The organism is Pseudarthrobacter sp. CCNWLW217 (assembly GCF_037203985.1).
Lineage (GTDB): Bacteria > Actinomycetota > Actinomycetes > Actinomycetales > Micrococcaceae > Arthrobacter.
Genome location: NZ_JBBCBT010000013.1, coordinates 56609 through 112700, shown reverse-complemented (window position 1 = coordinate 112700; position 56092 = coordinate 56609). Strand labels below are relative to the sequence as shown.

The 56092-nt window shown below is 65.4% G+C and carries 52 protein-coding genes, 4 tRNA genes and 1 riboswitch (2 of these 57 cut by a window edge); of the genes, 28 read left to right on the top strand and 28 right to left on the bottom strand.

The window, feature by feature from the left end; translation table 11 throughout:
• Positions 1 to 726, top strand: the 3' portion of a protein-coding gene (locus V9L18_RS15690) for a class I SAM-dependent methyltransferase (RefSeq protein ID WP_337348094.1). The gene continues 111 nt to the left of window position 1, outside the view; the window shows 726 of its 837 coding nt (coding positions 112–837); the start codon falls outside the window, past its left edge; the stop codon is at positions 724 to 726.
• 1 nt (position 727) lies between these two features.
• Here the strand turns inward: V9L18_RS15690 and V9L18_RS15685 are convergent, their stop codons facing one another.
• Together V9L18_RS15685 and V9L18_RS15680 are read right to left on the bottom strand one after the other, a co-directional pair.
• Positions 728 to 1084 (bottom strand): DUF2516 family protein, encoded by a 357-nt coding sequence (locus V9L18_RS15685; RefSeq protein ID WP_376044557.1) that lies wholly within the window; start codon positions 1082 to 1084, stop codon positions 728 to 730.
• A gap of 6 nt (positions 1085 to 1090) precedes the next feature.
• Positions 1091 to 2281 carry a trans-sulfuration enzyme family protein gene (locus V9L18_RS15680; RefSeq protein WP_337348093.1) on the bottom strand — a complete coding sequence of 397 codons (1191 nt, stop codon included), beginning with the start codon at positions 2279 to 2281 and terminating at the stop codon, positions 1091 to 1093.
• Positions 2282 to 2397: 116 nt separating this feature from the next.
• Between V9L18_RS15680 and tmk the strand changes: the two genes are divergently transcribed.
• From tmk to V9L18_RS15645, 7 genes are all read left to right on the top strand, one after another.
• Positions 2398 to 3054 (top strand): dTMP kinase, encoded by a 657-nt coding sequence (gene tmk, locus V9L18_RS15675; protein ID WP_337348092.1) that lies wholly within the window; start codon positions 2398 to 2400, stop codon positions 3052 to 3054.
• Positions 3051 to 4193, top strand: a complete 1143-nt coding sequence (locus tag V9L18_RS15670; protein ID WP_337348091.1) for a DNA polymerase III subunit delta' — start codon at positions 3051 to 3053, stop codon at positions 4191 to 4193. The genes tmk and V9L18_RS15670 overlap by 4 nt, the downstream gene beginning before the upstream one ends.
• Before the next feature lie 24 nt (positions 4194 to 4217).
• Positions 4218 to 5783, top strand: a complete 1566-nt coding sequence (locus V9L18_RS15665; protein ID WP_337348090.1) for an alpha/beta hydrolase — start codon at positions 4218 to 4220, stop codon at positions 5781 to 5783.
• Between the two features lie 96 nt (positions 5784 to 5879).
• Positions 5880 to 5952: transfer RNA gene (locus V9L18_RS15660), tRNA-Thr, on the top strand.
• Positions 5953 to 6068: 116 nt separating this feature from the next.
• Positions 6069 to 6473, top strand: a complete 405-nt coding sequence (locus tag V9L18_RS15655) for a nuclear transport factor 2 family protein (RefSeq protein WP_337348089.1) — start codon at positions 6069 to 6071, stop codon at positions 6471 to 6473.
• Positions 6474 to 6539: 66 nt separating this feature from the next.
• Entirely contained in the window at positions 6540 to 7499 is a 960-nt protein-coding gene (locus tag V9L18_RS15650) for a hypothetical protein (protein ID WP_337348088.1), read from the top strand.
• Between the two features lie 39 nt (positions 7500 to 7538).
• Positions 7539 to 7724 (top strand): hypothetical protein, encoded by a 186-nt coding sequence (locus V9L18_RS15645; protein ID WP_337348087.1) that lies wholly within the window; start codon positions 7539 to 7541, stop codon positions 7722 to 7724.
• Between the two features lie 86 nt (positions 7725 to 7810).
• On the opposite strand, the gene V9L18_RS15640 is transcribed toward V9L18_RS15645, so the two are convergent.
• The 11 genes from V9L18_RS15640 to V9L18_RS15590 all read right to left on the bottom strand — a co-directional run bounded on the left by V9L18_RS15640 (position 7811) and on the right by V9L18_RS15590 (position 18883).
• The gene (locus V9L18_RS15640) at positions 7811 to 8659 is read right to left on the bottom strand and encodes an aldo/keto reductase (RefSeq protein ID WP_337348086.1); all 849 of its coding nucleotides are present in this window, start codon (positions 8657 to 8659) and stop codon (positions 7811 to 7813) included.
• Positions 8660 to 8743: 84 nt separating this feature from the next.
• On the bottom strand, positions 8744 to 9199 hold the full coding sequence (locus V9L18_RS15635) for a hypothetical protein (RefSeq protein ID WP_337348085.1): 456 nt from the start codon (positions 9197 to 9199) through the stop codon (positions 8744 to 8746).
• A gap of 7 nt (positions 9200 to 9206) precedes the next feature.
• Positions 9207 to 9845 carry a bacterial proteasome activator family protein gene (locus V9L18_RS15630; protein WP_337348084.1) on the bottom strand — a complete coding sequence of 213 codons (639 nt, stop codon included), beginning with the start codon at positions 9843 to 9845 and terminating at the stop codon, positions 9207 to 9209.
• Positions 9846 to 9883: 38 nt separating this feature from the next.
• Positions 9884 to 10348, bottom strand: coding sequence for a GNAT family N-acetyltransferase (locus V9L18_RS15625; protein WP_337348083.1), 465 nt, complete (start codon positions 10346 to 10348; stop codon positions 9884 to 9886).
• 1 nt (position 10349) lies between these two features.
• Positions 10350 to 10553: a YbdD/YjiX family protein gene (locus V9L18_RS15620; protein ID WP_337348082.1), complete on the bottom strand. Its 204-nt coding sequence runs from the start codon at positions 10551 to 10553 to the stop codon at positions 10350 to 10352.
• Positions 10553 to 12853, bottom strand: coding sequence for a carbon starvation CstA family protein (locus V9L18_RS15615; protein ID WP_337348081.1), 2301 nt, complete (start codon positions 12851 to 12853; stop codon positions 10553 to 10555). Before V9L18_RS15615 ends, V9L18_RS15620 begins: the two co-directional genes overlap by 1 nt.
• 229 nt (positions 12854 to 13082) lie before the next feature.
• Positions 13083 to 13367 (bottom strand): DUF1540 domain-containing protein, encoded by a 285-nt coding sequence (locus tag V9L18_RS15610; RefSeq protein ID WP_337348080.1) that lies wholly within the window; start codon positions 13365 to 13367, stop codon positions 13083 to 13085.
• Between the two features lie 137 nt (positions 13368 to 13504).
• Entirely contained in the window at positions 13505 to 16339 is a 2835-nt protein-coding gene (locus tag V9L18_RS15605; protein ID WP_337348079.1) for an ABC transporter permease, read from the bottom strand.
• A 64-nt stretch (positions 16340 to 16403) separates the two neighbouring features.
• Positions 16404 to 17141: an ABC transporter ATP-binding protein gene (locus V9L18_RS15600; protein WP_337348078.1), complete on the bottom strand. Its 738-nt coding sequence runs from the start codon at positions 17139 to 17141 to the stop codon at positions 16404 to 16406.
• On the bottom strand, positions 17138 to 17749 hold the full coding sequence (locus V9L18_RS15595; protein WP_337348077.1) for a PadR family transcriptional regulator: 612 nt from the start codon (positions 17747 to 17749) through the stop codon (positions 17138 to 17140). Before V9L18_RS15595 ends, V9L18_RS15600 begins: the two co-directional genes overlap by 4 nt.
• A gap of 150 nt (positions 17750 to 17899) precedes the next feature.
• Complete coding sequence (locus V9L18_RS15590) at positions 17900 to 18883, bottom strand: NAD(P)H-quinone oxidoreductase (protein ID WP_337348076.1); 984 nt, start codon at positions 18881 to 18883, stop codon at positions 17900 to 17902.
• Between the two features lie 108 nt (positions 18884 to 18991).
• Here V9L18_RS15590 and V9L18_RS15585 point away from each other — a divergent pair.
• Positions 18992 to 19079: transfer RNA gene (locus V9L18_RS15585), tRNA-Ser, on the top strand.
• A 3-nt stretch (positions 19080 to 19082) separates the two neighbouring features.
• Positions 19083 to 19421 (top strand): VOC family protein, encoded by a 339-nt coding sequence (locus V9L18_RS15580; protein ID WP_337348075.1) that lies wholly within the window; start codon positions 19083 to 19085, stop codon positions 19419 to 19421.
• Positions 19422 to 19507: 86 nt separating this feature from the next.
• Here the strand turns inward: V9L18_RS15580 and V9L18_RS15575 are convergent, their stop codons facing one another.
• The gene (locus tag V9L18_RS15575; protein ID WP_337348074.1) at positions 19508 to 21436 is read right to left on the bottom strand and encodes an FAD/NAD(P)-binding protein; all 1929 of its coding nucleotides are present in this window, start codon (positions 21434 to 21436) and stop codon (positions 19508 to 19510) included.
• A gap of 75 nt (positions 21437 to 21511) precedes the next feature.
• Between V9L18_RS15575 and V9L18_RS15570 the strand changes: the two genes are divergently transcribed.
• The 3 genes from V9L18_RS15570 (at position 21512) to V9L18_RS15560 (ending at position 25594) form a co-directional block, all read left to right on the top strand.
• A complete protein-coding gene (locus V9L18_RS15570; protein WP_337348073.1) occupies positions 21512 to 23755 on the top strand; it encodes a prolyl oligopeptidase family serine peptidase in 2244 nt (747 codons plus the stop codon).
• A 93-nt stretch (positions 23756 to 23848) separates the two neighbouring features.
• Positions 23849 to 23936: transfer RNA gene (locus V9L18_RS15565), tRNA-Ser, on the top strand.
• A 176-nt stretch (positions 23937 to 24112) separates the two neighbouring features.
• Positions 24113 to 25594 carry an MFS transporter gene (locus tag V9L18_RS15560; RefSeq protein WP_337348072.1) on the top strand — a complete coding sequence of 494 codons (1482 nt, stop codon included), beginning with the start codon at positions 24113 to 24115 and terminating at the stop codon, positions 25592 to 25594.
• Here V9L18_RS15560 and V9L18_RS15555 read toward each other — a convergent pair.
• Positions 25518 to 27713 (bottom strand): RecQ family ATP-dependent DNA helicase, encoded by a 2196-nt coding sequence (locus V9L18_RS15555; RefSeq protein ID WP_337348071.1) that lies wholly within the window; start codon positions 27711 to 27713, stop codon positions 25518 to 25520. The genes V9L18_RS15560 and V9L18_RS15555 overlap by 77 nt on opposite strands.
• A gap of 165 nt (positions 27714 to 27878) precedes the next feature.
• Here V9L18_RS15555 and V9L18_RS15550 point away from each other — a divergent pair, with 165 nt between their 5' ends.
• The 4 genes from V9L18_RS15550 (at position 27879) to V9L18_RS15535 (ending at position 31546) form a co-directional block, all read left to right on the top strand.
• On the top strand, positions 27879 to 29297 hold the full coding sequence (locus tag V9L18_RS15550; RefSeq protein ID WP_337348070.1) for a phosphomannomutase/phosphoglucomutase: 1419 nt from the start codon (positions 27879 to 27881) through the stop codon (positions 29295 to 29297).
• Positions 29298 to 29304: 7 nt separating this feature from the next.
• Entirely contained in the window at positions 29305 to 29796 is a 492-nt protein-coding gene (locus V9L18_RS15545; RefSeq protein ID WP_337348069.1) for a hypothetical protein, read from the top strand.
• A gap of 15 nt (positions 29797 to 29811) precedes the next feature.
• Positions 29812 to 30261: an RrF2 family transcriptional regulator gene (locus V9L18_RS15540; protein WP_337348068.1), complete on the top strand. Its 450-nt coding sequence runs from the start codon at positions 29812 to 29814 to the stop codon at positions 30259 to 30261.
• Between the two features lie 124 nt (positions 30262 to 30385).
• Entirely contained in the window at positions 30386 to 31546 is a 1161-nt protein-coding gene (locus V9L18_RS15535; RefSeq protein WP_337348067.1) for a globin domain-containing protein, read from the top strand.
• Between the two features lie 135 nt (positions 31547 to 31681).
• On the opposite strand, the gene V9L18_RS15530 is transcribed toward V9L18_RS15535, so the two are convergent.
• Positions 31682 to 33508 carry a phosphoenolpyruvate carboxykinase (GTP) gene (locus V9L18_RS15530; RefSeq protein ID WP_337348066.1) on the bottom strand — a complete coding sequence of 609 codons (1827 nt, stop codon included), beginning with the start codon at positions 33506 to 33508 and terminating at the stop codon, positions 31682 to 31684.
• A gap of 278 nt (positions 33509 to 33786) precedes the next feature.
• Between V9L18_RS15530 and V9L18_RS15525 the strand changes: the two genes are divergently transcribed.
• The 5 genes from V9L18_RS15525 (at position 33787) to V9L18_RS15505 (ending at position 39019) form a co-directional block, all read left to right on the top strand.
• Positions 33787 to 33860, top strand: a tRNA-Arg gene (locus V9L18_RS15525).
• Positions 33861 to 34004: 144 nt separating this feature from the next.
• Complete coding sequence (locus tag V9L18_RS15520; protein ID WP_337348065.1) at positions 34005 to 35459, top strand: dihydrolipoyl dehydrogenase family protein; 1455 nt, start codon at positions 34005 to 34007, stop codon at positions 35457 to 35459.
• 103 nt (positions 35460 to 35562) lie between these two features.
• A complete protein-coding gene (locus tag V9L18_RS15515; protein WP_337348064.1) occupies positions 35563 to 36270 on the top strand; it encodes an ABC transporter ATP-binding protein in 708 nt (235 codons plus the stop codon).
• Positions 36267 to 38303 (top strand): YhgE/Pip domain-containing protein, encoded by a 2037-nt coding sequence (locus tag V9L18_RS15510; protein WP_337348063.1) that lies wholly within the window; start codon positions 36267 to 36269, stop codon positions 38301 to 38303. The genes V9L18_RS15515 and V9L18_RS15510 overlap by 4 nt, the downstream gene beginning before the upstream one ends.
• Entirely contained in the window at positions 38300 to 39019 is a 720-nt protein-coding gene (locus tag V9L18_RS15505; protein WP_337348062.1) for a TetR/AcrR family transcriptional regulator, read from the top strand. The genes V9L18_RS15510 and V9L18_RS15505 overlap by 4 nt, the downstream gene beginning before the upstream one ends.
• Before the next feature lie 604 nt (positions 39020 to 39623).
• On the opposite strand, the gene V9L18_RS15500 is transcribed toward V9L18_RS15505, so the two are convergent.
• A complete protein-coding gene (locus V9L18_RS15500) occupies positions 39624 to 40640 on the bottom strand; it encodes an EamA family transporter (protein ID WP_337348061.1) in 1017 nt (338 codons plus the stop codon).
• A gap of 72 nt (positions 40641 to 40712) precedes the next feature.
• Here V9L18_RS15500 and V9L18_RS15495 point away from each other — a divergent pair, with 72 nt between their 5' ends.
• Complete coding sequence (locus V9L18_RS15495; RefSeq protein WP_337348060.1) at positions 40713 to 41621, top strand: LysR family transcriptional regulator; 909 nt, start codon at positions 40713 to 40715, stop codon at positions 41619 to 41621.
• On the opposite strand, the gene V9L18_RS15490 is transcribed toward V9L18_RS15495, so the two are convergent.
• The gene (locus V9L18_RS15490; protein WP_337348059.1) at positions 41599 to 42126 is read right to left on the bottom strand and encodes a SixA phosphatase family protein; all 528 of its coding nucleotides are present in this window, start codon (positions 42124 to 42126) and stop codon (positions 41599 to 41601) included. The two genes, V9L18_RS15495 and V9L18_RS15490, sit on opposite strands and share 23 nt — an antisense overlap.
• A 248-nt stretch (positions 42127 to 42374) precedes the next feature.
• Entirely contained in the window at positions 42375 to 43241 is an 867-nt protein-coding gene (locus V9L18_RS15485; protein WP_337348058.1) for a winged helix-turn-helix domain-containing protein, read from the bottom strand.
• Positions 43242 to 43945: 704 nt separating this feature from the next.
• Between V9L18_RS15485 and V9L18_RS15480 the strand changes: the two genes are divergently transcribed.
• The 4 genes from V9L18_RS15480 (at position 43946) to V9L18_RS15465 (ending at position 47777) form a co-directional block, all read left to right on the top strand.
• Positions 43946 to 44686: a response regulator transcription factor gene (locus V9L18_RS15480; RefSeq protein WP_337348057.1), complete on the top strand. Its 741-nt coding sequence runs from the start codon at positions 43946 to 43948 to the stop codon at positions 44684 to 44686.
• Positions 44687 to 44689: 3 nt separating this feature from the next.
• Positions 44690 to 46201: a sensor histidine kinase gene (locus V9L18_RS15475; RefSeq protein WP_337348056.1), complete on the top strand. Its 1512-nt coding sequence runs from the start codon at positions 44690 to 44692 to the stop codon at positions 46199 to 46201.
• Positions 46202 to 46317: 116 nt separating this feature from the next.
• Positions 46318 to 46477: riboswitch (cyclic di-AMP (ydaO/yuaA leader) on the top strand.
• Between the two features lie 5 nt (positions 46478 to 46482).
• Positions 46483 to 47199, top strand: coding sequence for a hypothetical protein (locus V9L18_RS15470; protein WP_337348055.1), 717 nt, complete (start codon positions 46483 to 46485; stop codon positions 47197 to 47199).
• 134 nt (positions 47200 to 47333) lie between these two features.
• Positions 47334 to 47777, top strand: coding sequence for a YdeI/OmpD-associated family protein (locus tag V9L18_RS15465; RefSeq protein ID WP_337348054.1), 444 nt, complete (start codon positions 47334 to 47336; stop codon positions 47775 to 47777).
• Here the strand turns inward: V9L18_RS15465 and V9L18_RS15460 are convergent.
• The 4 genes from V9L18_RS15460 to V9L18_RS15445 all read right to left on the bottom strand — a co-directional run bounded on the left by V9L18_RS15460 (position 47758) and on the right by V9L18_RS15445 (position 50369).
• Entirely contained in the window at positions 47758 to 48447 is a 690-nt protein-coding gene (locus V9L18_RS15460) for an HAD-IA family hydrolase (RefSeq protein ID WP_443197960.1), read from the bottom strand. The genes V9L18_RS15465 and V9L18_RS15460 overlap by 20 nt on opposite strands.
• Before the next feature lie 6 nt (positions 48448 to 48453).
• Positions 48454 to 48840, bottom strand: coding sequence for a glyoxalase superfamily protein (locus tag V9L18_RS15455; protein ID WP_337348052.1), 387 nt, complete (start codon positions 48838 to 48840; stop codon positions 48454 to 48456).
• A gap of 94 nt (positions 48841 to 48934) precedes the next feature.
• On the bottom strand, positions 48935 to 49570 hold the full coding sequence (gene upp / locus V9L18_RS15450) for a uracil phosphoribosyltransferase (RefSeq protein ID WP_078029912.1): 636 nt from the start codon (positions 49568 to 49570) through the stop codon (positions 48935 to 48937).
• A 43-nt stretch (positions 49571 to 49613) separates the two neighbouring features.
• Positions 49614 to 50369, bottom strand: coding sequence for a phosphatase PAP2 family protein (locus V9L18_RS15445; RefSeq protein ID WP_337348051.1), 756 nt, complete (start codon positions 50367 to 50369; stop codon positions 49614 to 49616).
• A gap of 67 nt (positions 50370 to 50436) precedes the next feature.
• Here V9L18_RS15445 and V9L18_RS15440 point away from each other — a divergent pair, with 67 nt between their 5' ends.
• Complete coding sequence (locus tag V9L18_RS15440; RefSeq protein WP_337348050.1) at positions 50437 to 50943, top strand: nucleoside deaminase; 507 nt, start codon at positions 50437 to 50439, stop codon at positions 50941 to 50943.
• On the opposite strand, the gene V9L18_RS15435 is transcribed toward V9L18_RS15440, so the two are convergent.
• The 5 genes in view from V9L18_RS15435 to V9L18_RS15415 are tightly spaced (at most 43 nt apart) and all read right to left on the bottom strand, a layout consistent with a single transcriptional unit that may run on beyond the window.
• Complete coding sequence (locus tag V9L18_RS15435) at positions 50940 to 52187, bottom strand: DNA glycosylase AlkZ-like family protein (protein ID WP_337348049.1); 1248 nt, start codon at positions 52185 to 52187, stop codon at positions 50940 to 50942. The genes V9L18_RS15440 and V9L18_RS15435 overlap by 4 nt on opposite strands.
• A gap of 43 nt (positions 52188 to 52230) precedes the next feature.
• Positions 52231 to 53310, bottom strand: a complete 1080-nt coding sequence (locus V9L18_RS15430; protein ID WP_337348048.1) for a glycosyltransferase family 4 protein — start codon at positions 53308 to 53310, stop codon at positions 52231 to 52233.
• A 5-nt stretch (positions 53311 to 53315) separates the two neighbouring features.
• A complete protein-coding gene (locus tag V9L18_RS15425) occupies positions 53316 to 53711 on the bottom strand; it encodes a 6-pyruvoyl trahydropterin synthase family protein (protein WP_337348047.1) in 396 nt (131 codons plus the stop codon).
• Positions 53712 to 53720: 9 nt separating this feature from the next.
• A complete protein-coding gene (locus V9L18_RS15420; RefSeq protein WP_337348046.1) occupies positions 53721 to 54782 on the bottom strand; it encodes a zinc-dependent alcohol dehydrogenase in 1062 nt (353 codons plus the stop codon).
• A gap of 13 nt (positions 54783 to 54795) precedes the next feature.
• On the bottom strand, positions 54796 to 56092 hold the 3' portion of the coding sequence (locus V9L18_RS15415) for an HNH endonuclease signature motif containing protein (protein ID WP_337348045.1). The gene runs 641 nt beyond the window's last position; the window shows 1297 of its 1938 coding nt (coding positions 642–1938); the start codon falls outside the window, past its right edge; it ends in the stop codon at positions 54796 to 54798.

Sequence of the window (56092 nt, the reverse complement as noted above, 5' to 3'; positions counted from 1 at the left end):
CGCGTGGACCGCTGGCTCACCGGTCCCCAGGCCAGGCGCCTGCGCATGGCAGAGGATCCCCTGGTGGTCGACCTGGGCTATGGCGCAACGCCCGCCACCGCCGTCGAACTTTTTGAACGCCTTCGCACTATCCGGCCGGACGTCCGCGTGTGCGGCATCGAGATCGAACCGGAGCGTGTCCGCGCCGCGAAGGAGTTGGAAGAGCCCGGGCTGAGCTTCCTGGTGGGCGGTTTCGAACTGCCCGTGCCCGGCCGACCGGTGCTGGTCCGCGCATTCAACGTGCTGCGCCAATATGAGGAAGCGGATGTGGAAAGGATCTGGCGGCTGGTTCAGGGCAGGCTCGCCCCCGGAGGACTGTTCATTGACGGCACCTGCGACGAGATCGGCCGGCGCGTGACGTGGATTGCCCTCGACAACGAGCGGCCGCTGTCCTTGAGCATGTCGGTGCGGTTCGGAAGTTTTGTGCTGCCCTCGGAGGTGGCGGAACGGCTGCCGAAAGCGCTGATCCACAGGAATGTCCCCGGTGAACGTATCCACGGCCTCATGGCGGCGATGGACCGGGCATGGCTGGAATCGGCGCCGCTGGCGCCGTTCGGAAACCGTCAGCGCTGGCACGCGATGTGCAAAACACTGCTCGACGGCGGCTGGCCCGTTCAGGACGGACCCTCGCGGTGGCGCCTGGGTGAACTTACAGTGGGCTGGGAAGCTGTAGCGCCGGGTGTCTAGGTCACCACGGCCCGTAGGGCCCGGTGTTGCGGCTGCCTCCGCGACCGGCGTCCTTCACTGCAGGACGGACGTCGGCGAGGTAGACCGAGGCAGCCACCACGGCGGCCAGGCCAAAGAGGCCCAGGGTGCCGAACAGGCCCCCGCCGCTGCCGAGGAGCGAGAAGACGCCCACGAGGGTGGCACCGCCGGTGAGGGCGAGCCAGAAGGTCTTGGTCCGCTTGCCGGTGGCTTCAAAAGCATTCGACCTGTGCCGTGCGCAATCAACCAGCGCCCAGAGTTCAAGCCCCAGGGCCACCACGGCAAGGACAAAGAAAACTGCCCGCTCCACATAAAAAATCATCACTTGACCGTCCACCATCCCAGCCTAGCCTTCCAGCGAGTCGAGCGCCTGCTTCAAATCGGCCCAGAGGTCCTCAACGTTTTCGATTCCGACGCTGAGGCGCACCAGGTTCTCCGGAACGCTCAGCGGTTCGGCAGTGTGGCGGCGGCGCCGTTCGATCAGGGACTCCACGCCACCCAGGGACGTCGCAGGCAGCCACAGTTGCAGGGCACGGACAAGCGTGTCCGCGGCGTCGGCGCCACTGAGATCCCCGACCGGCGCGATCTGGATGCACACGATCGATCCGAAGCCCTTCATCTGGGCCTTCGCCCGTTCGTGGCCGGGATCATCGGCAAGCCCGGGGAAGTGGATGCTTTCGACCCGCGAGTGGGCGCCCAGCCGCTCGGCGAGGACCGCCGCCGATTCCTGCGAGCGTTCGATCCGCAGGGCCAGCGTCCGCAGGCCGCGCAGCGCCAGCCAGGCTTCGAACGGCCCGGCAATTGCCCCGTGGATGGTCCGATGGTGCAGCAGCGCCGCACGGATGTCCGGGTTTGGCGTGACCAAAGCACCCAGGACGACGTCGGAGTGCCCGGCGAGGTACTTGGTGACCGAATGGAGGACAACGTCTGATCCCAAGGCCAGAGGCTGCTGCACCAACGGGGTGGAGAACGTGTTGTCCGTGACAACGATCGCCCCGGCCCGGTGCGCGGCCTCCGTGAGGGCGGGAATATCGGCGATGCCCAGCATGGGATTGGTGGGGCTTTCCAGCCACAACATGCTGGCCGTTCGGGCGTCCGGACCCTTCGGGGTGATCTGCTCCTTGACCGCTTCCGTGTCGGCGATGTCTACTGTGCGGAGCTCAATGAAGCCCTTCTGGGCAAGCTCTGCGGCCATCACCAGGGAACCCGAGTAGCTGTGGGACGGCATGACCAGGACGCCGCCGGCGGGCACCAGGGACAGCGCTGAACTGACCGCCGCAAGTCCCGACGCGTACAACAGGCCCGGCAGAGCGGACCCTTCCAGCTGGCCGAGGGCCTCTTCAAAGGGGTCCCACGTGGGGTTGGCGTACCTGCCGTAGCCGCGGTCGCCGTCCGCCAGCGGTCCAGTGCCGAAATAGGTTGAAGAGAGCACGATAGGCGGGTTCACCGGTTCGTCCCGCTCACGTGCCGGCCGGCCGGCGGCGACAACCACGGTCTCGGCTGAAAGGGACGCGGCCTGGTGTTGGGTGAGACTCATGGGGCTAGCGTACTTCGGACCGCTGCCTCCCCAGAAAGCCGTTACCTATGCGCCCGGGGACGGCAGCAGGCCAGAGCCCAGTCGGTGAATGTCAGTGGGGTCGGTAGGCTTGTTAGGTGACTATCCAGAGCCCCGGGCTTTTTATCGCGTTTGAAGGCGGCGACGGCGCCGGCAAGTCCACGCAGGCGGCCCGGCTGGCCGAAGCCCTGGAATCCCGCGGCCTGAAAGTGCTGCGGACCCGGGAGCCTGGGGGCACGCCCATCGGCGAGAAGCTACGTTCCCTGGTACTGGATCACGGTCACGGCCACATCGATGCCCACACCGAGGCTCTTATTTTCGCGGCGTCCCGCGCTGCACATGCAGGCCAGGTCATACGTCCCGCGCTGGAGCGGGGAGACATCGTCCTCACGGACCGCTACATCGATTCCTCAGTTGCCTACCAGGGCGCCGGCCGTGACCTTGGCACCGAGGCGGTCCGGTTACTCAACGAATGGGCCACCGAAGGCCTTCGCCCCGATCTGACAGTCCTGCTGGACGTGGACCCGGCAGTCGGCCGCCGCCGCCGCACCGCAGGGGACGCAGCTGAGGACCGCCTGGAATCCGAGGCCGATGAATTCCATGCCCATATCCGGGAAGCGTTCCTCCAACTCGCGGCGTCCCGCCCTGAGGCCTACTTGGTGCTGCCCGCACACCTCGACGTGACAGAACTGGGGGCACGGATCCTGGCCCGCGTGGATGCGCTCCTCGCCTCCTCCGGCCGCGGTGCGGCATGAGCGTCTGGGACGATCTCCAAGGCCAGCCCGCCGTCGTCGAACAGCTCCGGCAGGCTTCCCTCGGCGAGGGGCTGACCCATGCCTGGCTGTTCACAGGGCCGCCCGGTTCGGGACGTTCCAACGCTGCCAAGGCGTTCGCAGCGGCGCTGAACTGCGACGAGGACGACGTGACCCGCCGTGGCTGTGGAACCTGCCCCGCCTGCCTGACCATCCTGGGCGAGACGCATTCCGATGTAACGTTCGTCCGCACCGAAAAGGTCACTATCACCATTGATGAGGCCCGGGAACTGGTGTCAAAGGCGGGGAACAGGCCCTCGTCCGGCCGATGGCGAATCATCGTGGTGGAAGACGCGGACCGGATGGCCGAACGGACCACGAATGTGCTGCTCAAAGCCATCGAGGAACCCACGCCGCGGACCATCTGGATGCTGTGTGCACCCTCGCCGGCGGACGTGCTGGTGACCATCCGCTCCCGCTGCCGCGCCGTGGCACTCCGGCTGCCACCTGCGGCGGACGTGGCCGCCCTGCTGGTCAAGCGCGACGGCGTTGATCCGGCGCTCGCCGAACAAGCCGCCCGGGCGGCCCAAAGCCATGTGGGGATAGCCCGCCGCCTTGCCCGGGACCCCGCGGCCCGGGAGCGCCGGCTGGAAACAGTGAAGTTCCCGCTGGGGCTGCGCGGCGTCACCGCCGCCGTGATGATGGCCGAAAAGCTGGTGAAAATCGCCACGACAGAAGCGAACAGCTCCAACGAAGAGCGCGACGCCGCCGAGAAGGCTGCACTCCTTGCCACGCTGGGTGCGCCCGAATCGGGGACACTGCCGCCAGCAATGCGCAGCCAGGTCAAACAGCTCGAGGACGACCAGAAGCGGCGGGCCAAACGTTCCATCACCGATTCCCTCGACCGGACCCTGACGGACCTGCTTTCCTTCTACCGGGACGTACTCATCATCCAGCTCGGGAATGCTGTGGAGCTGGTGAACGTTGAGCTGAGGGGTGAACTGGAGGAATTCGCCTCCCGGTCCACCCCGGAGGTCACCCTCGCCCGCATGGATGCAATCAACAAAGCCCGGGAACGCATCACCACTACCAACGTTGCTCCGCTGTTGACTATTGAGTCCATGGCAGCCAGCCTGATCTAGCCCCCTTACAAGGAGACACTCTCGATGACTGCTCGCCCCCTGCCCGTACGCCCCCGGTCCCTGGGGATTGGAGTGCGGGCCGCCGGCGCCCTGGTTCTGGCCATGGTGCTGGCTTCGTGCACCCTTTTTGACGGTGGGGAACAGGAGCAGGGCAGCGCGACAGCCAAGGCAGATCCGTCGATCGTCGCTGCGGCGCCGGAAGGACTCGATTCCTTCTACTCGCAGGAGGTCGTGTGGGAGCCCTGTGAAAGCGGCTTCCAATGTGCCAAGATCACCGTGCCCATGGATTACAAAAAGCCCGACGGCGAGACGATCCAGATTGCTGCCCTGAAGGCTGCGAGTACGGGCAAAAAGACCGCGACCCTGCTGGTCAACCCGGGAGGGCCGGGCGCATCCGGCTACGACTTCGTCAAGGATGCTGCAGGCACGCATTTTTCCAAGCCCGTGCGCGACAGCTATGACCTGGTGGGATTCGATCCCCGGGGCGTGAAGCGGTCGTCCCCTGTTACCTGCATGACCGATGCCGAACGCGACGCCGCCCGCGCCAAAATCTACGCCCTAGACACCGACGCCGGGCTGGCCGCCGCCTTGGCGGATAACAAGGCCATCGCTGCTCAGTGCGCCGAGCAGACAGGTCCGGCCCTGGGGCTCATCGACACCGTCAGCTCGGCCAAAGACCTGGACATCCTGCGCGCCGTGGTCAACGACAACAAGCTGAATTACCTGGGTTACTCCTATGGCACGTTCCTGGGCTCCACTTATGCTTCGCTATTCCCTGACAACGTGGGCCGTATGGTCCTGGACGGCGCCCTGGATCCGTCCATCAGCAATGAGGAACTCACCAGCGGGCAGGCCCGTGCCTTTGAAAAGGCCATCCGGGCCTATGTTGCCGACTGCCTCCAGGAGGACGGCTGCCCCCTGAACGGTACCGTGGACGACGGCGTCCAGCAGATCCGTGACCTCATCGGCGCAGTCCAGCAGACGCCGCGTACGGCCAAGGACGGACGCCTGGTGAATGCCAACATGTTCGTCAGCGGACTCATCACGCCGCTCTACAACGACGCAAGCTGGCCTGCTCTGACCCAGGCCCTTGATGCCGCCATGACGGGCGACGTGAGCCTGATGCTCCGGCTCGCCGACCTCGGCGCGGACCGCACTTCGAACGGTACGTACTCGTCCAACTCAACCTTCGCGTTCAACGCCATCAACTGTCTGGACTACCCGATGGTCTCGGACACCGCAGGCATGCGTGCCGAGCAGCAGCGCCTGATGAAGAACTCCCCCACTTTGGGATACTTCTTCGCCTACGGCGGCACGAACTGCGTGGACTGGCCCTTCTCGAGCGTGCGGACCCCTGCCCCCGTGGAATACAGCGGTGAGGCCCCCATCGTGGTGATTGGGACCACGGGCGACCCCGCCACGCCAGTGGAATGGGCAGCGTCCCTGCGGAAGCAACTGGGGAATGCGTCCCTGCTGACCTGGCAGGGTGAGGGACACACGGCCTACGGCCGGTCCAACGACTGCATTGGGGACGCCGTGGACAGCTACCTCGTGGAAGGCAAGGTTCCTGCCGACAACACTGTCTGCTGAGTAGGCCGTGGCGTCCATTTTGACCCGGGCGCAGGGACTCTATTACAGTTGACTCTTGCATGAAGCAGCCGGTTTCTTCCGGTCACCTCATGCGGTGCTTCCTTAGCTCAGTCGGTAGAGCGTTTCACTCGTAATGAAAAGGTCATCAGTTCGATTCTGATAGGAAGCTCGGGATAAACCCCGCGTTGTCGTTGATTTCGACGATGACGCGGGGTTTTTCGCTGGTTAAGCCGGACCCTGCATTTTGAGGATGCGCAAGCGGCCGGGCCGGGAGCATACTGAGGCATGAGCGAGCGCGACGACTTCCTGGCGTGGGTGAAGTCCGCGCTGTATCAGGCGGAACTGGCCCTGCACAACGGCGACTCAGGACCACGCCGCGCGCTCTGGTCCCGTAACGAACCCGTCAGCGTCCTGGGTGCATGGCGCAATGCCCACGGGCAGCAGGAACTGGACGGGCTATTCACAGCGCTGGCAGCGGGCTTCTCCGACTGCGCTTCCTATGAGTTCGAGCTCCTGGCATACGACGTTGTGGGCAATATGGCCTATACCGCCGGATTGGAACACACCTCCGCCTCTGTCAACGGTGCGCCGCGCACGTATACCCTGCGGGCCACCCAGGTCTACCGACGCGAAGGCGGCGAATGGAAAGTCGCCCACCGGCATGGCGACACCGTGGGCGAAGACGGGTAGCTAACTCCGGCCAAATGCCACTGGCGCGTCCAGACCCACCCACTGAAGCCAACCTATGATGGCGTCATGAATGACCACGAGCTGGCCGAAATTGCCAATGCACTCTACGCGCTGCCGCTCGAGGAGTTCATAGCCGCCCGCACGGCTGCAGCGAAGAAGGCAGCCGGAGCCGCAGAAGGACTTCCCGCCGCCGTGCGCGCCTTACCCAAGCCTTCCGTGGCTGCCTGGGCGGTTAATATGCTCGCTGCGCACCAGCCGGACATCCTGGCTCAGCTCAACGAGTTGGGCGGTCGCATGCGCGCCGCCCAGTCCTCCCTTGACGCGGCTGAGATGAGGGAGCTGGGACGGGAGCGCCGCACGCTGCTGGCCTCAGCGGTGGATGCCGCCTGCTCCGTCGCGGAACAGCATGGGCGACGGATCAGCGGAACCGTGGCAACCGCCGTCGAAGAAACGCTCCGGGCGGTAACAGCCGATGAAGGGGCGGCCGCCGCCGTCCAGAGCGGGCGGCTCCTGCAGGTCCTGTCCGCCGACGGCGTGGACACCGTTGACCTCGACGGCGCCGTGGCCGTCCCGGGGGCGGTGGCAGCTCCACAGGCGGCCGGACGCATCCCCGTCAAAAGGAAAAAGCCGGATACGACGGCGGATGTCCCGTCTGCCGCTAAGTCGGATAAGCCGCGCCTCCAGGCCGTGCGGCAGGCACCGCGGCCAGCGTCGCCGTCGGCCCTTGAAAAAGCCCAGGACGCGGAGCGAACGGCGTCTGAAGCCGCCGACGAAGCAGCACGGCAGGCACAGGAACGGCGCGACCAGCTGGCGGCGGCGGAAGCCGACTTTGCGCGCCTCGCCCACGAGGCACAGGAACTCCGTTCCCGGCTCAAGGCCACTGAGGAGGCGCTGGAACGCACGCGGAAGCTACGGGAGACTGTTGCCGCGGAGGCCAAACAGGCCGCCCGCGCGGCGGACAAAGCGCAGCGCTCTGCAATGCTGGCGCGTGAACGTGTCCTCCGGCTGGGCAACACGCGGAGCTGATGCGCCGTTATTGTCAGACCCCGGTTGCACACTGGATTTATGGAAAACCAACTCGTTCAGGAATTTCACGTCACGTACTTCGACGCCGATTGCGGCCGGATCCGGTCAGAGAGCTTTGACACCCGTGAAGAAGCCGAACGCTTCGCGGACCGCTCCTGCACCGCCGAGGACTCCTGGGCCGTGATCGACTCCGTCGCAATCGAGCAGGCCCGGATCGCCGCATAAAACAGAAAGCCCTGCCCAGCCCGGACAAGCCGGGAGGGCAGGGCTGCCGGCACTCCATCAGGGAGCGCCACGCCTGTTTTGGAGCTTTAGGCGAAGTCGGAGACTGCAGGGTCCGGGCCGATGCGGCCCTCGCCGCTTGCGCTCCGGTCCAGTCCGTTAATGGCTTCAATGTCGCCGCTGTCGAGGGTGACCTCCAACGCCGCAAAGTTTTCCCGGATGCGGGATTCCGTGACCGACTTCGGGATGACCACGTTGCCTACGGCCAAGTGCCAGGCAATGACCACCTGCGCCGGGCTGGCCTGGTGCTTGGTAGCAATGGCCGCCACTATTTCATCTTCCAGGAGCTCGCCACCCTGGCCGAGCGGAGACCACGCCTGGGTGAGGATCCCCGCGGACGCACCGAACTCACGCAGTTCCCGCTGGCTGAAGTACGGGTGCAGTTCTATCTGGTGGATGGCCGGAGCCACGCCGGTTTCGTCGATGAGGCGCTGCAGGCCCTCAATAGTGAAGTTCGAGACACCGATGGAGCGGACACGGCCGCGCTTCTGGAGTTCAATTAATGCCTTCCAGGTGTCCACGTACTTGTCCTGTTTGGGCTGCATCCAGTGGATCAGGTACAGATCCAGCGTCTCCAGGCCCAGCCTGTCCATTGATTCCTCGAAGGCCGCCAGCGTGGCCTCGTAGCCCTGGTCCGAGTTCCACAGCTTGGTGGTGATGAAGATTTCCTCGGTGGAAAGGCCGGAGGACGCGATCGCACGGCCAACGCCTGCCTCGTTGCCGTAGATCTTGGCGGTGTCAATATGGCGGAAGCCAGTCTCGAACGCCTGGCGTACAACCTTCTCGGCGACACCGTCCTCAACCTGCCACACACCGTATCCGAGCTGGGGAATAGTGTGTCCGTCGTTAAAAGTAAGTGTGGGGGTAGAAGAAGTCATTCAGCCATCGTGCCAAATGTCCGGCCCCGTCCGCAGCCAAACAGCGGCCGCTAAGCCACACGCGTAAACGGGAATACTCTCGGGCTATGGACCAGCGGCGTCCTCGGCAAGGCGGCGTTCGGCGTCGGCCACCTGTTCGAACACTGATTCAGCGCGCCTCCGGACGGACGCGGCTCCCACAGGAACCGGGCCCACGGCCAGGCGCAGCATCGCAGCCGCCTCTGCAGTAGTGGCCAGCGAATTTCCGGCTTTGGAAAGGGAGCGGTGGACGCCCGCGAGCGACCCCGGAATGTCCAGGCCGTCGCTCGGCGAACGGCGCTGGGCCTCCACGCAGATCAGGCGGACCCGGTCAAGGAGTCCTGCCAGTTCGTTGGCGATCTCAACCAGTTCGGCGTACAACTGGTCGTCCTCGACGCCCTCCAACACCTGGTGGTACCGGTCAAGGCCACGATGGAACCTGTCGTGGGCCCGACGCCACAGGCCCTTGCCAAGTTCGGCGTCATCTTTGCGCCCCTGGCGGGCGCCGGTAAAGAATCCCAACAAGAACCTACAGGTACTGGCCGGGACCGTGGTCCGGTTCCTGCGGCTGTCCCGGCTGTCCCGGCTTTCCAGGTCCGTGGCCCTGAGCTGCGGCAGAAGCACGCTGCGGCTCACCATTTTCGCCAATGACGACGCCCGGAGCAATCACGGTTCCCGGCGGAAGCTGCCTGAGCTGGAGCTGGGCTGCGGCGTGCTCCCTCGCGGCATGCTGGGCCGCGATGGCCGCCTGGATTCCGTGGAAAAGGCCTTCCAGCCAGCCCACCAGCTGGGCCTGGGCGATGCGGAGCTCGGCGTCGGAGGGCGTGCCATTGTCCGGAAAGGGCAGGCTGATCCGTTCCAGTTCCTCGATCAGCTCGGGCGCCAGCCCGTCTTCCAGCTCCTTGATGGAGCGTTCGTGGATCTCGGCCAGGCGTCCCCGGGCGGCATCGTCCAGCGGCGCAGCTTTGACTTCCTCCAGCAGCTGGCGGATCATCGTGCCGATCCGCATGACTTTCGCGGGTTCGTCCACGAGGTCCTGAAGGCTCGTCTTCGACTTCGCACCGGCGCCTGCCTCGGCACTACCCTGCACTGGAAGCCCTGCGGACTCGAGAGTTGTGCCCTCCACAGGGAGGGCTTCTGATGGCTGAGTGTCTTTCGGATCGCTCATGCGTTCATACTCTCACGAGCCGGCGGCCCCAAAGCCAGTCAATGAAGCTGCTTGACCAGAATGGAGCCCTCGTCCGCGATGAAGCCTGATTTGAGGTAGAAACCCACCGCATAGGTGTTCGCCGGAACCCAGACCTCCAACACCTCGCTGCCAGCCATCCAGAACTCCATCGCCGACACGAGGGCGGACCCAATTCCCTGGCGTCGCCAATCGCGGTGGACACCCATCTCCATCAGCAAGAGCTCTGCCCAGGGGCCGGCGGTGCGCCTGCGTTGGACAATGCAGTGCAGGAAGCCCACAGTCAGGGAGCCGTGCTCGGCGACCCAGAACAGCACTGACGGATCGGCAAGGAAGTCCCGGGCGCCGTCGGGCGTTAATGCCCCCGACGGCGCCACAGAGGGATCCTCGTCAAACAGGTTGTCAGCCTCTGAGAGCGTATTGAAAAGCTCCGCGTCCTCCGGACCGAGCCTGCGGATTGCCACCCCGGCAGGCAGTCCCGTCACTTCAGCAGCACCTGCCCTGCGGGTTGGTGTCCTGGCGGTCCGTGCGGTCCCGCCAGAACTCACGTTCAGTCAGTGGTGGCTCCCGATGTCCCGCCGCACGGTGGTACTCCACGTACTTGGAGTACGCGTCGGCGCCCAGTACGCCGCCAAGGTAACGTGAAATTCCGCGGAATCCCGTGACGATAGCGGTCAGGCCGGGGTTCATCAGTGGTGCCGTGCCTTTTCGAACCGGAGGTCCGCCGGCAGTTTGTTCCATTCAGCCATGAGTTCCCTTTCCGCTGGCGTGGGGATGATCCCCGCTGGCGCGAAGACCCTGGACGGGCGGGCCTGGTCCTCGTGGTCCCTGTTCGCAATTCCGGCTTGGTGGTTTCGGAAGGCCTTGGCAGTAGCCAGGAGAGCTGTGGCAATCACGATAATGCTGAGGACCACAAAAATGACGGACAACCAGCCCTGGATCGCAGTGTTACGGACAACCGCTTCCATGGCCGCCACGGTCTTGGCGGTACCAAATTCGGTCTTGCCGTCAGCGAGGGCCTTGGAGAAGGCGGCGTTGTTCGCGAAGTAGCCAACGGCGGGGACCGGGGAGAAGATCTTCTGGAAACTGGCGGTAATCGTGACCACCGCGGCGAAGGCCAACGGCAGGGCCACAATCCACAGGTACTTGAAGGTTCCACGTTTGGCGACGATGGCCAGGCACACCGACAAGGCAATGGCAGCCAACAACTGGTTGGCGATGCCGAACAGCGGGAACAGCGTGTTGATGCCGCCCAGGGGATCCGTCACACCCATCAGGAGTACGGCACCCCAGGCGCCTACCATGATGGCGGTGCACAGCCATGCGCCGGGGCGCCAGGAGTGCTCCTTGAACTTCGGAGCAAAGTTTCCGATCGAATCCTGCAGCATAAAGCGGGCAACGCGCGTGCCGGCGTCAACAGCGGTGAGGATGAACAGCGCCTCGAACATGATGGCGAAGTGATACCAGAAGGCCATCATGGCCGTGCCGCCGATGAACTGCTGCATGATGTGGGCCAACCCCACTGCGAGGGTGGGAGCTCCACCCGTCCGCGAGACAATGCTTTCTTCGCCGACGTTCCGGGCCGTCTCCGCCAAAAGATCCGGGCTGATGTTCACACCCGCCAGGCCCAGGCTGTTAACCCATGTGGCGGCCGTTTCCACTGTTCCGCCGGTCAGGGCTGCGGGGGCGTTCATGGCGAAGTAGAGGCCGCGGTCGATGGAGATTGCCGCGACGAGGGCCATGATTGCCACGAAAGACTCCATCAGCATCCCGCCGTAGCCAATAAAGCGTGTCTGCCGCTCCTTCTCCACAAGCTTGGGCGTGGTGCCGGAAGAGATCAGCGCGTGGAAGCCCGACAACGCGCCGCAGGCGATGGTGACGAAGAGGAAGGGGAACAAAGCACCGGGGAAGACCGGCCCGTTCTCCCGGCTGGCAAACTCGCTGAAGGCCGGAACGGTGATTTCGGGCCGGACCACGATGATGGCCAGCGCGAGCATCACGATCACGCCGATCTTCATGAAGGTGGAGAGGTAGTCACGCGGTGCCAGCAGGAGCCATACCGGAAGGATGGCGGCAATGAAGCCGTAGATGATGAGGCCCCAGGCGATGGTCACCTTGTCCAGGGTGAAGAAGGCTGCGCCCCATTCCGTCTCGGCAACAAGGCCGCCGCCGATGATGGCGGCCATCAGCAGCACAAAGCCGATGAGTGAGACTTCCATGACCTTGCCGGGCCTGAGGAACCGTAGGTAGACGCCCATAAACAGCGCGATAGGAATAGTCATGCCTACGGAGAAGACGCCCCACGGGCTTTCGCCCAGGGCATTGACGACGACGAGCGCCAGGATGGCGACAATGATCACCATGATGAGCAGGGTGGCGATGAGCGCAGCGGTACCGCCGATGACGCCCAGTTCCTCGCGCGCCATCTGGCCCAGGGAGCGTCCGCCGCGGCGCATGGAGAAGAACATCACCAGGTAATCCTGAACGGCTCCGGCGAGGACGACGCCGACGACGATCCAGATGGTGCCCGGGAGGTAACCCATCTGGGCGGCGATGACAGGGCCAACCAGCGGTCCGGCACCGGCGATAGCAGCAAAATGGTGGCCGAACAGGACGTTGCGGTCGGTCCGGACGTAATCCCTGCCGTCGGCCTTGTATTCGGCGGGAGTCGCACGCCGGTCGTCAGGCCTGGTGATGTAGCGTTCGATGACCTTCGAATAGAAGCGGTATCCGATGAGGTACGTGCAGACCGAAGCGAACACGAACCAGATCGCGTTGACCGTCTCGCCCCGAATGATGGCCACCATGAACCAGGCAACGCCGCCAAGCAGGGCGATGGCTGCCCAGAGCGCAATCTTGGCGGGGGTCCATTTCTTTTCCTCGGCCTCCCGGATGGTTTCGTCAACGGCAGTTGCCGGTAGCTTCGGGTCAGTGGCCAGTCGGCCGCCCCCCGACCGCGGGTCACTCAGTTCATCTGGCGTTCCGGCCATGTCTCCTCCTTGAGATTTCCTTCGTCAGTGATTTGCTCCTTGGCACCCTACCAACGGCGCGCCCACGGAAGGCCGGCACTGCGGCCGGGTCGCGTGTCCTTGCGATGAACGGCGGGCACGAAGCGAGAAGCGGTGGACCCGCAGGGTGGTAGCTGGCGCCGTTCCGTGCTGAGCGCACGGAAGGCCTCCGTCCGGGGTTCCCCGGACGGAGGCCTTCAGCGTTCGGGTCTTACGCGTGCGAGTACGTGAGGCAATCCGCGTTGTCAACGCCGGGGCCCACATGGACTTCAGGGGCATTGCACATCAGATGGTCATTGTGGACACACTCGGACCGCTGGCACGCTCCAACATCTGCAAGGACCTTGGGCAGTCCGCCGTGCGTGCCGGTATCGATGAAGGTGGCGCAGCTGGCGTGGTCAGTACTCCCAGCAACGGTGATGGCATGGGCTGTGCAGCCTTCGTGGTCATTGAAAGAGCAACGGGTAACACTGCAATCGGCAACATGAGTTGTCATAAGAGGTTCCTCCGTATCCGGCTGCCCGGGTTGGACAGCGTCCTGCCCCCCACGGTAGGCCCGTTCGCCCCAATCAAAAAGACCCAACTATGTGACGTAATTCCGCTTAATGCCGGCGCCCGCAGTTGTGAGGCTCCTCAGGTCCCAACCTCTCTCCGGGACATCGGCAGCTTCGCGCGGGTAAACAGCCAGGCCAGCGCTGCACCAGTCAGCGGCACGGCCACCAGCAGGGCCGCAAGCTGGAGCCAGGGAACGACGGCGGTACGCGCCAGCCCGGTGGCAGTCACGAGCAGTACCGCGGGCACTATCCCGGCAACGCTTCCGAGTACGGTTCCAAGCCCTGCGGTCATCAGCGCCTGCGAACCTGCGAGCGCCTTCCTCAACCCGGGCGCCGCTCCCACACCCGCAAGCGTCACGTGGTCTTTCCGCGAATCCGCCATGGAAAGGCCGGTGGTGATGCCTGCCGCGCTGAGGGTGATCAGCGCACCCAGTCCCACAATGGACCAGAGTATGAGCGAGGAATCCCGTTCTGCTCCGCGCTCCACGATCAGGGTTGTGTACTGGTTCCCATAGACAACGGCAAGGGCGGAGGACGCCTTATCCGTCCGGACGGCGTCGGGAAAGGCACTGAGTTGGACCAGCATGGCGCCATCTTCCGCGTGCATGCCCGCCGCGGCTGCAGTTTCGGGAGACACGATTCCGTAGTAGGGAACTTTGACGTCCGGCTCCAGCACGGCCGCTGCCACCATGGTCCTGCCTTCCTCTTGGTATCCCTGGAAGGCCTGGGCATTGGCAACGCCCTGCGAGGGTTTTCGCACATCCTGCGCCACCAGTGCCACCTGGCCATTGCGGACGAACACGGGATTAGTCACCACCATCCCGCCGGCGGCAAGTACATCCCGCGCTTCGGCCGTTGGCGCCTTTCCCAGGAGTTTCTCCACGTCATCCACTGTCCCCACCACGATCGAGCCGACGCTTCCCTGGCTTGCATAGGGACGCATGGCGCCCTGGCAGCGCCAGTCATCGGGATCGAGGACGCGCTGACCGGCCGTCATCGGACACTCGTTGCCTTCCGGCACCGCAAGCGAGTACTGCAGGCAGCTGGACGTAGGGGTCTGGGCAGGCGTGGACCCCATCAGTTCGGGACGCATCTCGCAGTTCCGGATACTGGGTGTGCGAAGAACCCGGGTCCATTCGACCGTATCCAGGGCTCCGCTCAGTGCCGTTGCAACTGCGGCAGGGTCCATCTTTTTCGGTTCCGGCATAGTTCCATCAGCCAGCATGGGCTGTCCGGCGAGCAGGGGCACCACGGCCTGGTTCTTCAGCGCCGACCAGTAGTGGTTTTCCTGTTCATTCGCCTGTTGGCTGGACGCCAGGACCATCGCGGCGCTGGCCAGCGTGGCGGCTGCGAGGACGGCGGCGACCGCGGGCACCGTCCTGCTGCGGTTTCGCGACGAATCCCTGGCCGCCATACGGGCAGCAAGCGGCAGCTGCCCCGATCGCCGGGCGAGGAAAGCGACCACGCTCCCGGTCAGGAGGACCAGGGAGACAACAGCCAAGACGGCACCTCCCAGCAGGAACCAGGCAATGACCGGTGTCCTGGAGATAAACACGTCCGGATCTTCACTGGAAAGGGCAAGCCAGCTGCCCGCGGCCAGTGCGGCGGCCGCCACTCCGAGCAGGACAACGCCCAGGACCGCAGGCCGCTTGCCGGCAGGGAGAGGTGCCCGTCCCGATTTGAGAGCGCCGAGAACGGCTTGGCGTGCCACCTGCCGCGCGGGAGCCACAGCTGCCAGCAGGCAAGCGGCGAAGCCCATGACCATCGCCGCGACAGTCAGGAGCGTGTCCGGATGGAAGCCCGGGAAACGGACCGATCCATTCGCGCGCGCCACAAAAACGACGACGGCGGACGCCACAAGTCCCGTGGCCGCACCGGCCGTAACGGCAATGCCGCCCAGCCACAGTGAAGCGGCCATCACCACCGAGCGGATGGTGGGAGTTTCTGCTCCCGAAGCCGCCAGCAGAGCCAGTTCGCGAACCTGGCCTTTGGCACCGACCGCAAACGCCGCCCCCGCGAGCAGCCCCACCTCGAGCAGTGCCAATGCACCCAGGAACGCACCCGTCACGTACGCGGCGAACGGCGTGGAGTTGTTGAACTGCGCTGATGTGCCGTCCGTTCCCAGCTGGTCCTCCGGCGGCGGATTCAGCGCAACGGACCGGGACAGCACCGCCACGCCCGCGGCATTAGCCTCACGGACCTGGTTCCAGGTAACAGGTTCCGGTCCCACCACGTAGTACAGGGTGGACTTGACCACCACCGCCGATGCCTCGCCCGGGGCGGAATCCGCTGGAGCCAGGTCATCCAGGCCGCCTTGACCCGGCTTGAGGTACACGATGGAATTGCTGTCCGAGTACCCGGCATCCCGTAGGGTCCCCACTACAACGAACGTTCCGGCCGAGGTGGCGAGTTCCTCCCCCAGTTCCAGCCCGAACCGGTCCAGCAGGCCAGGTGAGACCAGCATTTCGGCGTCGGTTCCGGGCGCCCGGCCCTGGAGCAGGGTGTACTTGCCGTGGAAGGCCGGCGCCAGCGCGTCCACCGCCCGTCCCACCAACGGCACCTCTGCGGCGCCCGACTCAGCGGTCAGGTCAAGGGTAGTCTCGGGCAGCACGGAATAGCCGTCGGGCACCAGCTCCTGCGGATCCTTCGGTGTGAAATCCGGGTCCTGGTCCCAGTTGCCGGAGGCTATCCGGGTTTCGTCCACGGGGTCCTGGACCATCTGGCCGTTTGTCATCGCCATGGGCCGGAAGCGGGCCTGGGTGCCGCCCAGTTGATACTGCACGCGCTCCGCTGCAGTCTCCTGGGTGCTCTGGAGGAGCGTCACCGCACCGGTCATGGCTGCCACAGGCAGCATGATCAGCAGGATAATCAGGAGGGAACGTCCCTGATGGCGGCGGAGATCGCGCCTGGCCATGCGCATCGCCACATGGAAAGCCTGCCGGCGCCCTCCCGGGGCCGGCTTTAGGTCAAGCGCCACGTCAGTATCCGGCCTGCGCCAAAAGCATGGCGGGGTCGTGCATGGCAGCGGCCTGGTCCACGATCCTGCCGTCGCGGAGGAAAACCACACGATCAGCCCAGGCGGCGTGCCGGGCCTCATGGGTTACCAGCATCACGGCCGCACCGGCGTCCGCGCGGGAGCGGAGCACCTCCATCACGCCTTGGCCAGTGGTGGAATCCAGCGCCCCTGTTGGTTCGTCGGCCAAAATGAGCCGGCGGTCGCCCACGATGGCACGGGCAATGGCCACGCGCTGCTGCTGCCCACCCGACATTTCGTCCATGAAACGCTCGGCGAGCTCCGGGATGCCCACTTGCCGCAAGGCGTCCAGCGCCTGCCGCTGCGCCTTCTTCACGGCCGTCCCGTCCAGCTCCAGTGGCAGTGCCACGTTTTCGGCTGCGGTCAGCGTGGGGACGAGGTTGAAGTCCTGGAAGACGTAGCCCACCGCCCGGCGGCGCAGCCGCGCCAGTTCATTCAGCCCCAATCCACCCAGCGGCGTGGACTCCACAAAAACACCGCCCGACGTCGGCCGGTCCAGTCCGCCTGCCAGCGCCAGCAGGGATGATTTCCCCGAACCTGACGGTCCCATGACGGCGACGAACTCGCCGGCGCTGACGGTGAGGTCAACCTCCCGCAAGGCAGCGACCGCCGTCGCGCCTTCACCAAAGGTCCTGCTGACCTTTGCAAGTTCCAGGACCTGTTGCGGCCCCTTGACGCTCACCGGCGGCTATCCGCGATGAGCGGGGCAGCCTCTTCCGAAGTGACCCCGTTGGACGATTTACGTACTGCTCCCTGGCCGGCGGACTGTGCCTGCTGCACCATCCGCGCTTCGCAGAGATCCAGCCAGCGGACCTCCGCTTCCGTCTGGAAGATCAGTGAATCCAGCACCAGCAGCCAGGCGGTGTCTGCCGACCGCTGGCTTGCGGCAGTATCCCGCCGCGCCTTGGTGTAGTCCTGCAGCGCCCGGATTGACGCCACGCGTTGGGCCTGGATGATTGCCTGGACGTCTACGCCCGGGAGCGTCACTGCCAAGGCCAGCTTGATGGCCAGTTCGTTCCGCGGCGGGTTGGTGCGCTCCACTGGCGCTGCGAACCAGCCCTGCACTTCCGCTTTCCCGGCAGGGGTAATGCTGTAGACCACGTGGCCTTCGCCGTCGCCGCCGTCATTGCTGACCAGGCCATCACGTTCCAGCCGGTCCAGCGTGGTGTACACCTGCCCGATGTTGAGGGGCCAGGTGGTTCCGGTCCGGTTCTCGAACTCAACCCTGAGCTGGTAGCCGTAACGCGGCTGGTCCTGCAGCAGGGCGAGGAGGCTGTGGCGGATTGACATGATGCTCCTAGCGGTGGCGTCAGCGTCGGTATGCACGGACTCCCAAGACCCGTGCATACCGCGTATGGAGTGACCCTAGTCCACTTTCGGCGCCAACGCAATACTGAGTATTCACCGCCGTTTCGGAGCCGCCCGCAGCACGGACGCCGACTACATGACCAGAAGGACCTTGCCCACGTGTTCGCCGCCGTCGAAGTACTTGTGCGCCGCCCGTACCTGGTCCAGAGGGAAGGTCTTGGCCACAAGCGGCCTGATCTGGCCGTTCGTGATCAGAGGCCATACGGACTCCCTGACGGCGTTCATGATGGCACCCTTTTCCGCCACGGGGCGCGGCCGCAGCGCGGTGGCCACCACCGCCGCGCGCTTCCTCAGCAGTTGACCGAGGTCCAGTTCGCCTTTCGCCCCGCCCTGCAGGCCGATCACGATTAGTCGTCCGTAGTCCGCCAGTGCATCAACATTCTGGGGAAGATACTTCGCCCCCACCACATCTAGGATCACGTCCGCGCCCTTGCCGCCGTTCTGGCGCCTCAGGCTCTCCGGAAAGTCCTCCTCGGCGTAGTTGATGGCGATGTCCGCTCCCAGGAACGCCTTTGCTGTGCCTACTTTTTCGTCATTGCCGGCCGTGGTGGCAACCCGTGCCCCCAAGGCTTTGGCAAGTTGGATGGCCATGGTGCCGATACCTCCAGTCGCACCGTGGATGAGCACTGTCTCGCCGGCCTGCAACTGGGCCGTCATGACCAGATTCGAATAGACCGTGGCAGCGACCTCAGGCAGGGATGCCGCCGTGACCACGTCGACGCCGTCGGGAATCCGCAGGACCTGTTCTGCCGGAACGGCCACCTGCTGCGCGTAGCCCCCGCCTGCCAGCAGCGCCACTACTTTGTCACCGACCGAGAATGGTTTACTGACGCCGGGGCCGAAGCCGGCGATCCTGCCGGAGACTTCCAGGCCCGGGATCTCGGAAGCACCCGGGGGCGGAGGGTAGAACCCCCTTCGCTGCTGCACATCTGCGCGGTTAAGGCCGGCAGCGACGACGTCGATCAATACCTCGCCCTGCCCCGGAATCGGAGCGTCCACGTCGCGGACTTCCAGCACCTCCGGACCACCAGGTTCTGAAATATAGACGGCTTTCATGGAGAACTCCCGTTTCTTGCTGATTCGTGCCCCAAAACCAGTGTGCACCGGACGCACGCCAGACTCTGTTTTGTTGCAGCCAACTGCCTATGAAACACTACTCGTTAGGGAAGGTTGTCCGAGCGGCCGAAGGAGCTAGTCTTGAAAACTAGTGTGCGGTAACCCCGTACCAAGAGTTCGAATCTCTTACCTTCCGCGAATGGAACCCCGGTTCACCAGTTTTCTGGCGAACCGGGGTTCCGTCGTTTCCGGGCTCCGGTACACCCCCGGCGCCGGGGACGCAGCCAAGGCCGGCCTCATGGATGCCTCCGGTCATCTCCCGGCAGATGTCCCGTCCAACTGGCAGATTTACTTCGCGGTGGAGGACGCCGACGCAACGATCGAAAAAGCTGTATCCCTCGGAGCGGCCGTCATCGACGGTCCGGATGATTCGCCCTTCGGCCGGTTCGCCACGCTGGCCGACCCCACCGGCGCCATGTTCAAGATCGTCGCGGACAACGTGCTCGTCGCTAATGCTGTGCAGTCCCCGGAGGCCTGAAACCATTAGCCTCAGGGCTCCAAGCTGAACGGGCCCTTCCCCCGGAAAAACCCGCCGGAAGTGAGGGAGCTTCCGGGGTGGGGGTTTCAGCGCCCCAGGATAGCCTGCGCGATCTCGTCGGCGTCGCGGAGGGTGCGCTGCCCGCTGGGATAGGTTGGGCCGCCTGGCTGGACTGCCTCGGCAGCGATGGCGGTACCCCATTGGGTTGCCGAGAGCTGCAGCCCCAACACATAGAGCCCGGCGGACACTGACCCGTTGGCTGCCACAGGCCGGTAGGGATGCGGGCTGACGTCCAAGCCTGTGGCCTGCACGGGTGCGCCCTCCGCCGTCATCATGAGGCGCGGCCGTACCAGCCCGTCCGACAGGAGCTGTTTGAGCAGCGGAGAGTCACTGGCGGAAACCCGGTTGGCCGGGGCGAGCGCCTCCACCATGGTCTTTGCCGCTGCCGGCGGACCCTGCACCCAGGGTGAGGCAGCCGTAAACATCCCGGCACGGCGGTCCAGCCCGAATTTGGGGTCGGGACCAACAAAGCTGACCACGCCGGCACGGGCCAGTGCCGCCAGCTGTTCGGCACGCAGCGCCGGCGGGCCGCTGGCCAGCCCTTCCACAAAGGACTCGAACCAGCCACGGAGCCCGGCGACCCACGATTCGTCGGTGATGCCGCCGTCGGCCACCGCAGTTTTCAGGACGGCCCGCCCGTGGTGGAGGGCGCCGATTGCCATCTTGAGGGGGTCGTCCTCACCCAGGGCGGAGCGGCGGGCGTCATCCATCAGGTAATCGACGACGGCGGCGTCCAGCTCCGAGCGCGAGGCGAACGACCTGCCCGCAAGCGGTGCGGCGAGTCCCGGGAGGTCCAGGCGGTGGCGCGGCGGGACATGGATGGCGAGGACGCTGGCCATGGCGTCCTCCCAGTTGGCCGCACTGTGGGTGTGCGGGTGCAGCGCGAGGTCCAGGGCTTCAAGGAATGCGGCCGGCTCTGCCACGGCCCCTGGCTGCGAGCGCACCAAGGTTGAGTAGTAGGCCCAGAGCGTGTCCCTGTGGAGCAGGGGCCAGAGGTCGTGGTCGAAGCCGGGGCGGATCCCGGCGGCGGCAAACCGTTCCAGCGCAGCGCCGGTCAGGTACCGCAGCCGGATGGATGCTGCGTAATACCCCGCCAGCGCCGCCTTAGTGCGGTAAGGGGTGCCACGGCGTGAGGCGGCGATGATCAGGGGTTCCTGGCCGGAAGGGAGGTAGTCCAGCCGGGGGCCGGCGTCGATAAACTTTCCGCCTCGCCCCTCGGTGAGTTGGCCCATGGCGTCAAAGAAGTTCAGGCCCATGCCCCGGACCAGGACGGGTTCACCTGCCGGGATCGAGTCCCAGTCCACATCGGTGGGGACTGCCGGCGGCAGGTAGCGCAGGCCCATCCGTGCGGCCGATGACTGCAGCTCCCGCTGTTCAGCATTCAGCCGTGAGGGGATGTGGCCCAGGGCCAGCACCACCGAATCTGTCCGCAGGGAACCGCCCCCGGCCAGGCCGACGTCGAACGCTCCGTCTCCGGACGGAACCACCGATTCCGCTGACGTTTCGTGGAACTGGACGGTCACGCCGTCGGGCAGCCGATCCAGCAGATCCCTAAGGGTGCAGCGCAGGTAGCGGCCGTACAGTGCGCGGCTGGGAAAGTCGCCCGATCCCAGTACGGCGAGCTCGGAGCGTTCCTCCATCGTGAGCGACGGCTCCGGATTGTGCCGCTGCCGGGCCCGCCAACCGTTGAAGGTGGTGCCGGCAACAGGAGCCGCCATGGCCGGGTCCTCGGGAATGAGGGTGGGGTAAAACGACTGGGTGTTCATCAGGTACAGCCGGGACTGGCCGGGCTGCCACACGTGGCCGGAGCCGGCCGGGTAGGGATCGATCACATCGATATGCAGCGTGGCCTGCCCGGGCCGTGAAGCCGCGTGCGCCAAGAGGCGTTCCAGGACGCTGGTACCCCGAGGGCCGGCGCCGATAATGGCGGTCCGGATCTGCTGCGTTGTACCCACGGCATCCAGAGTATCGGCTTGTGCGGCGGGCCCTTGACTTGCTAGGGGCGTGCAGATGTTGTTTGGATGGGGCGCATGACCACCACTGCAGCTGACTCAGCGCCCGGTTCCACCCCTCCAGCCCTCTCCCCCGAGCCCATCGACGAGAACATCTGGCTCGAGGAGATCTACGGTGAGGAGCAACTGGCCTGGGTCCGGGAGCAGAACGCCCGCACCGAGGACTTGCTGGAAGACGCCGACTACGCTGCCCTCGAAGGCAGCATCCTGGAAGTCTTGGATTCCACCGACAGGATCGCCATGGTGGGCAAGCGCGGAGACTGGTACTACAACTTCTGGAAGGACCAGACGAACCCGAAGGGGCTGTGGCGCCGCACCACCTGGGAAAGCTACCGCACTGACGCCCCTGAGTGGGATGTGCTTCTGGACGTCGATGCCCTCGCCGCCACTGAAGGAGTGGAGTGGGTGTTCCACGGAGCCACCTTCCTTCGGCCTGCGGACGGCGAGCCGCACCGCCTCGCACTGCTGGCCCTCTCACCCGACGGCGGCGACGCTAACCGGTACCGGGAGTACGACGTCGAGGCACGCGGCTTTGTGCCGCCGGCTGACGGCGGCTTTGACCTGCCGACGGCGAAGGGCAACGTCTCGTGGCTGAACCAGGACACGCTGCTGGTGGCCTCCACCGCGGAGGGGCTGCCGCGGACGGCATCCTCCTATGCCCGCACGGCCGTGACCCTGCGCCGCGGTGAACCGCTCGCCACCGCGCCCCTCCTGTTCGAGGTTCCCGAAAACCACATGCTGGCGGTGGTGGCGCACGATTCCACCCCTGGCTTCGAGCGTACGTTTGCCGTGGACTACATCGATTTCTTCAACCAGCGCACCTCCGTCCTGGTGGACGGGGCCTGGGTGGAGATCGACGTACCCACGGATGTGAACATCAGCGCGCACCGCGAGTGGTTGCTGTTCCGTCCCCGCCAGGACTGGACCGTGGACGGAGCCACTTTCCCGTCCGGGGCCCTGCTGGCCGCACGGTTTGACGACTACCTGGCCGGGTCCCGTGACCTGTCGGTGCTGTTTACGCCTGACACCCGCACGTCCCTGCAGTCCTGGAGCTGGACGAGGAACTTCCTGTTGCTGAACCTGCTGCGCGATGTCTCGTCCGAGATCCGCGTGCTCGACCCATCAGTGCCGTCGGCCGGCGGCGGGTCCGGCGCCTGGGGGTCTTCCCAGCTGGACGCCTGCCCACCGCTGCACGACGTCAACGCGTATGCGGTGGACGACGAGGACGAGGGCCCGTCCGACGGCGGCGCGGGGGACGATTTCTGGCTGGTCGCCACCGGCTTCACCACCCCAACCACGCTGATGCGGGGGACGCTGGAGCGGAGTACCGCTGCCGGGACGGCAGGCGTGGTGAGCAGCCATGCGGTAGTCAAGGCGTCGCCGTCGTTCTTTGACGATTCCCAATACGAGGTCCAGCAGCACTTCGCGGTGTCCGCTGACGGCACGCGGGTCCCCTACTTCCAGGTTGCGTCCCGGGACCTGGTGCTGGATGGCCAGAACCCCACGCAGCTCTCCGGGTATGGCGGGTTCGAAGTGTCCCGAACCCCCGCTTACAGCGGAACCGTGGGCAGGGCCTGGCTGGAGCGGCGGACGGGCGGAGCCGGCGACGCAACCTCCGGCGGAGCGGGGGCCGAGGCGTATTCCCGGGGCGGCGTCTATGTGGTGGCGAACATCCGTGGTGGCGGAGAATACGGCCCCGGCTGGCACCGGGCTGCACTTCAGGAGAACCGACACCGCGCCTTTGAGGATTTTGCGGCCGTAGCCCGGCACCTTATCTCCCGCGGGGTTACGTCCAAGGAACGTCTCGGATGCGTGGGCGGCTCCAACGGCGGCCTGTTGGTGGGCAACATGCTGACCAGCTATCCGGAACTTTTCGGAGCCATCTCCTGCGGTGTACCGCTGCTGGACATGCGCCGCTTTACGAAGCTGTCCGCCGGACACTCGTGGATTGCGGAGTACGGCGACCCCGATGTCCCGGAACAGTGGGAGTTCATCAGGACGTTTTCGCCCTACCACCTGCTCAAGGACGGGGTGGAGTACCCAGAAACGTTTATCTGGACTGCCACCTCCGATGACAGGGTGGGCCCCGTGCAGGCCCGCAAGATGGCCGCCCGGATGGAGGCCATGGGCATCCCCAATGTCTGGTTTCACGAAGCTCTGGAAGGCGGTCACGCCGGAGCCTCTGACAACCGGCAGGCAGCAGCGCTGCAGGCCCGCAGCCAGCATTTCCTGTGGCGGACCTTGGCCGGCGACGCTTCGTAACCGCACTGCTGGCGGCCCGACCGGTGCGGTGACGAGCCGTTTTGCGCTGCATGCCCGCTTCTGCGTATCCTTGGTGGGCTAGGAATAGCAATTGGAGACGTGCCAGAGCGGCCGAATGGGCTTCACTGCTAATGAAGTGTGGGGCACAACTCCACCGGGGGTTCAAATCCCCCCGTCTCCGCGTTTGGCCCCGGTCCCTGGACCGGGGCCTTTTGCGTTCCCATGACCCAACTGAGTAGCAGCTGATGTCGTTTTGGGCGCCCATAACGACATCAGCTGCTACCTACTTGGGCCGGAGCGTATCCGCGGTGCGGACACCGCGGGCCCGCCGCCCCCCACCGGTGGCAGGATTATCAGATGGCACAAAACAACCAGATGAGCGCGGATCCAGGCAGCGGGCAGGCATGGAACCCGCGCTTGGCGTTGCTGGTGGCTGCCACGTTCTTTATGGAGTTTTTGGACGGCACTGTCCTCACTACCGCCATTCCCAGTATCGCTGGGGACTTCCGCGTGCCCGCGGCCGATGTGAACATCACCATGACTGCGTATCTGATGACGGTGGCCATGGGCATCCCCTTCAGCGGCTGGCTGGCCGAACGGGTCGGGGCACGCCGCGTCTTCTGCCTGGCCATTGCCGTGTTCACTGCCGCATCGCTGGCCTGTGCTTTGAGCCAGGACCTCACCATGCTGACTCTGGCCCGCATCGCGCAGGGGGCCGGAGGGGCGATGATGGTTCCGGTCGGAACCTTGGTGGTGCTCCGCGGGACGCCGAAATCCGAGCTGTTGCGCGCCACGGCTTTCCTGGTGTGGCCGGGGCTGCTGGCTCCTGTGCTGGCGCCGTTGGTTGGTGGCGCACTGACCACGTATCTCTCGTGGCACTGGATCTTCCTGATTAACCTGCCGCTGGGCCTCGCGGCCTTCATTGCTGCTTTGCGGCTGGTTCCCGCCGGGGCAGGGGACCGTCAACGCAGGCTGGACTGGCTGGGCCTGTCCCTGACCACGGTGGGCGTGGGCGCACTGGTTGTTGGCCTGGAACTTTCCACGGCCCACCCCGACGGGCCATGGGGTGGCGTGAGCGCAGCGGCAGGCATTGCCGCCCTGGTCGGGGCTGCAGCATGGATGTTGCGTGCCCGGAATCCACTGTTTGATCTCAGCGTCTTTGCTACGCGCACCTTCCGGGCGATGGCAACAGGCGGATTTGTCTACCGCCTAACCATCAGTTCGGTGCCATTCCTCCTGCCTCTGATGTTCCAGGCCGGATTCGGGTGGACACCTTTGCATGCCGGCATCATGGTGGCGGCCGTCTTCATCGGCAACATCGGCATCAAACCGGCAACCACACCCTTAATCAGACGGTTCGGCTTCAAGCCGATGCTGGTCTTCGCGTCCCTCGCGTCGGCACTGACCTTCGCATTGTGCGCCGTGCTGACCCCCGACACCCCGCAGGCCATCACGTTTGCCCTGCTGGTGTGCAGCGGGGCCTTCCGCTCGATCGGCTTTTCCGCCTACGCCTCGGTGCAGTACGCGGATATCGCCCCGGCGCAACTCACCTCGGCGAACGCCGTGTCAGCCACACTGGTCCAACTGGCCACCGGTGCCGGGATCGCGGTGGGAGCGCTGCTGATCCGCGTTTTCGACGGCATGGAAGTGTTCCCGCAGGACCCGGCGGGACCGTTCCGTGGCGCATTCCTGGCCATGGCCGTCCTGATGCTGTTCAGCACCGCTGACAGCCTGTCCCTGCACCGGCATGCCGGCTCGGAAGTCAGCCGGCCTGGCCAAGCACCAGTGGAAGCACAGCCCCCGCACCCGCCTGCCGCAGGGCCCGCCCAGCGACGGTGACTGTCCAGCGGCTGTCTACGAGGTCGTCGATCAGCATGATGCCCTGGCCCTGCAGTGGCGCCAAGGATGCCTCCAGTTCCGGCCCCACCACCAGCCGGTCCCAGACTCCGGCCAGCCGGTAGGCACTGTTGCCGCCCCGGCCACCGGTAGGACCGCCATGGCCCAGCTCCAACTGGCCGAGGTAAGGGATGCGGCCAATCTCCGAAATCCCCCGGGCGAGGGACTGGACCAGCTCGGGCCTGCTCCGAGAAGGAATGTTCACAATGGCCGCCGGACGGCCCACACCGCTCCATGCCGGCGTGCGTCCGTCCCCGGTGGCCCATTCGCGTAGCACCTGAACGCAGGCCTGCAGCATGCCGGGGTCGATCGCCCGGTCCGCCGCGCCGGCAGCAAACAGTTCACGCAGTGCCCCGCCCCAACCGAGATCCGTGAGCCGGGCCAGGATCCGGCCATCCGCCAGCCCCTCGGCCGGTTTGATCTTGCCTTTGACCGGAACTCCCAGGCGGTCCATGCCGCTGGGCCACTGAAGGCGGGCTTCCAGGACCCCGCCTGCCCGGCTCAGGGTCTGGCCGGCCGCCGCGGTGGCCTCGGCGGCGATGTCCGCCCGGAACCACTGGCCTGCGCAGTTGTCACAGCGGCCACAGGCATGGGCGGTTTCGTCATCGAGGACCGAGGTGATGTATTCCATTCGGCATCCGGCAGTGTCCTGGTAGATCACCATGGAATCCTGCTCATCCACCCGGGCTTCGGCGATACGGCGGTAGCGCTCGGCGTCATAGACCCAGGGCTGGCCGGTGGACCGCCATCCGCCACCTACCCGTTCCACGGCGCCGTCCACGGCCAGGACCTTGAGCAGCAGCTCCAACGGGGTGCGACGGAGGTCTACCCTGGCCTCAAGGGCTACGGTTGAGACCGCGGCACCGGCTTCGGCCAAGGCAGTGAGGACGCCATTGGCCTTGTCTTCCGAAGGCATGGAGGCGGTGGCGAAGTACTGCCAGATGTCACGGTCCTCCGAACCGGGCAGCAGGAGCACGTCAGCGTTGGCCGCACCGCGTCCGGCACGGCCCACCTGTTGGTAGTAGGCAACCGGCGAGGACGGCGCTCCGAGGTGCACCACAAAACCCAGGTCCGGTTTGTCAAAACCCATACCAAGCGCCGAGGTGGCCACGAGCGCTTTGACCTCATTGTCCTTCAGCAGCTGCTCGGCCCGTTCGCGGTCAGCAGGATCAGTCCTCCCGGTGTAGGCCAGCACTTTGTGCCCGGCCTCAGCCAGGAGCCGGGCGGTGTCCTCTGCGGCTGACACGGTCAGGGTGTAAATAATGCCGCTGCCGGGAAGGTCAGCCAGGTGCGTCAGGAGCCAGCCCAGTCGCTGCCGGGAGTCTGGAAGCGACAGGACGCCCAGGCGCAGGGAGTCCCGGCCCAGTGCCCCGCGGATGGTCAGCACGCCGGCGCCGAGCTGTTCCTCAATGTCGTGGACCACCCGCGAGTTGGCCGTCGCCGTGGTGGCAAGCACGGGGACAGTGTCCGGCAACTCGGTGATGAGGTCCGCGATGCGGCGGTAATCCGGCCGGAAGTCATGGCCCCAGTCCGAGATGCAGTGTGCTTCGTCAATAACAAGCAGGCCCGTCCGCCGGATCAGCTCTGGAAGCTGGTTTTCCCGGAAAGAGGGATTGGTAAGCCGTTCAGGGGAGACCAGCAACACGTCCACTTCGTCTGCGGCGAGCTGTTCACGCACAGTGTCCCACTCCAGCTGGTTTGCCGAGTTGATGGCTACAGCCCGGACCCCCGCCCGGGCCGCCGCGGCCACCTGGTCCCGCATCAGGGCCAGGAGCGGCGAAACGATCAGGGTGGGTCCGGCGCCACGCCGCCTCAGCAACAGGGACGCCACGAAGTAGACCGCCGATTTTCCCCAACCGGTGCGCTGGACCACCAAGGCCCGCCGCCCGCCGTCGACCAATGCCTCGATGGCTTCGTATTGTCCGTCGTGGAAGTCTGCTGCCGGGTGCCCCACCAGTTCCCGGAGAACCTCCAGGGCCTGGGCATGCGTGGCTGAACCGGAAGCGACTGAATCGGAAGGGGCTGAATCGGCAAGAACTGTGGCGTGCTGGTTATCGACCATTGATTCAGTATCCCAGCCACCACTGACAGCCAGAAAGCCGGAGGATGCCTATGTGGACAGTCCGGAGCCGCCGGCCCGGGACGGCGGCCGGCCCGGCCGTCACACAAACGAGAGCCTCGACTATCCCTCCACAGGCATCCCCTGCGTCAACGTAAGATAAGACCCGTGACTAGCGAACAGACAAAGACTTTTGACCTCTCGGCATCCTTTAAGGCTTACGACGTCCGGGGCATCGTGGGCGATTCCATCACGGCCGAAATCGTCGAAGCTGTGGGAGCCGCGTTCGTCGATGTCCTGCAGTTGGAGGGCCAGACGGTCCTGGTTGGCGGCGACATGCGCCCCTCATCCCCCGAATTCAGCAAGGCGTTCGCAGATGGTGCCGCCACGCGCGGAGCCAACGTCCAGCTCCTGGACCTGATTTCCACCGACGAACTCTACTTCGCGTGCGGGTCCCTCAACGCGGCTGGCGCCACCTTCACCGCAAGCCACAATCCTGCCGAATACAACGGCATAAAGATGTCCAAGGCCGGCGCTCAGCCCATCTCGTCCGAGTCAGGGCTCAAAGAGATCCAGGCACTTGCCGAGCAGTACCTCAACGCCGGCTCCATTCCGGCGGCCCCCACCCGCGGCCTGATCGGCGTCCACGATGTCCTCAAGGACTATGCCGAGTACCTGCGCCAGCTCGTTGACCTTTCCGGTTCGCGCCCCCTGAAAGTCGTCGTGGACGCCGGCAATGGCATGGCCGGTCTCACTACCCCGGCAGTCCTGGGCGACGCACTCCTGCCGAAGCTTCCGTTTGAGATCGTCCCCCTGTACTTCGAGCTGGACGGCTCCTTCCCCAACCACCCGGCGAACCCGCTGGAACCGGAAAACCTCCGCGACCTGCAAGCTGCCGTGATCGAGCATGGCGCCGACATCGGCCTGGCATTCGACGGCGACGCCGACCGCTGCTTCGTCATCGACGAAAAGGGTGAGCCTGTCTCGCCGTCGGCCATTACCGGCATGGTGGCACGCCGCGAAATCGCCCGCGCCCAGGCACAGGGCGAGGCCACGCCCACCATCATCCACAACCTGCTGACATCGCGTGCGGTGCCGGAACTGGTGGAGCACGACGGCGGACGCGCCGTCCGGACGCGCGTGGGCCACTCGTTCATCAAGGCAGTCATGGCCGAGGAAGGCGCCGTCTTCGGCGGCGAACACTCTGCCCACTTCTATTTCCGCGACTTCTGGAACGCTGACACCGGGATGCTCGCCGCCATGCACGTCCTGGCCGCCCTCGGCGAGCAGGACGGCCCCCTCTCGGAGCTCGGCCGCGAGTACGAGCCCTACGTTTCCTCCGGCGAGATCAACTCCGAAATCGAGGACAAGGCCGGAGCCGTCGAACGCGTCCGCGCTGACTTCAGCGGCGAAGACGTCACCATCGACACCATGGATGGCAGCACCTTCACGGCCAACGACGGCAGCTACTGGTTCAACCTGCGCCCGTCCAACACCGAGCCGTTCCTTCGCCTGAACGCCGAAGCCACTGACCGGCCGACGATGGAACGCGTTCGCGACCGCGTTCTGTCACTAGTCAGGGGCTAAGTTCACAGTGGCTGACAACTCCCAGGCTGCCACGGGCGACACAGCAGGTTCATGGCGGGACTCGGTCCCCGAGGCCACGGCCACGGACCTGGAGAACCTGCTCGGGACCGGGGTGGGTGCAGCCCAGGAACAGCTCCAGCGCAACGGCGGGTTCCTGCCGTTCGCCCTGGTCGTGGAGAACGACGGCGAGGTGCGGCTGGTGGCCGTGACGCCAGCCGATGCCGAGGACGGCTCCGACGACGACTTCGATGCGGACGCCATGATCAGCGACCTCACGGACGCTCTCCGCCAGAACCGTACCGAATTCCGGGCCACCGCCATCGTCTGCGACATTCTCCTGGTGGAGGAGGGCTCGGATGCCATCCACGTGGCGGCGGAACACCGGGATGGTTCGGTGTTCGCCGCGGTCCTCCCCTATTCCGCCAACGCGTCAACGACCTCGTGGGAATTCGGCCAGCTCGCCGCTGACACCAACGAACCCTCCATCTGGGTGGACTAGACCGGCGCGCCAGCGATGAAGATCAATGCGTTTGCAGACGTCAGCCTCCGGGCCCTCATGGTGCTCGCCGCAGCCCCGGACGGCAACCTCCTCACTACGCAGAACATTGCCGACGCCGTGGGCACCCCCTATAACCATGTCAGCAAGGCGATGGCGAAGCTGCGCGGCCTCGGCCTGATCGATGTGGAGCGCGGCCGCACCGGAGGATCCAGGCTAAGCGCGGCCGGCAGCCGGGCAACGGTCGGCCATATCCTGCGACAACTCGACACGCGCTCGGATGCCGCCGATTGCGTGGCCCCTAGCGGCGCCTGCCCGCTGATCAACGAGTGTAAATTGCGTGCGGCCCTCGCTCGCGCCCGCGAGGCTTTCTACCGTGAGCTCGATTCTGTAGTGGTGGCAGAACTTCCAAGCTCCTCCCAGATGGCCCCCGTCTTCGAGCTGATCGGGCTTCGCCCGGGCCTGTGAGCCGCGCCTGATTTGGCTCCTATTTCTACAGGGTGTAGAACTGGGGTATAAATACTCGCATTCTAAAGATGAGTATTTATCCCGGCCGGACGAAAGCTCCGGTCACTCTATCTCAGGAGTACACATGCTCTCGGACAAATCTTTCCCTGTCATTGAGGCCACCCTGCCGCTGGTCGGTTCGCGGATCGGCGCCATCACTCCCAAGTTCTACTCCCGGCTGTTCGCCGCCCACCCCGAACTCCTGGACGGCCTGTTCAGCCGTTCCAACCAGCGCTCCGGAAACCAGCAGCAGGCCCTGGCGGGCAGCATCGCCGCTTTCGCCACCCACCTGGTCAACAACCCAGGCACCCTGCCCGAAACCGTGCTTTCCCGCATCGCCCACCGGCACGCGTCGCTGGGCATCACCGAACCTCAGTACCAGGTGGTCTACGAGCACCTGTTCGCGGCCATCGCGGAAGACCTCGCCGAAGTCATGACACCGGAGATCGCGGAGGCCTGGACCGAGGTCTACTGGCTCATGGCCGACGCACTGATCAAGCTCGAAAAGGGCCTCTACGCAGCCCAGGCCAACGGCAAAATGTGGACTCCTTGGAAGGTGTCCACCAAGTCCGCTGCCGGCGCTGGTTCCCTCACTTTTACCCTGAAACCCGCCGACGACACCCCGGTGACGCCAGCCTTGCCCGGCCAGTACATCAGCGTCAAGGTCCAGGTCCCGGACGGCCTCCGCCAGGTCCGGCAGTACTCCCTCTCCGGCAATGCGGGCACCAGCCGGACCTTCACTACAAAGCTGGACGACGGCGGCGAGGTCTCCCCCGTGCTGCATAACGCCGTTGAGGTGGGCGACATCCTGGAGATCTCCAACCCGTATGGCGAGATCACATTGAAGGATGGCGACGGTCCGGTGGTCCTGGCCTCGGCGGGAATCGGCTGCACACCCACGGCGTCCATCCTCCGCTCCCTCGCAGAGTCGGCTTCGGAGCGGCAGGTGCTTGTCCTCCACGCAGAAAGCACCATGGAGAGCTGGGCACTGCGCGGCCAAATGACGGACGACGTCGAACGCCTCGCGGGTGCCGACCTCCAACTGTGGCTTGAGCAGCCCGAGCCGGGAACCAGGGAGGGCTTTATGTCGCTGCGTGAAGTGGACCTGCCGGCCAATGCGTCCCTGTACCTCTGCGGGCCGCTGCCGTTTATGAAGCACATCCGCAACGAGGCCATCAATGCGGGCATCCCGGCAACGAGGATCCACTACGAGGTTTTCGGCCCAGACATCTGGCTGGCTTCCTAAATTCATCGACTGTCCCCACCAGCGCCCTTCTGAGCGCTCAAAAAGGCGGGTGCGGAGCAATGGACGACAGAACGACGGCGACCCCGCACCTTTTTCAGCAAAGGTGCGGGGTCGCCGTCGTACTTTTTTGAACTGTCAGCCCAGGCGTGACTTCAGGGCGGCGAGCTCGGCCTGAAGAGCGTCCGGGAGTGAGCCGCCGAAGTTGGCGAACCATTCCTCGATGGACGCAAGCTCGGTTTCCCACTCAGCCGGATCCACGCGGACCGCTTCCTCAACCTGCGCAGGGGTCATGTCCAGGCCCTTGAGGTCGATGGAGTCGCCTGTCGGAACAAAACCGATGGGCGTTTCGACGGCGTCCGCCTTGCCCTCGAGCCGTTCGATGGCCCACTTCAGGACACGGGCGTTGTCGCCGAAGCCGGGCCACGCGAAGCCACCCTGGGCGTTGCGGCGGAACCAGTTGACCAGGAAGATCTTGGGCAGCCGCTCCGGGTTGGCCTTGGCGGACAGGTTGACCCAGTGGTTCAGGTAGTCGCCGGCGTCGTAGCCGATGAACGGCAGCATGGCCATGGGGTCGCGGCGGACCACGCCGACAGCGCCGGCTGCTGCGGCTGTGGTCTCGGAGGACAGCGTGGAACCCATGAAGATGCCGTTGGACCAGCTGCGTGCCTCGGTGACCAGCGGAATGGTGGTCTTGCGGCGGCCGCCGAAGAGGATCGCGGAAAGCTCCACGCCGTTCGGGCTGTGGTATTCCTCGGCCAGCATGTCGATCTGGTCGATCGGCGTGCAGAAGCGCGAGTTCGGGTGGGCCGCAGGCTTGTCCGAATCAGGAGTCCAGGAGTTACCCTGCCAGTCGGTGAGGTGGGCAGGCACTTCCTCGGTCATGCCTTCCCACCACACGCCGCCGTCGTCAGTGAGGGCGACGTTGGTGAAGATGCTGTTGCCCTTTGCAATGGCACGCATCGCATTGGGGTTGGTGCCCCAGCCGGTGCCCGGTGCCACGCCGAAGAGACCGGCTTCGGGGTTGACGGCGCGGAGCTCACCTTCCTTGCCGAAGCGCATCCAGGTGATGTCGTCACCCAGGGTCTCCACCTTCCAGCCCTCAATCGTGGGATCAAGCAGCGCGAGGTTGGTCTTGCCGCAGGCGGAAGGGAAGGCTGCCGAAATGTAGTAGGTCTTCTGCTCGGGTGAAGTCAGCTTCAGGATGAGCATGTGCTCGGCCAGCCAGCCTTCGTCGCGGGCCATCACGGACGCGATGCGGAGGGCGTAGCACTTCTTGCCCAGCAGGGCGTTGCCGCCGTAGCCGGAGCCGAAGGACCAGATGGAACGCTCTTCGGGGAAGTGGACAATCCACTTGTCCGGGTTGCACGGCCACGGCACATCAGCCTGGCCGGCTTCGAGCGGGGCACCCAGGGAGTGCAGGGCCGGTACGAAGAACGCGTTGGTATCGGTCATGCGGTTCAGGACGTCGGTGCCGATGCGGGCCATGATGCGCATCGAGGCAACAACGTAGGCGCTGTCGGTAATTTCGACGCCAAACTTGGGATCCTCGGCATCAAGGTGGCCCATGACGAACGGAATGACGTACATGGTGCGGCCACGCATGGAGCCGGCGAACAGTCCGCGCAGCTTCTGCTTCATCTCGGCCGGGGCCATCCAGTTGTTGGTGAAGCCGGCGTCGTGTTCCTTCTCGGAGCAGATGAACGTCTGCTCTTCCACGCGGGCTACGTCCGCGGGGTCGGAGAATGCGGCGAAGGAGTTCGGGAAGATCTCCTGGTTGAGCCGGGTCAGGGTGCCCGCGGCCACGAGTTCATCCGTGAGCCTGGTGTTTTCCTGTTCGGACCCGTCAACCCAGTGGATCCGGTCCGGCTGCGTTAGCTCAGCAACCTCTTCGACCCATGCCAGCAGTGCAGCATGCGTGGTGGGTGCTTTCTCAAGCAGCGGCTGTTGTGCCAGATCGCCCATTGCGGTTCCCTTCCTCGGGTTCATCGGTGTGAGCTAAATGCTATGGGCCGGGAGGGCTCGAGTTTTTGGGCCCGGACTGCTCGATAGTGAGCGTTTCGAGTGGAAACCGCGTAAATTCAACAAAGATGGCACCACAACAGGGCAATTAAGTGACGAAGGTCACCTAGACCGGTCTAGTCACCCAGATTACACACGTTTCGATTTGGTACTACGGCCCACCCTCGCGTAAAGTTATTCGAGGTTCGGGGAGAGCAGAGATGTTCTTCAAGAAACAAGATGCGCCCATAGCTCAGCTGGATAGAGCGTCTGTCTACGGAACAGAAGGTCAGGGGTTCGAATCCCTTTGGGCGCACAGATGAAGGTCCGCACCGGTTCGCCGGTGCGGACCTTTTGCTTTAAGTGCCCGCCGCCGCCGAGGTTCCACCGAACCCTTCGCCCGCTGGGCACACCCCCAACTGGCCCGGCAGGGAGCCCATCCCCGGCGTAGGCTAAAGCAATGACGCCAGAGCCCTTGGAACGCGAATTCGATGTCATCGTGATCGGCGCCGGCGCCGCTGGCGAAAACGTGGCGGACCGGGCCGTCCAGGGCGGGCTGACCGCTGTCCTGGTGGAGGCGGAACTGGTGGGCGGCGAGTGTTCTTACTGGGCCTGCATGCCGTCCAAGGCGCTGCTCCGGCCCGGCACGGCCCTCCACGGGGCGCAGGCGGTGCCAGGAGCAGGAGAAGCAGTCACCCGCACGCTCGATGCCGCCGCAGTCCTCAAACGGCGCGACTACTTCACCGCGAATTGGCAGGATGACAGCCAGGTGAAGTGGGTGGAGGACTCGGGGATTGAGCTCGTCCGCGGCCACGGGTGGATCACCGCCCCGCGCGCAGTGGAAGTAGCCGGACTTGATGGCAGCACCCACCTCCTGACGGCGCGGCACGCCGTCGTCCTCGCCACTGGCTCCACGCCCAACAGGCCTCCGATCGAGGGACTGGCTGACCTTCGCCTCTGGGGCACCCGTGAAGCCACCTCGGCCAAGGAAATCCCGGAACGCCTGGCAGTCGTCGGCGGCGGCGTCGCAGGGGTTGAGCTGGCGCAGGCGTTCGCCAGGCTCGGTTCCAAGGTCACCCTCGTGGCCCGGAGCCGGCTGCTGGGCACTTTCCCCGAGGAAGCGGCCCAACTGGTACTTGCGGGCCTGCGCGCGGACGGCGTTGAAGTCCGGCTCCACACCACCACCAAGAGCGTCAGCGAAAACGAAGACGGCACCTTCACGGTCAGCCTCGGCGACGGCGCTTCCGTCTCCGCCGACAAGGTCCTGGTGTCCACGGGCCGCCACCCGGCCTTGGAAGGCCTCGGGCTGGAAAGCGTCGGCCTTGGCGCACCGGACGGCAGCCCCCTGAAGCTGACCACGGATTCCACCGGGCAGGTTAACGGCCTGCCCGACGGCGACCCTTGGCTTTACGCCGTAGGTGACGCCGCTGGGAAGAACCTCCTCACCCACCAGGGCAAGTACGAAGCCCGCGCAACAGGGGATGCGATAGCCGCACGTGCCAAGGGTGAGCTGAATGGCGAGCCGGCACCGTGGAGCCGCTATGCGCAGACAGCCAACCAACATGCCGTCCCCAATGTGGTGTTTACGGATCCTGAGCTGGCCTCAGTGGGCCGAACCCTTGACCAGGCCACGAAAGACGGATTCAACGCCACCTCGGTGGAATTGCCTATCAACGTATCCGGGTCTTCCCTGCATTCGGAGCATTACGAGGGCTGGGCGCAGCTGGTGGTCGACGAGGACCGCGAGGTTCTCCTGGGGGCCACGTTTGCGGGACCCGATGTGGCTGAGTTGCTCCACGCCGCAACCATCGCAGTCGTGGGTGAAGTGCCGCTGGACCGGTTGTGGCACGCGGTCCCCTCCTACCCCACGGTTAGCGAAGTCTGGCTGCGGCTGCTGGAAAAGTACGGCCTCTAAGCCCACCGCCAACGGCTTCCACGTCCGGACAGGAGCTTTATTTGAACTGACCGGTCAGTTTAGTTAGACTGGCAGGAGACCATTTCCCTGCGAAAGGCCCTCTTTGCTCTCCGTACAGCACCTCCATGCGAAAGGACGGCGGGACGATCTGCTCCCGCCCACCTCCCTGCAGACCGGAAGGGGTGAGCTGCTCCTCGTCTCGGCGGACCGCCAGGACCACCGGACAGCCCTGGCACTGACGTTGAGTGGCCGGATGAAACCCACGGAGGGGCGCATCAGTTGGGACGGCGAATCCGGGATCAAGCGCCGCCGCCTGGCCAGCGCGCTGGTTGACTCCCCCGGCGTCAACGAACCCGAGCAACACCTGAGCGTCCGCGACCTTGTCACCGAGGACCTGGCCCTGATCCCGCGCCGCTACCGGGGTGCCCTGGTGAGCAAGCCCTGGCTCAAAGTCAACAGTTTCGAGGACATCGCAGACTTGTGGACCGAACAGCTGGCGCCGGAACGGCGCGTTGAACTGCTTACCGCCCTGGCCCTCGCCAACCCGCACACCGACCTCCTGGTGGTCGATTCCCCGGACCGGCATACTGCCAACTCCTCCGAGTGGCTGCCTCGCCTTGAGCAGTTGGCGTCCGACGCCGGCCGGCCCCTCGCCGTCGTCGCTACCGTAGCTGCCATTCCGGATGGGTGGACGGGGCCAACGGCAGCTGTGGGGAACGCCGTTCAGCCGCCCGCGGACGCGCAGTCCGAAGTGGTAGCTGCTGCGGAAATAGAGGAAGACCTCCTACTCGAAACCGAGGACGCCAAGTGACTGTGCTGCGGCTGGCCCGCTCCGAACTCAAGCGGATGACCGGCGGGCTCCTGCCCAAGCTGACCATCCTGGCCCTGGTCATGGTGCCGCTGCTCTATGGCGCCGTGTACCTCTATGCCAACTGGGACCCGTACGGCAACCTGAACCGGATCGATGCCGCGCTGGTTGTCGAGGACACCGGTGCCGCCTCCAGCGACGGCTCCGTGTTGCAGGCCGGAACCAAGGTGGCTGACAGCCTGGTGGAAGGAAACGTCTTCAACTGGCAGTCGGTCCCCACTGCGGAGGAGGCCGACCAAGGTGTCAGCGACGGCAAGTATGCCTTCGCGCTCAAGATTCCCAAGGACTTCTCCGCCAACCTGGTGTCTCCGGGCAGCTTTGATTCAGCCAGCCAGGCAATGTTGAACGTCACCACCAACGATGCCAACAACTACCTGTTGAGCACGATCGTGGACAAGCTGACAACCTCGGTCCACACCACCGTTGCCAAGGAAGTGGGCGAGGAGACAGCAAACCAACTGCTGACCGGCTTTGGCACGATCCATTCGCAGATGGTCAAGGCAGCCGACGGCGCCGGGCAGCTGGCAGGCGGCGTCGCCACACTGCACGACGGGACCGCCACCCTCCATGAAGGAAGCACGGACTTGAGTAACGGGGCCGGTGAACTGTACGCGGGGCAGCTGAAGCTGCGCGACGGCGCCAACCAGCTCACCGACGGAGCCGGTCAGCTAAGTAGCGGGTTGTCGCTGCTGAAGGACAGGACAACCACCCTTCCCACGGACTCGCAGACCCTGGCGAACGGCGCCGCCCAAGTAGCTGCCGGAAACGCCCAGCTCAACACCCGGGTCCAGGACATGGTTGCCCAGCTCGACGCCGCCGACCAGGGACTCCGGACTCGGGTCATCGAATCCAACACACGCCTGATCGCTTCGGGTGTGTTGACCCAGGCGCAGGCTGACAGTATTTTGGCCGATTTTGACTCCGTGGCGGCCTCCAGCCCGGTGGCCACCGCCAAGACCAGGATCCAAACCGACGCCGCGCAGATCCAGCAACTGGCAGATGGCTCCGAGGCCGTCAGCGTGGGCGCTGCGCAACTGGCTGCAGGCACCCCTGCGCTGAAGAACGCTGTGGCCCAGGCCTCCACCGGCGCCGACCAGCTCCACACCGGGGCGGCCACGCTGGCCACAGGCCAGCAGGCGGCCCTGGACGGAGCCGGCAGGCTCTCCGAAGGTGCGCAAACGCTCGACGCCGGCGCGGGCCAACTGGAGGCAGGTGCCGGTACCGCGGCGGACGGCTCCCGTACCCTTGCGGAGGAGATCGCGAAAGGCGCAGGCCAAGTGCCCAATCCCGACGACCAGCAAAAGAACAGCCTTTCGGAAGTCATCGCGGATCCTGTGGCCGTGAGCAACGTCTCCCAAGCGAAGGCTGACTCGTACGGGGCTGGGTTGGCTCCCTTCTTCCTGACCCTGGCCCTGTGGATCGGCATCTTTATGCTGATCCAGGCCATGCGCCCCATCACCCAGCGGGCGCTGGCATCAAACGCCCCGGCGTGGAAGATCGCCATCGGAGGGTGGCTGCCCTTCCTGGCGGTATCGGTAGTGCAGGCAACCCTGCTGACCTTGGTGGTGGACCTGGGCTTGGGGCTGAACCCGGCGCACCCTGTTCTGATGTGGCTGTTTATGCTGGCCGCCGCGATGGCCTTCAGCGCCATCATCCAAGGCGTGGTTGCCCTGCTGGGATCACCGGGGAAGCTCGTGGTGCTCATACTGCTCGTCCTGCAGCTCGTCTCCTCGGGCGGCACATTCCCCTGGCAGACCACTCCGCAGCCCCTCCACGTGGTGCACGAGATCCTGCCCATGGGCTATGTGGTTTCGGGAATGCGGCACCTCATCTATGGCGCGGACCTCTCCATGATCATGCCCACCGTCCTGGGCCTGCTGGGCTACACCATCCTGGGCGCCGCGATGTCAACGCTCGCTGTCCGGAAACGGAAGTACTGGACGCTCAAGACCCTCAAGCCCGAGATCGCGGTATGAGCCCGTCCTTGCAGGGCCCTGGGACGGATCCCGCGCAGGGTCCGGTGCCAGGTCCGGTCCTGCGGCTGCGTGCCGACGGTCCCGCCGAAAAGAAGCTCCGCCCGGCGCGGACCAACGCCACCCGGCAGAAGCTCTTTGATGCCTCCATGGAGCTGATCGGCGAGCGCGGCGCTGCCGGGGTGACCGTGGATGAGATCGCAGCGGCAGCGGGTGTCTCCAAGGGCACGGTGTATTACAACTTCGGAAGCAAGTCGGACCTGATTGCCCAGCTGCTGCGCCACGGCGTCGATATCCTGAAGGCCCGCCTGATGAGCGTCGGGAGTGCTGGGGCCGTTCATGCCGGAGCCGGAGATCTGCCGCCCGCTGATCCGCTACTGACGATGGAGGAAATGATCGGGCAGGCCATGGACTTCATGGCCGACTACCCCTCTTTTGCCCGGCTGTGGGTCAGCGAAAACTGGCGCACGCCCAGCGAGTGGCGGGACACCTTCGCGGTGCTGAGGGCCGAGTTGCTGGCCGTGATCGGCGGTGCCATAGAGTCCGTGGCGGCGGCCTATCCGGTGGACCGGTCCATCTCCCGGGGCAGTCTCGAAACCGCTATATTTGGTGCCTGCTTCGTGGTGGGGCTGGACCGCCAGACGTACAACCCTGAACGCACCCGTGACCAAAGTGTTGCAGCAATCATGGCAATCATGCGCGGCTACGTGGTGAAGTAGCGGCTGCCTCGGGGATGATTGATCCCATGCGCCACATGGGTAACAGCGGGAAGTTTGCCTTGATAGCGGCCGTCGCCGCTCTGGGCATGCTGGTGCTGACCGCCATCACCCTTGAAGAAGCCGTGATGGTCACGTTCCTGGGGCTTGTTGCCCTGGCTTACGTTTCTGCCGTCGCAGAGGTCCTGGCGCGGGGACGCCGCCTGGCCCTGCTTGCCACCGGGGCGGGAACCAGCCTCACGGTTGCCTTCTCCTTGGCTTTCCTCAGCACGTGGGAGCTGGCGTTTGCCAACCAGTCTTCGTTCCTGGGGACACCGCTGCCCACCGGGGATCCGGACAACTACTTCTATTGGGCCGCTGCCTCCGCCGTATCCACGCTGTTTGTCCTGTTTCTTGCAGCAGCCTGGCCTGCAGGCAGGCAGTTGGGGGTGCGGGGGAAACCTTCGCCGGCGAACCGCAGGCCCGCATCCGCTGCCCGCCGGCAAGCTGCCAAGGGTGGAACACAACGCAGGCCCGCGCAACGCGGCACCACCCAGCGAACTTCCGTCCAACGAACTTCCACCCAGGCCAAATCAGCCCAGGGCAAATCAGCCCAGGGCAAATCCGCTCAGGGCGCGTCCGGTTCCCGCACGCCCGCCCGACCGGGCGCGGCAGCCAAGCGGCCGTCGTCGTCCGCCTCCGCTGCCAGCAAGCCGGCACCCAAGCCTGCGCCCAAACCGGGCGGGGCCAGGAGCGCTCCCCGACGCTGACGCATCGTGGCGCCTCCAGTGAGGACCGCCGTCGCCACCCCTCCCAGCAGAAGCAGCCCGCCTGCCAGCTCGGCAGGGGTGGGCACTTCGCCCAGCGCAAGCCACGCAGCGCTCATCCCCACCACTGGCACCAGCAAGGTGAAGGGAACAACGGCCGACGACGGGTAGCTGGCCAGAAGCCGGTTCCAGATTCCGTAGCCCACCAGCGAGGCGAAAATGGCCGTATACAGTGCGCTGATGATCGTGGCAGGCTGCAGGTCGGCCAGCGTGCCCAGCACAGCCTCCGGACCGTCCACCAGCAACGAGAGCCCGGCAAGGGGCAGCGGCACCACAGCGCCGGACCAGACCACCAGACCCAGCCCTGAGGCCGCCTTGGCCTGGCGGGCGACGACGTTTCCGGCGGCCCAGGACAATGCGGCTCCCAGGACAATGATGAGCGGCAGCAGCGGTGCTACGGCGCTGCGGCCCACGGCCACAACGGCCAGGCCGGCGACGCCAAGGACGACGCCGGCCAACTGACGGCGGCTGGGCCGCTCCCCCAGGAAACCTGCCGCCAGGAGGACCGTCAGCAGCACCTGCGCCTGCAGGACCAGGGAAGCCAGACCCGCTGGCATGCCAAGGGCCATTGCCAAGTAGAGGAGGCCGAACTGGCCTGCGCTCATAAAGAGTCCGACGCCGATGATCGCCTTCCAAGTGACGTCGGGCTTCCTGATGAAGAAGATCCAGGGGAAGACCACCAGGACGAACCGCATCGCCACGAACAACAGCGGGGGAACCTCACGGCCGTTGGCATGCAAGCCGAAGTCGATGGCAACGAAGTTCAGGCCCCAAAGCACGGCGACCAGGGCGGCAAGGAGGGAGTGGCGGAGGTTCACGATCCCACTCTTACAGAACCCCCGATGAAGCACCAGCATTGAATTCGACACGGGATCATGTACGTTTGCTTCATGATTGAAATCGGCTCACTTCGTGCTCTCGCGGCGATTGAGCAGCACGGGTCTGTCATAGCAGCGTCGGAGATTATGGGCTTCAGCCCGTCCGCCGTCTCCCAGCAGATCAAGAAGCTGGAAAAGCAGACTGGTTTCGCTGTCCTCGAGCGCCGCGGCCGCGGGGTGCTGCTCACCGAACGCGGGCTCACGCTGGCAGCCTATGGCCGGCGCATCCTGTCTGAGCTTGAGGAACTGGAATCAACCTTGCTTTCGGACCCGGCCAGACCCAGCGGGCACTTGAAGGTGGTGGCCTTCTCCACGGCTTGCCGCGGCCTGGTCGGACCGCTGCTGGGAAGGCTTGCCTCTTCCGGCGCGGACTTGGACGTGAGCGTGCTGGCCGAGGACCCTCGCGAAGCCGTGGCACGGGTGGCCAATGGGGAGGCCGACCTGGGTGTGGTGCACAATTGGAACTCCGTACCGCTGGTGATACCGGAGCATATGACGCTTGAGTGGTTATGCGAGGACATTGCCGACCTGCTGGTGCACGGCAGCCATCCGCTGGCAGGACGCGGCCACGTGGAGCCGGCCGACCTTGTTGATGAGCAGTGGATCAGCACACCGCACGGCGCCATCTGCAACGAGGCCCTGCTGAGGATTTTCGCCGATCTGGGCCGGGTGCCGGACATCAAGGTCTACGATCCTGACTTCGCAACCCATATTTCCCTTGTGGAGCAGGGAGCGTTCGTAGCACTGGTTCCCCGCCTCGGCAGGCCGGCACTGCCACCTGACGTGGTGCCCGTGCCATTGGTCAATCCCGTCCAGGTCAGGCAGGTGGGAATGGTTTACCGCCGGACCATGACGGCGAGCCCGGCCATCCAGCACGTCTCGGGACTGCTTCGTCAGATCAGTGGGCGCGCGGAACCTTGAACTTGGTGATCCGGGCGTCCTGGCCATCCAGTTCCGCCCAGGATTTATCGGTTTCCAGGACTGTGAGCGCGCTGGTGGGGTACCGGGTGGCGGCGTCCATGTAGGCGTCGTGGTCGGAGTCGCGGGAAGCCAGGTGCATGGCGAGGTCCTGGACGCCAGGCATGTGCGAGATGAGCATCAGCGTAGTGACGGTATCGGGGACATGGTTGACCACGGTCAACATGCGCAGCGCAGAGGCAGCGTACAGGCCGTCCTCCAGCTTCGGCGTCGGCGCCTTATCTCCGAGTTCCGAGCACACCCAAGTGCAGGTCTGCCGCGTCCTGAGCGCACTGGAGCACAGGATGAAGTCGGGGACAATGCCATGCTTGAGCAGCCACCGGCCCGCCAAGGGCGCCTCGCGGTGCCCGCGTTCCTCCAGCGGCCGCTCGTGGTCGGCAACCCCACCCGGCCAGTCCGCCTTGGCATGCCGCATAATCACGAGGCGCTTGATGTGGTGGTCACTCATGTCCCCAAGCCTAGCGCCAGCTCACTTCAGTCGGGGCGGCCGCTAACCAGCAGCCGCGGAGGCCAATACTCACGAGCCCTGAACGCGGAAAAGGGACACACGAAAAAAGGGAGGGCGCTGCAGCGAAGCGGGACATCCCGACAGCGCCGTTGTTGCGCGAGGGACGAGCGCAGGCGCAGAGGGATCGTGCCGCGAAAGCGAAAGCGCCTGCCCCAGCGGGACAGGCGCTTTCGCGCGTTTCTGTAGGACTAGATCGAGTATTCCGGAGCGGCCCAGACAACAACTTCCGGGTGCTCGTAGAAGCGGTAGCCCTGGCCGCGGACGGTTCGCACGGTGTTGGCGAGGCGTCCCAGCTTGGAGCGGAGGCGGCGGATATGGACGTCAATGGTCCGCTCGTTGGGGACTTCCTCGGCGTTGCGCCACAGGCCTTCGAGCAATTCGTCGCGGCCCACGGTGCGGGTGCCGTTCTCCACGAGGTAGTTAAGGAGCTCAAACTCCTTGAACGTGAGGTTCAGGGATTCGCCGTCCAGGTGGACCTCGCGGCGGGCGAGGTCGATCAGCACGCCGGAGGGGCGCGGGTCCTGGGCTTGCTGCTGGCGTGCGGTTTCAGTGCGCTGGCGAGCGTTCACCGTGGGGTCGCCAAAGGTGGAACGGACGACGTCGAGCGCGGACCCGGGGGTGCTGGCCGGCGCGACGGCCACCGCCGCGTAGCTTTCGGCCCCCGACACCAGCGACTGGGCGTAGGCGCGGATTTCCTGGGCAAGCTTGGCGATGGAGGTTCCGGCAGCAGCTGCCGTTTCCTCGTCGATGCCCATGTAGAGCACGAAGCCGCGGGCGACGTTGTCGTTTGCTACCGGGCGGACAGTGTTGGGTCCCGCCACAACCGGCGTGGGTGCGGTGACCGGGGCCGCGTCGGCGGGCTGGACGGCGCGGAGTTGGCCATAAGAGTTGGGGTTGTAGCCCTGCGGGGCGTAGCCGGGAGCGGGGAAGCTGGTACCGGGCGCGGCGGGAGCGAACGCCGGGCGGGCACCGAAACCCTGGCGCAGGCCAGAGGGCTGGGCTGCCTTGGTGGCGTTTCGGACAGAGATGTGGACGTATCCGGATGCAACTGACATGGATTAGTTACCTCAATGTGAATGGCCGTCATCGCGGCTCGAATGCTTGGTTTCCCCGCAATGAGATCTGGGGAGGGGCGCCCGACGCTGGGCTGGGGGGCGAATGCCTAGGAACTTCGCGGGGTGTGAAGGTCAGGCGTGCATTCGACAACAGCGCATGTCGGCAGCAGCGGGTGTGCTGGGCCAATATTCTGCGGCTGCAGGTGCTGTTGAGTTCTTGTTCACAATTGAAGTGTGCAACGTAACAATGCGAACTTGCAAGTAACAATGGACGGATCGTTCCGCATAGTGAGACGAATTCAGAGAATGTGGCTCAGATCACGATTCTGACAGAGCGATAAAATAACAGATGTTTTCCAGAACGATTGGTTGGAAAACCATCTTTCCCGAATATTATTCGCCCGAACCCATAAAAGGGCCACCACAATTCACCAGCGATGGAGTTGCTGAAATACACCCCTTGATTTGCCGTGGTGTCCAGCTCCGCCGCCATCCGGACAAAAAAATTCCACCCCCGTCCGCCCCGGAAACCGCTGGGAGCGTCGAAGGGGGCCTGCTGGACGCCACCAAAGCCAGGGAAAAGTCCCGGTTGATCGTCAGGGGAATCTGCCGCTGGGCAGCTTTCAGCTCGCTAGGCTGGGATTCACAGCCAGCGCACAGGAAGCCTAAAGCGGGGGCTCAACGACGCATCGGAGAGTTGTCCCATGGCCACTTCGCACTCCATGACCAACAACCTTCCCCAACTTACCCACCCGGACGGCTCCCCCATCCGTGCCTTGGTGGTCGACGACGAGCCCAGCCTCTCCGAACTGATGAGCATGGGCCTGCGCATGGCCGGATGGTCGGTGGCCGTCGCCGCTGACGGTCCCGAGGCTGTGAAGCTCGCCAAGGAGTTCCGCCCGGACGTCCTTGTTCTCGACGTGATGCTTCCCGGGTTTGACGGCGTCGAGCTGCTGACCAGGATCCGCGCCTTCGCGCCTGAAGTACCGGCGCTCTTCCTGACTGCCAAGGATGCCGTCCAGGACCGGATTGTGGGTCTGGCTGCCGGCGGTGACGACTACGTGACCAAGCCGTTCAGCATGGAGGAGGTCCTCCTCCGGCTGCACCGGCTGGTGCAGCGATCCGGCGTGGCAGCGATGGACACCGCTGAGCTGGTAGTGGGTGACCTCGTCCTCAACATCGATACCCGCGAGGTGAGCAGGGCCGGCGATGAACTGCAGCTGACTGCCACGCAGTTCGAGCTGCTCCGGTACCTCATGGAGAACCCCAGGCGCGTCATCAGCAAGGCGCAAATCCTGGACCGCGTCTGGAACTACGACTTTGGCGGGCAGGCCAACATTGTGGAGCTCTACATCTCGTACCTGCGCAAGAAGGTCGATGCCGTGCATCCGCCCATGATCCACACGGTGCGCGGCGCCGGATACGTCATCAAACCGGCGGACTAGGCCATGCCCTCACTGCCTGCAGTGGCGCCCACGCATGGCCGGAGCTGGCTGAAGCCCTCCACCTGGCATCTGCGTACACGCCTTGTACTGGTTGCCATGGCCCTGCTGGTGGCCATCTGCGGCGCCGTTGGCCTCTTCAGCTACGCTTCCATGGACTCGTTCCTTACACGCCAGCTCGACGAACAGCTCAGCCAGGCTGCCTCCCGGTCCAACGACCCCGGCCGGCCGCCGCTGGGCGGCTTCAACGGCAGGCCGGACCCGCTGGATTCCCGTGGGCAAAGCGTGGGTACGCTCAACGCCCGGATCCTGAATGGGCAGGTCAACAGCGCCGGATTCCTGGCCTCCGATACCACGCGTTCTCCCCTGTCCGCTGAGGACAAGGAGATCCTGCTGGCCCTCCAGAAGGATTCCCGCCCTGTGGACCGGACGCTCTCCAATGGCGAGTACCGGCTGATTGCAGTGGCAACGAACTACGGTGATGTCCTGGTGACCGGGCTCCCGCTCGCCGGCAAGGAAAGCACCCTCACCTCCCTGGTGTGGACCTTCGTTTTTGTTTCCCTTGGAGGGCTGGTCTTGATTGGCCTGGCCGGGACTATCCTCATCCGGCGCACCATGCAGCCGCTGGAGCAGCTTTCCGAGGTGGCCACACGCGTCTCGCGGCTCCCGCTGGACGCCGGCGAGGTGGCACTCGCGGTGCGCGTCCCGCCGTCGAACTCCAACCCCGGAACCGAGGTGGGCAGCGTGGGGCATGCGCTGAACCTCATGCTCGACAACGTGGCCAACGCGCTGCAGGCCCGGCAGCAAAGCGAGACCAAGGTACGGCAATTCGTTGCCGACGCGTCCCACGAACTGCGCACTCCGCTCACCGCCATCCGCGGTTACACGGAGCTAATGCGGATGACCGAGAACTTCACTCCGGATGGCCGGAAATCGCTGGCCCGGGTTCAGAACCAGTCCGAGCGCATGACCACACTGGTGGAAGACCTGCTCCTGCTCGCCAGGCTGGACGAGGGCCAGCCGTTGAAACTCAGTGAGGTGGATCTGACGCAGCTGGTGATCGAAACCGTCAGCGACGAAAAAATCATCGCACCCGGCCACAACTGGCATCTTGAGCTTCCGGACGAGCCGCTTGCGGTCAATGCCGATGCGTCGCAGCTGCGCCAGGCGTTGGTGAACCTGCTGTCCAACGCCCGCAAACACACTGCTCCGGGCACAACGGTCACCACGGCCGTGATGAGGTCCGACGACGGCAGTGCCGTGGTGACAGTAACGGACGACGGCGCCGGCATCCCGCCGGAATTCGTGGACCACGTTTTTGCCCGGTTTGCCCGCGCAGACGCGGCACGGACTGGATCTTCACGGTCCTCCGGCGCGGCGGCTTCGGAAGGCTCCAGCGGGCTTGGGCTGTCCATTGTGCAGTCCATTGTGGAGGCCCACGGCGGCAACGTGGAAGTGAACTCCCGGCCGGGTCGGACCCAGTTCACGTTGCGCCTGCCGGCGATCAACGGCTCATAGCAAGGCAACGCACCGGCGTCGTGATCTCTGTTACCAAAATGTGACTTAAGCGTCGCGCTCCTGTAGCGTCGATGGGGTGCGGTTCCCTTTGAGCCGCATATCCGGATGACGCCAAGCTCTGCCGCTTCCCGGATTCCGCTTGACCAGGCAGAGGCGGGGGACCCAGAGTCCCGGGCACTTAACTGCCCTTGGGGTGAAGCCAGCACGTGATCTTTCCGTGTGGCCGGATGCCCTCATCCGAACCCGACAGCTAACTCCGCAGGTGTGAGAGGCGATCCATCATGTCTGAATTCAAGGTACAAGCGCGCCCAGAGCGCGGTGCACATAAAGTCAACGGCCGTGGCAAGACCACGGCGCAACACACAAAAGCTTCGTCCCTGGGCAAGCGTGCAGCCGTTTTCGGTGCGGCCTGCGCCCTCCTCATCGGGGTCGGCGCAGCAGGCCAGGCTTCCGAATCCATGACTCCGGTGGCGGTCAGCGGGACCCAGTCCTCGGCGGCAGAGCTTGAATCCAACTTGAGGCTGGAAAAGGCCGAGATGCGGGCCAACCCGGCCCCTGAACCAGCTCCGGCCGACATCAGCGTTGCCCCGCAGGCCGCCGAACCGGCACCAGCACCGGCACCCGCACCAGCACCGGCACCCGCACCGGCCCCCGCCCCTGAGCCCGCACCGGCCCCCGTCGTCGCCGTCAACGATCCGGCCGGGGCCCAGGCCTATGCGGCGAGCCAGCTTGGCAGCTATGGCTGGTCAGCCGACCAGATGCAGTGCCTGCAGACGTTGTGGACCAAGGAATCTGATTGGACCACCACGGCCACCAACGCGAGCAGCGGCGCGTACGGCATTGTCCAGTCGCTGCCCGCCGAGAAGATGGCGAGCGCCGGGGCGGACTACCTCACCAACTACCGCACGCAGATCAACTGGGGCCTGAACTACATCCAGGAGCGCTACCAGTCGCCGTGCGGCGCGCTGAATTTCCACTTGTCGAACAACTGGTACTAAGCCGGTAATTGCGGCTTCCGCCATCCGAAGCAGCAGGCCCTGAATCCCCCGGTTCAGGGCCTGCTGCTTTTTGGCGTTGTATGTTCGCGGGGGCCGGACTTCCCTGACCTGCGGCTCCGGGCCATACTGGGGCCATGAAATTCACCACGACTATCCTGGGCAGCGGCAACAAAGCTGGTATTGAGGTTCCGGAGGAGGTTGTGACTGCCCTGGGCGCAGGCAAGCGCCCGCCGGTAGTGGTAACCATCAACGGCAAGAGCTACCGGAGCAGCATCGCGGTGATGGGCGGGCAGAGCCTGGTTGGGGTGAGCACCGCCAACCGGGAATTCACCGGCGTAGAGGCTGGCGACACTGTTGAAGTGGATCTGGAACTCGACACGCAGCCCCGGATCATTGAAGTCCCGGATGACCTGGCCGCAGCCATGGCCGCCGAACCGGATGCCCAGGCGTTCTATGCCACCCTGAACTACAGCGCGCAGCGACGTTATGTGGAGCCGCTCGGGGATGCCAAAACGGAGGAAACCAGGGCGAGGCGGATCGCGAAGGTCGTAGCCGACCTCAAAGCCGGAAAGAAATAATCCGCCGACCTGCGGCGTCCGTTTCCACCGAGGCCGTGACCGCGGTGTAATCCGGGATATGGAGCACTCCCGCCGGTAATTCGCCCGTGTTTGGGCCCACCGCCACGGTCCGGATGCCCGCAGCCACTCCGGCCGCGATTCCAGCCGGGGCATCCTCAAAGACCACGGCATCCTCCGGCTCCACGCCCAGCAAACCGGCAGCGGTCAGGTAGCCTTCCGGATGCGGCTTGCCGCGCGTCACGAGGTCAGCCGTCACGGCAACGGCAGGCATGGCCAGTCCAGCGGCATCCATGCGGATGTCAGCCAGGATCCGGTCCGCCGACGTCACCAGGGCCACGGCCTCCGCGGGCAGGCTCCGGAGCAGTTCGGAGGCACCGGGCAGCGCAACGATGCCGGCAGTCCGCACCCGTTCCATGGCACCAAGTTCTGCAGTGAGCGCAACGATGTCGGCACCGGCAGGCGCGAACCGGCGCACGGTATCGCCTGCCTGGACGCCGTGGGAGGTGCGCAGGATCTCGGCGATGTCCAGGCCGTAGCGGGCGGCGAACTCGCCCCACACCTGCTCCACGACCGCTGTGGAGTCCACCAGCGTGCCGTCCATGTCAAAGAGGACGGCGCGGCAGGTCAGTGTTCGTGTGGCGGCAGGAATGGGCAGGGTCATGAACCCCATTTTGCCTTACGTATTGCTTGAGGCGCCGCGCCCCGGGATGTACTGCACGGCCCACTTGTTCCCGTCCGGGTCCGCAAAGTACACGAAATGTCCCCAGTCCTGGATGTCGATATCACTCACGTCCACGCCGTTGCCCTTGAGGTGGTCATGGGCGGCTTGGATGTCATCGACGACGATTTGCAGGTTTGGTGCGCTGCCCGGAGGGGCATCGGTGAGCCCTTCGCCGATGCTGATCGAGCAGGCCGAGCCGGGCGGCGTCAGTTGGACGAAGCGGATGGAATCGCTGGGCCGCTCGTCGAAATCCGCGTTGAACCCCACTTTGTTGACATAGAAGTCCTTGGCGCGGTCGACGTCGGAGACGGGTACAAAAACGAGTTCAAGTTTCCAGTCCATCCGCACAGGCTAACGGGCCGATGCTGAATCCGGAACCCCGTAACCCCTGGCCAGAGCTGTCCGGCCGCTGAGGGGTCCTCTCGCCCCGCCCGGGCTATCCCGCGATCCCGTAAAGGCGGTCGCCGGCGTCGCCCAGTCCGGGGACGATGTACGACTTCTCGTTGAGCTTTTCGTCGATGGACGCCAGGACGATGGTCACGTTGGCGTCGGACAGTTCCTCCTCCAGCTTGGCCAGCCCTTCAGGGGCGGCCAGCAGGCAGATGCAGGTGACGTCGGAGGCTCCGCGCTTGAACAGGAATTTAATGGCTTCGCGGAGGGTGCCGCCGGTGGCAAGCATGGGGTCCAGGACGAAGATCTGCCGGTCGGTGAGGTTCTCGGGGAGGCGTTCGGCGTACGTGATGATGTCCAGGGTTTCCTCGTCCCGGGCCATGCCCAGGAAACCCACCTCAGCGGTGGGGACCAGCTTGGTCATGCCTTCAAGCATCCCCAGGCCGGCGCGCAGGATGGGAACCACCAAGGGCGTGGGCTTGGTGAAGGCTGTGCCCACCGTGGTGCTCACGGGTGTCTCGATGGTCACCGGCTGGGTGCGGACATCGCGGGTGGCCTCGTAAGCCAGGAGCGTCACCAGCTCTTCCGTCAACTGCCGGAAGACGGGGGACGGGGTGTTTTTGTCCCTCAGGACAGTGAGCTTATGGGCGACCAGCGGGTGGTCCACAACGAGAGTGCGCATGCGTCAAAACTACCATCCGGGCATGGCGCCCCCGGGCCGGGAATCAGCTCGTGTGATCGTCCCGGAGGACGGGGTGCTCGAACGTTGGCGCCGGGCCCACGTGCTCGTGTTTGCGGGTCAGATGGAACAGCCGGTGGGCCAGGATCACCATGCCCACCCAGGCCAGGCCCAGGAACCACCCGGCCATCACGTCCGTCAGCCAGTGATGGCCCAGGAACACCCGGCTCAGGCCCATCGCGATGATAAAAACCGCCCCGGCAGTGATGGCTGTGATCCGCGCCCAAAGGATCTCGAATTGCAGGCACATGATGTACACCAGGACGCCGATCACCACGGTGGTGTTGAGGGTATGGCCGCTGGGGAATGACGGCGAGGTCTCGTACGGCGGGACGGCTTCGGCGTGGTCCGGGCGGGTACGTCCCACCAGCCGTTTGCCGATAGTGGTTGCGAACGTGGAAACGGCCGCAGCTCCGCCCACCAGGATAATGGGCCGCCAGGTCCTGCTCAGGAAGGTAAGCCAGGCTGTGAGGATGCTGGCCAGGATGGGCATGCCGATGCCGCCGCCGATGTTGGTGAAGGCCGTTACCCCTGCGTCGAGTTCCGGGCTACGCAGGTTCTGTGCCAGTTCCAGCGCGGGCAGGTCCAGGGATGCCAGGCCTTGGTCGTCCACGACGTCGTCGTACACCTCGGCTCCCAGCAGTGCCATGATGACGACCAACGCGCCGCCCACCAACAACGTGATCCACAGCGCGGCATACGGCTTGAACCATTGGCCCAGGCGTTCCCTCAGGGTGTCCATGTCCACGGTGCCTCCCCGGCGTCGATGCTTTGCAAGGCTGGATATCCCTCGAAACTATCATTGAGCCATGGTCGCCGCAGAAAAAACCCACCACGAGTGGATGGGTCTTGCCTTGGACGAAGCCCGGCGCGCGCTTGCTACTGAGGATGTGCCCATCGGTGCCGTGGTGATAGGGCCCGACGGCGCGGTGCTCGGGGCCGGCCGGAACCAGCGGGAGGAACTGGGAGACCCCACTGCCCACGCGGAGGTGGTGGCCATCCGGGAAGCTGCCGAACGGTTGCGTGCGCGCTCGAAGCTGGGCGGGGGCACTGGGGACGGCTGGAGGCTGGAGGACTGCACGCTTGTGGTCACGCTGGAGCCGTGCGCCATGTGCGCCGGCGCCGTGGTGCTGGCAAGGATTCCGCGGGTGGTATTTGGCGCTTGGGATGAGAAGGCCGGCGCGGCAGGCTCAGTCTTTGACGTTCTCCGCGAGCGCCGCCTCAACCATTGGGTGGAGGTGTACGGCGGTGTCAGGGAAGAGGAATGCGGCGTACTTCTCCGGGATTTCTTCGCCGCGCACCGGAGCCGCGCCTAGGCGTCCAGGCCTGCGGCGTCCAGGGCGTCGATCCGGTCCTGGCGGGAGGCAGGCGAGTCGAGGCTGAAGGAGCGGAAATCGCCCAGTTCATCCCGGATCCAGGCCTCAACTTCGGCGATGCGCTGGGTCGCCGCCGGTGTGGGGCCGTCAAAGAGCCAGTACGCGATCCGCGCCTTTCCGGGATCGTATTGCCACAATCCGATGATCCGGCCGCGGTCAAGGATGGGGTGGTCGGGGAGGTCGGCCTGAAGCGCCAGGGTGGAGCCGAGTAGTTGCTTGTCCTTATCCTGTTCGGCAATCATGTCCGCGGAGTTCCGCCGGAGCAGCACGAGGGAGTCTGTGCCTGCGAGCAATTGGATCTGTTCCTCCGCCGGTGCGTCGAAAGCAGCGAGGCGTTCGACGTCGTCGGGCAGCATCCACAGCACCTCGCCGTCCGCCGCAGGAACCTCCACAGCTCCGACGGCTGCGAGCCCTGCCTTCGTGTGCGCCATCGTGAACCCCGTGAACCATTGCGACTGTTTAAATGTGGCGCCGCCGGTCCATTCGAGATAGCGCTCCAGGAGGAGGGCGCGGGCTTCGTCGTCGTTCATGGAGGTGGGCGGTAAGCCCCACAGCGTGTAGGCGTACCTTTGCTGATCGAGGCGTCCGTTGACCGGCACCCGCCGGATCCTGCCGTCCGCCTGCAGGAGGCCCAGGGCCGTGGGCAGGGTGGTTGCGGCGCCCTTCTTTTTGCCTTCTTCACCGAGGTTCCTGACCGAATCTCCCAGCAGATCCTTGAGCTGTTTGGGATCCAAAGGGCCTCCGGCCTCGGCCAGCGCGTGAAGGATCTGCTCCTCCAAAAGTGTGATTTCGCCGCGCTCGACACCCATCCTGGCGAGGACGCGAAAGGGTGCAACCGCGGCGTCCCTACCGATTTGGAGACCCCAGCCGAAGTCCTCGTGGCCCAGGACATAAGTGCAACCGCGGGCGGCGGGCAGCTCGTGGATCTTCAGGGAGAGGACGTCGGCGTCAGCCTGTTCGCGGCTGGTTCCGGCGCGGGCAAAGAGAGTGAGGTAGGGGTTGGCACCGCCCACGGAGCGCGCCCAGCCTGCCGTGGCTAACACGTCGGAGGCTTCCGCGCCCAGGAGTGTGCCATCGAGGCCTTGTCTGTGCCAGGCCCAGGCGCGCAACAATTCAGGAGTGAGCAGTTCCGGTGCCGGGGCTTGCGGGCTGAGGCTGGCGGCGGAGGACACGTGCGTGGTCATGCCTCATTGTGCACCGCTGGTACCAGCTGCGATAGGCGTTTTGTCAGCGGATCCGCTCGAGGTACTCAATCACGATGCGGGCGGTGGCGTCCCATTGGGGCAACCTGTCCCGGGCGGCCAGGGCCTCGGCGCGCCACCTGCTGCGGAGCCCAGGTTCCGCCAGCCAACGCCGGATCACGGCCGAGAGCATGGCCGGATGGCTGGTGTCTGGACCGGGAAGCTCGACGGCTGTTCCAGGCAGGGCGCGAGCTTCATTTCCGGGTTTCCCGTTCCGTTTGGAGGCCAGGCCCAGCGCCTCGACAGCGCCGGTCCCCTCCCGAACGATAACCGGAATCCCATGCGCCAGGGATTCAGTGACCACGAGCCCGAACGTTTCAGCCCGCGACACCAGCAGGCTGAGGTCTGCGCGATTCCATTCGTTTTCCAGTGTCTGCCCGGCGAGCTGACCGGTTAACCGCACCCGCTCTTCCATTCCTTGGGAGGCAATGGCGGTCCTGACCAGCGCTGCATAGCCGGGGTCGGCGTCGTCCGCTCCCACCAGGGAGGCCGTCCAGGCGAGGTCTTGGAGCCCGGCGAGTGCGGCCACGGTCAACAACTGGTCCTTATTGGGGAGAAGCGCCGCCACCGCAACGATGTGGGGCGGGTCGGAACCAGCTGCCACTGGGGCGGCGTCGGTCCCCGGGAGGGCCACCCGGCTGGAGGCGATCCCGTATCTGTCTTTGATGGCGTCCGCAGCCCACGAACTGGTGCAGATGACGCCGGAAGCCGCGCGCAGAGCCCGCTGTTCGCCGTCCGCATGGCTGATCGAGGGCATATGCAGCAGGACGAAAACGTGCTGGCCGGCCGCGGCGGCGTATTCGATTTCATCGGGCACGCCGCAGGCGACGAGGCCGTCCACAATGCTGATCGTGGCCGCCTCGATTTCCGTTTTTGGCTCCCAAGCGCCCACAAGGCTGCCCAGCCGGCGCCGTTCCTTGGCGCTGGAGTCCGGCCAGGAACCGTCCACGGCCAGGATTTCGACGTCGACGCCTTGGGCCCTCATGGCATCGGCGAGCTTCGCGTTGTAGACATTGCCGCCCGAATTGTGGTGGATATTGGCGGGGACAAGGAACCGGACGTCCACGGAAGTCAGTCGGTCAGGTCCAGCGAGTACGTGGCCCAGGCATCCGGGTTTTCACGCAAGGTGACGTCGATTCCCGTGAGTTCACGGCCGTCGTCGCTGTCTTTAAGCTTCTTGGCAGCGGCCTGGGCGATGTATTCGGCGAGTGCTTCGGTGGTGGTGAGCTTGCCCTCGAAGTCCGGGTGCTCGTCCAGGTTGCGATAGTTGAGGCCGGCCAGCACGTCCTCGATCATGCCGCCGGCAGCCCCGATGTCCAGGACAATTGCGTCCTTGTTCAGTGCACGACGGCGGAACGCCACCTCGGCCACGAAGGTTGCCCCGTGAAGTGCCTGGGCAGGCCCGAAGGCCTCACGGGGAAGGCTGTGGGCGATCATAAAGTGGCGGCGGACGGTCAGGCTGAACACTGGCTACCTCTAGTCTTTGGGGCTGGTTTTGGCAGGGCTGGTTGCTGCGGGGCTGGTTGCTGCGGGGTCAGGGCTGGCGGCGTTGGGGTATTCGATCACGTGGCAGAGGGCTTCGAGGGTCCCGTCGGCCAGGTCCTGGACCACCGCCGGAAGGTCCGTGAACGGAGAGGCGCCGGTGAGGAACACGTCAAAGACCGGATCCTTAAGGAGAGATACGGCGAGGTCCAGCCGGTCTGCGTTGGTGCGCCGGTGCCTGCGGGCCCTGGCCACAACGCCCACTTGGCTGGCACGGATGGAGAGCCGACGGGCGTGGAAGTCCTCGCCGAGTGGCAAGGTGACCTCGCGGTTGGCGTACCAGGACATTTCGATGACGTCCCCCTCGTCGCCCGTTAGCTGCAGGCTGCGCTCCAGGCCCTCTTGGGAGGCGGAGCAGTGGAAGACGATGTCGCAGTCCGGCTTCGCATCGTCGGGGTGGGCGAAATCCACTCCGAGCCAGTCTGCAAGTTTCCGGCGCTCCGGATCGAGGTCCACCAACTGAAGGCGGGAAAGCGGGAAGCTTCGCAACAACGTGGCCACCATGCCGCCCACCAGGCCGGACCCCACCACGGCGATCCGGTCCCCCATTCGTGGGCCGGCCTCCCAGAGGGCATTAAGGGCGGTTTCCACGGTTCCGGTGAGCACCGCACGGCGGGCGGGAACGCCGTCGGGGATTCTTGTGAGATCGGCAATGGCACTCACGTAGCGGTCCTGGTGGGGGTTGAGGCAGAAGACCATCTGGCCCAGCCAGTCTTCGGGCCCCTGTTCAACAATGCCGACGGAGAGGTAGCCGAACTTCACGGGAGAAGGAAACGAGCCCTCTTGATGTGGGGCGCGCATCTCCTGGGCCACTCGCGGTGGAACCGAACCTTTATGCACGACAATTTCGGTGCCCTTGCTGATGCCGGAGTAAAGGGTGCGGACCAGGGCTTCGCCTGGCCGCGGCGCGGGCAAGTCCTCGCACCGGAGCTCGCCGTGCTGCGGTCCCGTGGTCCAATAGGCGGTTGCCTGCGCTGCTTTGTCTGAATTAGTCATCTTGCTTATGAATCTAGTCCCCGGGACGCGCGCGGCGAAAGCCACCCGCCGCCAAGGGGCCCTTGGGCTCCTGAAACAGGGCCCACTCCGGCAGCGGATCTTCAGGAAAATCATCAGGCAGGATACCTTCGGGGGCAGTTGACGCCCGTTTCTGATCGTCGGGCTCGTAATTGTGCACGGCGGGGCTATGTTCTTGGTCCGGGAACTGGGCAAGGATCTGCGCAGGTAGCCAGGGTGGTTCCCAGTCTTGGTGTTCGCTTTGGTAGTGGCGGCCGGTGGGTGAGGTCCAGCCCGGTGGTTTGTCGATGCTCGCTTCGGTGGGTGTCCAGGCGGTGGTGTGTTTCAGCCGGTGATGTTTGGGGCAGGGCTGTCCGAGATTGCTGATGCCGGTGGTGCCGCCGTCGGCCCAGGCCAGGAGGTGGTCTGCTTCATTGTCCAGGGACTGGTTCGAGCAGCCGGGGAACGGGCATTTGCCGTCCCGGAGCCTCAGCCATTGGCGCATCGCGGCGGGAATCCGGTAGCTTTGGCGGCCGATCTCCAGCGGTGCCCCGTTCCGGGGGTCGGTCAGGACGCGGTGGAACGAGTCGGCGCCGTCGGCGACCAGGTTGCGGGCCATCGAGGCGGGGATCGGCCCGTACCCGTCGAGGGTGGCTGGTTCGTCGGTGAGGCCCATCAGGGCGAACACCGGCACCGTCACGAGGACCTGAGCCGCGGGCGAGGGGACCCGGCCCGTCATCAAGTCGTTGCCCGGCAGGACGTCGCTGCCCGCCACGGCTTCGTTGCCCGCCGCGGTCCCGGTGGTTTCGACACGGCCCGCCACGGATTCGTTGCCCGCCGCGGTCCCGGTGGCCAGGACGCTTCCAGCGTCGCCATGGCTGTCGGGGGAACTACCAGCGGTAAGGTCGGGGCCCGCGGGGCAGCCTGCCGAGACGTCGCGGTCCGGGGCGCGGCTGCCTGCGGCGGTCCGGCGGTCCGGGGTGCTGCCTGCCGTGGTGGTGTAGCCGCTTTTGCCCGCCCCGACATCATTGGTGCTGGGGCTGCCGGCTGCTGTGTCTGTGCTGCCCTCGGCCGGGCTGGCCGTGGTGCCGGTGAAGCCGGCGCTGAGGAGCAGTTGGGCGGCGATGTCGGCGCGGAGCTGGGTCATGGTGCGGGTCTCGGCCGGGCCCTGGAGGGTGCGGGCGGCGGCGGTGATGCCGTTCCAGATCCCGGCTGCCCGGTCCGCGGGCAGGTAGGCCGAAAGCCAGGCCATGCCGTCCCGGTCCGGGACGTACTCCAGCCGCCGGTCCAACACACTCCTGGCATGGCGCTTT

Excerpts from the sequence above, each read along its gene's own strand:
- V9L18_RS15685 (WP_376044557.1), bottom strand. The coding sequence starts at position 1,084 with ATGGTGGACGGTCAAGTGATGATTTTTTATGTGGAGCGGGCAGTTTTC.
- V9L18_RS15680 (WP_337348093.1), bottom strand. The coding sequence starts at position 2,281 with ATGAGTCTCACCCAACACCAGGCCGCGTCCCTTTCAGCCGAGACCGTG.
- V9L18_RS15670 (WP_337348091.1), top strand. The coding sequence starts at position 3,051 with ATGAGCGTCTGGGACGATCTCCAAGGCCAGCCCGCCGTCGTCGAACAG.
- V9L18_RS15665 (WP_337348090.1), top strand. The coding sequence starts at position 4,218 with ATGACTGCTCGCCCCCTGCCCGTACGCCCCCGGTCCCTGGGGATTGGA.
- V9L18_RS15655 (WP_337348089.1), top strand. The coding sequence starts at position 6,069 with ATGAGCGAGCGCGACGACTTCCTGGCGTGGGTGAAGTCCGCGCTGTAT.
- V9L18_RS15650 (WP_337348088.1), top strand. The coding sequence starts at position 6,540 with ATGAATGACCACGAGCTGGCCGAAATTGCCAATGCACTCTACGCGCTG.
- V9L18_RS15645 (WP_337348087.1), top strand. The coding sequence starts at position 7,539 with ATGGAAAACCAACTCGTTCAGGAATTTCACGTCACGTACTTCGACGCC.
- V9L18_RS15640 (WP_337348086.1), bottom strand. The coding sequence starts at position 8,659 with ATGACTTCTTCTACCCCCACACTTACTTTTAACGACGGACACACTATT.
- V9L18_RS15630 (WP_337348084.1), bottom strand. The coding sequence starts at position 9,845 with ATGAGCGATCCGAAAGACACTCAGCCATCAGAAGCCCTCCCTGTGGAG.
- V9L18_RS15620 (WP_337348082.1), bottom strand. The coding sequence starts at position 10,553 with ATGAACCCCGGCCTGACCGCTATCGTCACGGGATTCCGCGGAATTTCA.
- V9L18_RS15615 (WP_337348081.1), bottom strand. The coding sequence starts at position 12,853 with ATGGCCGGAACGCCAGATGAACTGAGTGACCCGCGGTCGGGGGGCGGC.
- V9L18_RS15610 (WP_337348080.1), bottom strand. The coding sequence starts at position 13,367 with ATGACAACTCATGTTGCCGATTGCAGTGTTACCCGTTGCTCTTTCAAT.
- V9L18_RS15605 (WP_337348079.1), bottom strand. The coding sequence starts at position 16,339 with ATGGCCAGGCGCGATCTCCGCCGCCATCAGGGACGTTCCCTCCTGATT.
- V9L18_RS15595 (WP_337348077.1), bottom strand. The coding sequence starts at position 17,749 with ATGTCAATCCGCCACAGCCTCCTCGCCCTGCTGCAGGACCAGCCGCGT.
- V9L18_RS15590 (WP_337348076.1), bottom strand. The coding sequence starts at position 18,883 with ATGAAAGCCGTCTATATTTCAGAACCTGGTGGTCCGGAGGTGCTGGAA.
- V9L18_RS15580 (WP_337348075.1), top strand. The coding sequence starts at position 19,083 with ATGGAACCCCGGTTCACCAGTTTTCTGGCGAACCGGGGTTCCGTCGTT.
- V9L18_RS15570 (WP_337348073.1), top strand. The coding sequence starts at position 21,512 with ATGACCACCACTGCAGCTGACTCAGCGCCCGGTTCCACCCCTCCAGCC.
- V9L18_RS15560 (WP_337348072.1), top strand. The coding sequence starts at position 24,113 with ATGGCACAAAACAACCAGATGAGCGCGGATCCAGGCAGCGGGCAGGCA.
- V9L18_RS15555 (WP_337348071.1), bottom strand. The coding sequence starts at position 27,713 with ATGGTCGATAACCAGCACGCCACAGTTCTTGCCGATTCAGCCCCTTCC.
- V9L18_RS15540 (WP_337348068.1), top strand. The coding sequence starts at position 29,812 with ATGAAGATCAATGCGTTTGCAGACGTCAGCCTCCGGGCCCTCATGGTG.
- V9L18_RS15535 (WP_337348067.1), top strand. The coding sequence starts at position 30,386 with ATGCTCTCGGACAAATCTTTCCCTGTCATTGAGGCCACCCTGCCGCTG.
- V9L18_RS15530 (WP_337348066.1), bottom strand. The coding sequence starts at position 33,508 with ATGGGCGATCTGGCACAACAGCCGCTGCTTGAGAAAGCACCCACCACG.
- V9L18_RS15520 (WP_337348065.1), top strand. The coding sequence starts at position 34,005 with ATGACGCCAGAGCCCTTGGAACGCGAATTCGATGTCATCGTGATCGGC.
- V9L18_RS15505 (WP_337348062.1), top strand. The coding sequence starts at position 38,300 with ATGAGCCCGTCCTTGCAGGGCCCTGGGACGGATCCCGCGCAGGGTCCG.
- V9L18_RS15495 (WP_337348060.1), top strand. The coding sequence starts at position 40,713 with ATGATTGAAATCGGCTCACTTCGTGCTCTCGCGGCGATTGAGCAGCAC.
- V9L18_RS15490 (WP_337348059.1), bottom strand. The coding sequence starts at position 42,126 with ATGAGTGACCACCACATCAAGCGCCTCGTGATTATGCGGCATGCCAAG.
- V9L18_RS15485 (WP_337348058.1), bottom strand. The coding sequence starts at position 43,241 with ATGTCAGTTGCATCCGGATACGTCCACATCTCTGTCCGAAACGCCACC.
- V9L18_RS15480 (WP_337348057.1), top strand. The coding sequence starts at position 43,946 with ATGGCCACTTCGCACTCCATGACCAACAACCTTCCCCAACTTACCCAC.
- V9L18_RS15475 (WP_337348056.1), top strand. The coding sequence starts at position 44,690 with ATGCCCTCACTGCCTGCAGTGGCGCCCACGCATGGCCGGAGCTGGCTG.
- V9L18_RS15470 (WP_337348055.1), top strand. The coding sequence starts at position 46,483 with ATGTCTGAATTCAAGGTACAAGCGCGCCCAGAGCGCGGTGCACATAAA.
- V9L18_RS15465 (WP_337348054.1), top strand. The coding sequence starts at position 47,334 with ATGAAATTCACCACGACTATCCTGGGCAGCGGCAACAAAGCTGGTATT.
- V9L18_RS15460 (WP_443197960.1), bottom strand. The coding sequence starts at position 48,447 with ATGGGGTTCATGACCCTGCCCATTCCTGCCGCCACACGAACACTGACC.
- V9L18_RS15455 (WP_337348052.1), bottom strand. The coding sequence starts at position 48,840 with ATGGACTGGAAACTTGAACTCGTTTTTGTACCCGTCTCCGACGTCGAC.
- upp (WP_078029912.1), bottom strand. The coding sequence starts at position 49,570 with ATGCGCACTCTCGTTGTGGACCACCCGCTGGTCGCCCATAAGCTCACT.
- V9L18_RS15445 (WP_337348051.1), bottom strand. The coding sequence starts at position 50,369 with ATGGACACCCTGAGGGAACGCCTGGGCCAATGGTTCAAGCCGTATGCC.
- V9L18_RS15440 (WP_337348050.1), top strand. The coding sequence starts at position 50,437 with ATGGTCGCCGCAGAAAAAACCCACCACGAGTGGATGGGTCTTGCCTTG.
- V9L18_RS15435 (WP_337348049.1), bottom strand. The coding sequence starts at position 52,187 with ATGACCACGCACGTGTCCTCCGCCGCCAGCCTCAGCCCGCAAGCCCCG.
- V9L18_RS15420 (WP_337348046.1), bottom strand. The coding sequence starts at position 54,782 with ATGACTAATTCAGACAAAGCAGCGCAGGCAACCGCCTATTGGACCACG.